The 57,671-nt window shown below is 65.6% G+C and carries 54 protein-coding genes and 2 pseudogenes (2 of these 56 only partly in view); 30 read left to right on the top strand and 26 right to left on the bottom strand.

Translation table 11 applies throughout. The features are described 5' to 3' along the window. Positions 1-202 carry the 3' portion of a chorismate mutase gene (locus J7I92_RS06125; protein ID WP_055803374.1) on the top strand. It extends 125 nt beyond the left edge of the window, so only the last 202 of its 327 coding nucleotides appear in the window; its start codon lies beyond the left edge, outside the window; it ends in the stop codon at positions 200-202. 39 nt (positions 203-241) lie between these two features. Here J7I92_RS06125 and J7I92_RS06130 read toward each other — a convergent pair whose 3' ends face one another. The 6 genes from J7I92_RS06130 to J7I92_RS06155 form a co-directional block, all read right to left on the bottom strand. After that, complete coding sequence (locus tag J7I92_RS06130; RefSeq protein WP_214838569.1) at positions 242-628, bottom strand: hypothetical protein; 387 nt, start codon at positions 626-628, stop codon at positions 242-244. Positions 629-684: 56 nt separating this feature from the next. Beyond that, entirely contained in the window at positions 685-1,974 is a 1,290-nt protein-coding gene (locus J7I92_RS06135) for an ArsB/NhaD family transporter (RefSeq protein ID WP_214838572.1), read from the bottom strand. Beyond that, complete coding sequence (locus J7I92_RS06140) at positions 1,971-2,459, bottom strand: hypothetical protein (protein WP_214838574.1); 489 nt, start codon at positions 2,457-2,459, stop codon at positions 1,971-1,973. The genes J7I92_RS06135 and J7I92_RS06140 overlap by 4 nt, the downstream gene beginning before the upstream one ends. Before the next feature lie 104 nt (positions 2,460-2,563). Next, positions 2,564-3,760: a sodium:proton antiporter gene (locus tag J7I92_RS06145; RefSeq protein ID WP_214838576.1), complete on the bottom strand. Its 1,197-nt coding sequence runs from the start codon at positions 3,758-3,760 to the stop codon at positions 2,564-2,566. A 30-nt stretch (positions 3,761-3,790) separates the two neighbouring features. After that, the gene (locus tag J7I92_RS06150) at positions 3,791-4,744 is read right to left on the bottom strand and encodes a glycosyltransferase family 9 protein (protein WP_214839055.1); all 954 of its coding nucleotides are present in this window, start codon (positions 4,742-4,744) and stop codon (positions 3,791-3,793) included. An 11-nt stretch (positions 4,745-4,755) separates the two neighbouring features. Continuing rightward, positions 4,756-5,901: a glycosyltransferase family 9 protein gene (locus J7I92_RS06155; protein ID WP_214839056.1), complete on the bottom strand. Its 1,146-nt coding sequence runs from the start codon at positions 5,899-5,901 to the stop codon at positions 4,756-4,758. A gap of 303 nt (positions 5,902-6,204) precedes the next feature. Between J7I92_RS06155 and J7I92_RS06160 the strand changes: the two genes are divergently transcribed. From J7I92_RS06160 to pdxS, 6 genes are all read left to right on the top strand, one after another. Continuing rightward, positions 6,205-6,537, top strand: a complete 333-nt coding sequence (locus J7I92_RS06160; RefSeq protein ID WP_214838577.1) for a DUF6504 family protein — start codon at positions 6,205-6,207, stop codon at positions 6,535-6,537. Beyond that, on the top strand, positions 6,534-10,034 hold the full coding sequence (locus J7I92_RS06165; protein WP_214838578.1) for a DNA polymerase III subunit alpha: 3,501 nt from the start codon (positions 6,534-6,536) through the stop codon (positions 10,032-10,034). Before J7I92_RS06160 ends, J7I92_RS06165 begins: the two co-directional genes overlap by 4 nt. 133 nt (positions 10,035-10,167) lie before the next feature. Further along, the gene (thrS, locus tag J7I92_RS06170) at positions 10,168-12,177 is read left to right on the top strand and encodes a threonine--tRNA ligase (RefSeq protein ID WP_214838579.1); all 2,010 of its coding nucleotides are present in this window, start codon (positions 10,168-10,170) and stop codon (positions 12,175-12,177) included. Positions 12,178-12,198: 21 nt separating this feature from the next. After that, positions 12,199-12,789, top strand: a complete 591-nt coding sequence (locus J7I92_RS06175; protein WP_214838580.1) for an HIT domain-containing protein — start codon at positions 12,199-12,201, stop codon at positions 12,787-12,789. Next, a complete protein-coding gene (gene pgsA, locus J7I92_RS06180) occupies positions 12,782-13,420 on the top strand; it encodes a phosphatidylinositol phosphate synthase (protein ID WP_214838581.1) in 639 nt (212 codons plus the stop codon). Before J7I92_RS06175 ends, pgsA begins: the two co-directional genes overlap by 8 nt. 219 nt (positions 13,421-13,639) lie before the next feature. Further along, positions 13,640-14,566 carry a pyridoxal 5'-phosphate synthase lyase subunit PdxS gene (gene pdxS / locus J7I92_RS06185; protein WP_214838582.1) on the top strand — a complete coding sequence of 309 codons (927 nt, stop codon included), beginning with the start codon at positions 13,640-13,642 and terminating at the stop codon, positions 14,564-14,566. Between the two features lie 248 nt (positions 14,567-14,814). Here pdxS and J7I92_RS06190 read toward each other — a convergent pair whose 3' ends face one another. After that, entirely contained in the window at positions 14,815-16,827 is a 2,013-nt protein-coding gene (locus tag J7I92_RS06190) for a M3 family metallopeptidase (RefSeq protein WP_214838583.1), read from the bottom strand. 108 nt (positions 16,828-16,935) lie between these two features. Here J7I92_RS06190 and J7I92_RS06195 point away from each other — a divergent pair, with 108 nt between their 5' ends. Together J7I92_RS06195 and J7I92_RS06200 are read left to right on the top strand one after the other, a co-directional pair. Further along, on the top strand, positions 16,936-18,183 hold the full coding sequence (locus J7I92_RS06195; protein ID WP_214838584.1) for a CapA family protein: 1,248 nt from the start codon (positions 16,936-16,938) through the stop codon (positions 18,181-18,183). 101 nt (positions 18,184-18,284) lie between these two features. Next, positions 18,285-18,644, top strand: coding sequence for a hypothetical protein (locus J7I92_RS06200; protein ID WP_214838585.1), 360 nt, complete (start codon positions 18,285-18,287; stop codon positions 18,642-18,644). 37 nt (positions 18,645-18,681) lie between these two features. On the opposite strand, the gene J7I92_RS06205 is transcribed toward J7I92_RS06200, so the two are convergent. The 7 genes from J7I92_RS06205 to J7I92_RS06235 all read right to left on the bottom strand — a co-directional run bounded on the left by J7I92_RS06205 (position 18,682) and on the right by J7I92_RS06235 (position 24,627). Further along, positions 18,682-19,383 (bottom strand): alpha/beta fold hydrolase, encoded by a 702-nt coding sequence (locus J7I92_RS06205; RefSeq protein WP_214838586.1) that lies wholly within the window; start codon positions 19,381-19,383, stop codon positions 18,682-18,684. A 45-nt stretch (positions 19,384-19,428) separates the two neighbouring features. After that, a complete protein-coding gene (locus tag J7I92_RS06210; RefSeq protein ID WP_214838587.1) occupies positions 19,429-19,863 on the bottom strand; it encodes a protein phosphatase in 435 nt (144 codons plus the stop codon). A 156-nt stretch (positions 19,864-20,019) separates the two neighbouring features. Continuing rightward, positions 20,020-20,325, bottom strand: a complete 306-nt coding sequence (locus tag J7I92_RS06215; RefSeq protein WP_214838588.1) for a hypothetical protein — start codon at positions 20,323-20,325, stop codon at positions 20,020-20,022. A gap of 627 nt (positions 20,326-20,952) precedes the next feature. Then, complete coding sequence (locus tag J7I92_RS06220) at positions 20,953-21,936, bottom strand: S1C family serine protease (protein ID WP_214838589.1); 984 nt, start codon at positions 21,934-21,936, stop codon at positions 20,953-20,955. Between the two features lie 85 nt (positions 21,937-22,021). Further along, positions 22,022-22,531: an NUDIX domain-containing protein gene (locus J7I92_RS06225; RefSeq protein ID WP_214838590.1), complete on the bottom strand. Its 510-nt coding sequence runs from the start codon at positions 22,529-22,531 to the stop codon at positions 22,022-22,024. A 36-nt stretch (positions 22,532-22,567) separates the two neighbouring features. After that, positions 22,568-23,341, bottom strand: a complete 774-nt coding sequence (locus tag J7I92_RS06230) for a type 1 glutamine amidotransferase (RefSeq protein WP_396020357.1) — start codon at positions 23,339-23,341, stop codon at positions 22,568-22,570. Next, a complete protein-coding gene (locus J7I92_RS06235) occupies positions 23,338-24,627 on the bottom strand; it encodes a Mur ligase family protein (protein WP_214838591.1) in 1,290 nt (429 codons plus the stop codon). Before J7I92_RS06235 ends, J7I92_RS06230 begins: the two co-directional genes overlap by 4 nt. A gap of 90 nt (positions 24,628-24,717) precedes the next feature. Here J7I92_RS06235 and pdxT point away from each other — a divergent pair, with 90 nt between their 5' ends. From pdxT to J7I92_RS06280, 9 genes are all read left to right on the top strand, one after another. Further along, positions 24,718-25,428, top strand: a complete 711-nt coding sequence (gene pdxT, locus J7I92_RS06240; protein WP_214838592.1) for a pyridoxal 5'-phosphate synthase glutaminase subunit PdxT — start codon at positions 24,718-24,720, stop codon at positions 25,426-25,428. A gap of 3 nt (positions 25,429-25,431) precedes the next feature. Next, entirely contained in the window at positions 25,432-26,187 is a 756-nt protein-coding gene (locus tag J7I92_RS06245) for a YebC/PmpR family DNA-binding transcriptional regulator (protein WP_214838593.1), read from the top strand. A 34-nt stretch (positions 26,188-26,221) separates the two neighbouring features. After that, entirely contained in the window at positions 26,222-26,800 is a 579-nt protein-coding gene (gene ruvC / locus J7I92_RS06250; protein ID WP_214838594.1) for a crossover junction endodeoxyribonuclease RuvC, read from the top strand. 104 nt (positions 26,801-26,904) lie between these two features. After that, positions 26,905-27,549 (top strand): Holliday junction branch migration protein RuvA, encoded by a 645-nt coding sequence (gene ruvA, locus J7I92_RS06255; protein WP_214838596.1) that lies wholly within the window; start codon positions 26,905-26,907, stop codon positions 27,547-27,549. Further along, the gene (ruvB, locus tag J7I92_RS06260; protein ID WP_214838598.1) at positions 27,542-28,630 is read left to right on the top strand and encodes a Holliday junction branch migration DNA helicase RuvB; all 1,089 of its coding nucleotides are present in this window, start codon (positions 27,542-27,544) and stop codon (positions 28,628-28,630) included. The genes ruvA and ruvB overlap by 8 nt, the downstream gene beginning before the upstream one ends. A gap of 230 nt (positions 28,631-28,860) precedes the next feature. After that, positions 28,861-29,289, top strand: a complete 429-nt coding sequence (gene yajC, locus J7I92_RS06265; protein ID WP_214839060.1) for a preprotein translocase subunit YajC — start codon at positions 28,861-28,863, stop codon at positions 29,287-29,289. Between the two features lie 115 nt (positions 29,290-29,404). Next, on the top strand, positions 29,405-31,162 hold the full coding sequence (secD, locus tag J7I92_RS06270; RefSeq protein ID WP_214838600.1) for a protein translocase subunit SecD: 1,758 nt from the start codon (positions 29,405-29,407) through the stop codon (positions 31,160-31,162). After that, on the top strand, positions 31,163-32,185 hold the full coding sequence (gene secF / locus J7I92_RS06275; RefSeq protein ID WP_214838602.1) for a protein translocase subunit SecF: 1,023 nt from the start codon (positions 31,163-31,165) through the stop codon (positions 32,183-32,185). Positions 32,186-32,331: 146 nt separating this feature from the next. Next, complete coding sequence (locus J7I92_RS06280) at positions 32,332-34,725, top strand: bifunctional (p)ppGpp synthetase/guanosine-3',5'-bis(diphosphate) 3'-pyrophosphohydrolase (RefSeq protein WP_214838604.1); 2,394 nt, start codon at positions 32,332-32,334, stop codon at positions 34,723-34,725. On the opposite strand, the gene J7I92_RS06285 is transcribed toward J7I92_RS06280, so the two are convergent. The 3 genes from J7I92_RS06285 to J7I92_RS06295 form a co-directional block, all read right to left on the bottom strand. After that, on the bottom strand, positions 34,722-35,339 hold the full coding sequence (locus J7I92_RS06285) for a hypothetical protein (protein ID WP_214838606.1): 618 nt from the start codon (positions 35,337-35,339) through the stop codon (positions 34,722-34,724). The two genes, J7I92_RS06280 and J7I92_RS06285, sit on opposite strands and share 4 nt — an antisense overlap. A 95-nt stretch (positions 35,340-35,434) precedes the next feature. Continuing rightward, positions 35,435-37,075, bottom strand: a complete 1,641-nt coding sequence (locus tag J7I92_RS06290; protein WP_214838608.1) for a DUF349 domain-containing protein — start codon at positions 37,073-37,075, stop codon at positions 35,435-35,437. 61 nt (positions 37,076-37,136) lie between these two features. Further along, on the bottom strand, positions 37,137-37,943 hold the full coding sequence (locus tag J7I92_RS06295; RefSeq protein ID WP_214838610.1) for a peptidylprolyl isomerase: 807 nt from the start codon (positions 37,941-37,943) through the stop codon (positions 37,137-37,139). 255 nt (positions 37,944-38,198) lie between these two features. Here J7I92_RS06295 and hisS point away from each other — a divergent pair, with 255 nt between their 5' ends. Further along, positions 38,199-39,545, top strand: coding sequence for a histidine--tRNA ligase (gene hisS / locus J7I92_RS06300; protein ID WP_214838613.1), 1,347 nt, complete (start codon positions 38,199-38,201; stop codon positions 39,543-39,545). Here hisS and J7I92_RS06305 read toward each other — a convergent pair. Beyond that, positions 39,535-40,791 carry an APC family permease gene (locus J7I92_RS06305; protein WP_214838614.1) on the bottom strand — a complete coding sequence of 419 codons (1,257 nt, stop codon included), beginning with the start codon at positions 40,789-40,791 and terminating at the stop codon, positions 39,535-39,537. The two genes, hisS and J7I92_RS06305, sit on opposite strands and share 11 nt — an antisense overlap. Positions 40,792-40,890: 99 nt before the next feature. Here J7I92_RS06305 and aspS point away from each other — a divergent pair, with 99 nt between their 5' ends. Both aspS and J7I92_RS06315 read left to right on the top strand, forming a co-directional pair. Next, positions 40,891-42,696 (top strand): aspartate--tRNA ligase, encoded by a 1,806-nt coding sequence (gene aspS / locus J7I92_RS06310; protein ID WP_214838617.1) that lies wholly within the window; start codon positions 40,891-40,893, stop codon positions 42,694-42,696. 80 nt (positions 42,697-42,776) lie between these two features. After that, positions 42,777-43,565, top strand: coding sequence for an N-acetyltransferase (locus tag J7I92_RS06315; RefSeq protein ID WP_214838619.1), 789 nt, complete (start codon positions 42,777-42,779; stop codon positions 43,563-43,565). Here J7I92_RS06315 and J7I92_RS06320 read toward each other — a convergent pair. From J7I92_RS06320 to J7I92_RS06345, 7 genes are all read right to left on the bottom strand, one after another. Beyond that, positions 43,562-43,765 carry a hypothetical protein gene (locus J7I92_RS06320; protein WP_214838621.1) on the bottom strand — a complete coding sequence of 68 codons (204 nt, stop codon included), beginning with the start codon at positions 43,763-43,765 and terminating at the stop codon, positions 43,562-43,564. The two genes, J7I92_RS06315 and J7I92_RS06320, sit on opposite strands and share 4 nt — an antisense overlap. Before the next feature lie 27 nt (positions 43,766-43,792). Then, positions 43,793-44,068, bottom strand: a complete 276-nt coding sequence (locus tag J7I92_RS23740) for a hypothetical protein (protein ID WP_251039526.1) — start codon at positions 44,066-44,068, stop codon at positions 43,793-43,795. Further along, positions 44,017-45,189 carry an MFS transporter gene (locus J7I92_RS06325; RefSeq protein WP_251039527.1) on the bottom strand — a complete coding sequence of 391 codons (1,173 nt, stop codon included), beginning with the start codon at positions 45,187-45,189 and terminating at the stop codon, positions 44,017-44,019. Before J7I92_RS06325 ends, J7I92_RS23740 begins: the two co-directional genes overlap by 52 nt. Positions 45,190-45,199: 10 nt before the next feature. After that, positions 45,200-45,529 (bottom strand): Dabb family protein, encoded by a 330-nt coding sequence (locus J7I92_RS06330; RefSeq protein WP_214838623.1) that lies wholly within the window; start codon positions 45,527-45,529, stop codon positions 45,200-45,202. A gap of 1 nt (position 45,530) precedes the next feature. Then, positions 45,531-47,219, bottom strand: a complete 1,689-nt coding sequence (locus J7I92_RS06335; RefSeq protein WP_214838625.1) for an FAD-dependent oxidoreductase — start codon at positions 47,217-47,219, stop codon at positions 45,531-45,533. A gap of 87 nt (positions 47,220-47,306) precedes the next feature. Continuing rightward, a complete protein-coding gene (locus tag J7I92_RS06340) occupies positions 47,307-48,068 on the bottom strand; it encodes an SDR family NAD(P)-dependent oxidoreductase (protein ID WP_214838627.1) in 762 nt (253 codons plus the stop codon). 106 nt (positions 48,069-48,174) lie between these two features. Continuing rightward, entirely contained in the window at positions 48,175-48,960 is a 786-nt protein-coding gene (locus tag J7I92_RS06345; protein WP_214838629.1) for an IclR family transcriptional regulator, read from the bottom strand. 182 nt (positions 48,961-49,142) lie between these two features. On the opposite strand from J7I92_RS06345, the pseudogene J7I92_RS06355 reads away from it, so the two are divergent. The 6 genes and pseudogenes from J7I92_RS06355 (at position 49,143) to J7I92_RS06380 (ending at position 54,641) form a co-directional block, all read left to right on the top strand. Further along, positions 49,143-50,815, top strand: a pseudogene (locus J7I92_RS06355) (FAD-binding protein). Between the two features lie 21 nt (positions 50,816-50,836). Further along, entirely contained in the window at positions 50,837-51,598 is a 762-nt protein-coding gene (locus tag J7I92_RS24340; RefSeq protein WP_214838633.1) for an IclR family transcriptional regulator, read from the top strand. 130 nt (positions 51,599-51,728) lie between these two features. After that, entirely contained in the window at positions 51,729-53,018 is a 1,290-nt protein-coding gene (locus J7I92_RS06365; RefSeq protein ID WP_214838635.1) for a cytochrome P450, read from the top strand. A gap of 10 nt (positions 53,019-53,028) precedes the next feature. After that, positions 53,029-53,894, top strand: a pseudogene (locus J7I92_RS06370) (NAD(P)/FAD-dependent oxidoreductase); the annotation flags it as partial. Between the two features lie 108 nt (positions 53,895-54,002). After that, complete coding sequence (locus J7I92_RS24345; protein ID WP_311380190.1) at positions 54,003-54,308, top strand: oxidoreductase C-terminal domain-containing protein; 306 nt, start codon at positions 54,003-54,005, stop codon at positions 54,306-54,308. 9 nt (positions 54,309-54,317) lie between these two features. Then, the gene (locus J7I92_RS06380) at positions 54,318-54,641 is read left to right on the top strand and encodes a 2Fe-2S iron-sulfur cluster-binding protein (protein ID WP_214838641.1); all 324 of its coding nucleotides are present in this window, start codon (positions 54,318-54,320) and stop codon (positions 54,639-54,641) included. On the opposite strand, the gene J7I92_RS06385 is transcribed toward J7I92_RS06380, so the two are convergent. Next, on the bottom strand, positions 54,642-55,289 hold the full coding sequence (locus tag J7I92_RS06385) for an acVLRF1 family peptidyl-tRNA hydrolase (RefSeq protein WP_214838643.1): 648 nt from the start codon (positions 55,287-55,289) through the stop codon (positions 54,642-54,644). A gap of 52 nt (positions 55,290-55,341) precedes the next feature. On the opposite strand from J7I92_RS06385, the gene J7I92_RS06390 reads away from it, so the two are divergent. From J7I92_RS06390 to rpsD, 3 genes are all read left to right on the top strand, one after another. Further along, positions 55,342-56,778, top strand: coding sequence for a replication-associated recombination protein A (locus J7I92_RS06390; RefSeq protein WP_214838644.1), 1,437 nt, complete (start codon positions 55,342-55,344; stop codon positions 56,776-56,778). Between the two features lie 118 nt (positions 56,779-56,896). Next, positions 56,897-57,295: a cupin domain-containing protein gene (locus J7I92_RS06395; RefSeq protein ID WP_214838646.1), complete on the top strand. Its 399-nt coding sequence runs from the start codon at positions 56,897-56,899 to the stop codon at positions 57,293-57,295. A gap of 200 nt (positions 57,296-57,495) precedes the next feature. After that, positions 57,496-57,671: the start of a 30S ribosomal protein S4 gene (gene rpsD / locus J7I92_RS06400; RefSeq protein ID WP_011692125.1), read on the top strand. It continues 451 nt past the right edge of the window; the window shows 176 of its 627 coding nt (coding positions 1-176); it begins with the start codon at positions 57,496-57,498; its stop codon lies beyond the right edge, outside the window.

Raw genomic sequence — 57,671 nt, forward strand, 5'->3', positions numbered from 1 at the left:
ACGCCTGATCCGGATCTCCGGCACCCTGAAGGGCGATGACGCCGAAGTCCGCGCCCCGGGCCGGGTGGAAAAGGTCATTGAGCATGTCCGTGCCGCTGCGGAGAAGAAGGACATCGACCCGGACATCGTGGAGAAGACCTACCGTGCCATGATCACGGCCTTCACCGAGCTTGAGATGAAAGTTCACAACGCCAGCAGCTAACGGCCGGCGACTCTCCCGCCCGTTATCCCGGCCGGGCTGTTACAGCGATTCCTCCACCGGCACGTTGGCCTGGTACTCCCTGCCGTCCGCGTCGCTGAAAGCGGTCATCAGGTGGCCTTTCACCAGCCCCATGACCGTGCTCAGGGGAAAATGCCCGGTAATGGTGCTGCCTGAATGTTCAACGCCGCTGAGGTCAAAATTTTCCTCGGTGCCGTCGTGGCTGAAGCAGTAGAAGGACACAGCTTCGCCGTTCATAAACTCGATTCCCATTCTTCGTTGATGGGAATGATCCTCTGTGGCCGCCACCAGGCCCACCACATAGGCGCCGGACCCGGGGATATTGCCGTCAATATCAAAAGTCGCCACCAAGGTTGAGTCCTTGGCGGCGATCGCTACATGCTTCAGGAATGCGTCATGGGAGCTCATGGCTCAATCCTGCTCCCTGTGATCCCGTCCGTCCACCCCTGTTCCCACGGCGCCTCTCAGAACATGTAGTACCGGATAAACACGTAAGGCAGGCAGAGTCCTATGGTGACGACGGTGACCACGAGCCCGTACTTGGTGAACGTCCAGAAGGAAATGGGGTGGTCGTAGCGCTTCGCTATGCCGATGACGACGACGTTCGCGCTTGCCCCGACAGCTGTGGCATTGCCGCCCAGATCGGCCCCGAGGGCCAGCGCCCACCAGAGGGGCCTGGCGGCGTCGCCGCCTGCCTCCACAAGGCCATGCGTGATGGGAGCGAGCGTGGCCACGTAGGGGATGTTGTCAATGAGGCCTGACACCAAAGCCGAGCCTGCCAGCAGGGCCAGGGCGGCGACGTCGTACTGATCTCCGATCAGGGAAGCCATGGACTCTCCCACCGACTCGATCACCCCAAGGTTGACCAGGGAACCGACCATGATGAACAAGCCGGCAAAGAACAGCAGCGTCTCCCATTCGACATCGCCGAACACCTTTCGCGGTTCGAGCCGGGCAAGCAGCACAAGGAGGCCTGCGCCGAGCATCGCCACAACGGACGGTGCCAGGCCCAGCAGCGGTCGGGCAACGAATCCTGCCAGCACCAGCCCCACCACTACAACCGATTTGATCAGCAATGACTTTTCGCCCAGGGCCTCCTTCTCGTTCAGGGCCATGACGCGCGCGGCCCGGTCCGGATGGAAAAGGAAGGCCGAGCGGAACATCCAGCGGCACAGTCCGATGAAAACGACGAGGAGGACCGCGACTATCGGCGCGAGGTTGATGATGAAGTCGTTGAACGTCAAGCCTCCGCGGCTGGCGATGATGATGTTCGGCGGGTCACCGATCAGTGTCGCCGTGCCGCCGATGTTGCTGGCCATCACCTCCGCGATCAGGAAAGGAACCGGGGGCGCCGCGAGCCGCTCGCAAACCAGGAGGGTGACCGGGGCGGTGAGCAGCACAGTTGTGACGTTGTCCAGGAACGCGGAGAGCACGGCCGTGATGACCACCAGGATCACCATGATCCGGAACGGATAGCCCCGGGCCTTCTTCGCGGCCCAGATCGCGAGGAACTCGAAGAGACCGGTCTGCCGGATGATGCCGACAATAATCATCATGGCCAGCAGGAGGAAGATGACGTTCCAGTCGATCCCGCTCTCCGGCGAAAAGAACATTTCCGTGTCGTTCGTGGCACCGATCAGGACCATGGCGGCCGCGCCGCCAAGCGCCGTGGTCATCCGCGGGAGCTTTTCCGTAGCGATCAGCACGTAAGCCGCGGCAAAGACAGCGAGCGCAAGAACGACCTGGATCGTCACTGTTCCGCAACCCCGGGGCCGGCGCCGCCGGCAGTGGCCAGGACAGCGCTAATGACGGCGGGAAGCGTGACAAACATCGGGGCGTCCGGGGGCGAGTCGCGGAGCAAGGCGATCTGGGTCCTGGCATCGACCATGCGCGCCGCAATCTCTACCAGGGTGGCGTCGGACTCAACGGAAAGGATCTTCCGGACTGCGACGCCCGCGTCGTCAAGCATTTCGCCGACAGTCCGTTCTGAAATGTGTTCCCACAATTCGCCGGCCCCGGCCTCGTCGAAAACGGCGGCCAGCGAGACGTCGTCGAGAAGGTACCCGGGCAGCATGAGCCGCAGCACGTCCACCGCCGAGACTATCGCTGTGGGAACTCCCAGCCTGTTCGCAATGACAAGCCCCACCAAACCGCTGTCTGCTATCAGGCGCCCGGCTTCCACCGCAGTGGTCTCGCGGCGAACCACAGGCAGGGAAACTTTCAGGTCCACAGCACGCACGGCAACTCCTTAGTAACTCACGGGACGTAAAACGAGCGGTAGCGTAGCCCCATCCAACCACCGGCGCCCTCAGCGGGCCAGCGTCCCCAAAGCGTCGAGGGCTGTCAGGCATTTGTCGCTCTTTCTTCCGTGCCTGCCTGGCTGCCGGTGAACTGACGGGCTATGACCACGTCGGTCGAAGAGTGGGACAGGATGGAGAGCACGATCACCAGCGCAACAAGATGGTAAACCTCGTCCGCCAATGCGATTCCTGATTCCAGGATGATCAGGCCGTACACCACGGAGGCGAATCCTTTGGGGCCGAACCACATCGCGGCCACCTGTTCCCGCATCGTCAGCCTGGCCCCGAGGAAGGACACCAGAAGGGCCAAGGGCCTGGCGATGAGGAGGGCCAGGAGCGCGAAGATCCAACCGGCAAAGGGGATCTCACGGAACAGGAAGTCCGGGGTGATCAGGGCGCCGAACACCATGATGGCAGCCAGTTTCAGTAACTCGGTCACCAGTTCGCCGAACTGTTCAAACTCATGCCGGAGTTCCCTGCCCAGGCTGGCTACGGTAATACCTGAGGTAAAGGCGCCCAGGAAGAGGTTGGCATGGGTCGCCTCGCAGATCGCGAGCACCAGGAGCCCTATGGACACCGCCAGCAGAGGCTGCAGTGACGTCTTCGCCTGCAGGAAAGGAAGCCGTTCGAGTGCGAGAACGACGGCGGGCACCACGATGCCGACCAGGATGCCCAAAACGATCTCCAGCAGCAGCTGTTCTCCGTGGGCGTCGCTGCCCCCGGCCGCGGCCAGCAGAACGAGCACGATCGGCAAGGCTAAACCGTCGTTCACCCCGGATTCGACGTTTAGCAGGTGCCTCAGCCGGCCGGGCACTTTCTCCCTGCCCACGATGGCCGCGGCGAACACCGGATCAGTGGGGGCGAGGATGGCGCCGAGGAGGAAGGATTCAAGCCAGGGCAGCCCGGCAATGTAGTAGGCGAACAACGCTGTCAGGGCAAGGGTCAGTGGCAGCCCGAGCAGCAGGGCGCGGCCCGGCAGGCGCCACGCCGAGCGCAGGTCCCTGAATCCGACGCGCATCCCGTCCGTGAAAAGGACGGAGAACAGTGCAAGCTCGGCAAGCCCGCCTACGAGCGGATCGCCTGCCGAGACCGTGACCACACCGAGGGCTCCGGGCCCGAGCAGGAACCCGCCTACCAGGAAGAGCACGGCGGTGGACAGCACGGTCCGGTGGGCGCGCTCGGAGATGAGCACGCCGATGAGCAGCAGAATGGCGAAGGACAAAAGCAACGCAGTGTGCATGGACCCCTCCTGGACGGACTTTGCCCTCGTTCAGAGCAGGCCCAGTTCCCGCACGCCGGCGAGGACATCCTTCACGTCGACGGCCAGCAGTGCCGGATCCGGCTGGGCGGCAAAGGTGTCCCCTAGCCGCAGTTCCGCTTTGGTGAGGACCAAGTGCGGCCCCGGCGGCGGTCCCCAGATCTCCGGCGGAGCCGGCCCGAACAACACCACCGACGGCGTGCCGTAGGCGGAGGCCAGGTGCGCGGCGCCGGTGTCCGCAGAAACCACTAGCCGCGCAGCTGCGATGGTTGCAGCGAATTCGGCGAGACTGAGCTTTCCGGCCAGAACAGCAGTGTCAGGAAGCCCGGCACGGGCGCAAACGTCCGCTGCCCGCTCCTTCTCGCCGCTGCCGCCGGTAAACACAACATGGTGTCCAGCTTGCGCCAGACGGGAGGCCACGGCGGCGAAACGCTCGGCCGGCCAGAGACGGCTGCCGTAAGCCGCTCCGACATGCAGGACAGCTGCGCCAGGAACCGGGCTGGGCACGTGTGGAGCATTGAGCCGCAGGTCCAGCGGGTCAGCTTCAATTCCATGCCACTGCAGAAGCCGGACCCATCTCTCCCGCTCGTGGAGTTCCGGGCACCACGGCGGGCCGTCCCCGTAGGCGCTCCGGTGCCCGATCGTCTGTCTGGCCTTCAGCGCTTCAATGCGTTCCTGGCTTTCGGGCCCGCTGCCGTGCAGGTTCACGGCAATGTCCACAACCCCTGGCTCGGGGGACAGAGGCTCATCGAGCCCGTGGGTCGGCAGGAGGTCGTAGCCGCCAACGAGCCCCAGGGCTTCAGATAACCATCCCTGGGCAGCGTACCGGAGCCTGTGCTCAGGAAACGCCCGCCGTAATGCCTTGAGCGCCGGCACTGCCACCAACAGGTCGCCAAGTTTGAGCGCCCGCAGGACCAGGAGCTCGGGCCTCCCATCGTGTGAAGTCCCGGCCTCCACCGTATCCACCCCTTGCCCGCTCACTGGCGCTGCTTTGGCAGTTCTGTAGCCACAAGGCTGCGGACATCCTCATATACGCCGCTGACGCCGATCCCGGCAACCATGGAATCGTCGTGGGCGCAGCGCGGCGCCGTCCAGCCCACCTGGGTGACATCGACCCCGCAGGTGGGGCAGGAAGTCACCCAGGCCGCGTGGATGCGATGGCAGCTCCTGCCCAGGGCACCGGCGTTGATGACGTTACCGAACCAAAAGATACCCACGGTGGGCACGCCGAGTGCCTGGGCGAGGTGCCGGGGCCCGCTGTCGTTGCCAACCACCACCGCAGCGCTTGCCAACACGGCAACGAGGCCGGCCATATCCAGCTGACCGGCCAGTGAACGGACAGGCCCCGCTGCCGCGAGTTCCACTATCTGCTCAGCCAACTGCTGTTCGCCCGCGTCGCCGACCACCAGGACCTGGCAGCCGTCGGCCGCGCAGGCGGACGCCAGTTCAGCAAACCTTTCGGCCGACCAGCGCCGGCGGGGGTCGGTGGCGCCGGGGTGGATTACCACCAGCGGGCCCGGGGCTTCTTCCATACGCAACGGATGCGCAGTCAGGGCGTCCCCGGCAGGGGCGAGCCGTGCTTCCAGGTCCACGGGGAAGGCACCCGCGAATCCAGCAACTTCCAGCGCCCGCAGGGGCTCGTGCTGATAGTAAAGGTAAGGAACTGTCCGCTCGAGGCTGGCGGCATCGGGGGTCCTGGTACCTACCGTATGGCGCGCTCCCAGCCGGAGGAGGAAAGGATTGGAATACCGCCCGCCGCCATGGAGCTGGACGGCAAGGTCAAAGCGGCGTTCCCTCATGTCCTTGAAGAAATCCTCCAGTTCATCCGGGTTCTCCTTCCCCGGCCGGACACCCTCAGAGAACGGCAGCACCTGGACGTCGTTGACCGGACTGGACGTGGCACTGACCAGGGCACGGTGAAGGGGGGTGCCCAGCAACGTCATGGTGGCATCGGGATAGGCTGCCTTCAGCGCAGCCATGGCAGGTATGGCAAAGATCAGGTCCCCCAGACCTCCGCCGCGCAACACGGCGATACGGGACACGCCGTCGAACTTTTCCAGGACGGGACCCACACTCGTGCCGATGCGTCCGGCACCGCCGAACTCTGCCGTCAACTGCTCCACCAGCGCACCTTTCGGTTCCTGCACCGTCCCGGAGTGCCGTCCTGGCGACGTCCGGCCCGCTGCCCGTGGTGACACAATACGGTGCTTCGGCCGATTGCCGCTACCCGCGGGTAGCCGTGCCCAGCCCTTCGGTTATGGAGGGCCCCGCCGCCCGGGGGGCAGGGAACCCGGGATAACCCGCCAGGAGTATGTTTTGCCATTGCTCCGGCGTAGACTTGTTGCATTCGAAGATATATTCGAATCAGTTCTTTCAAATGCGTTGTTTCGAATTCATCATTTCAAGTGCTGTTCCGGGAGGCGCCAATGGGCATGTTCAGCGAAGGTGTGGACGTCGTCTGCACCCCCGCCGGCCAGCCGTCGGCACTCACCTGGGCGGGCAGGCAGTACATGGTCTGCGCAGAGCCTGTGCGCTGGTTTGAGCGGCGGCAGTGGTGGGCAGAGGAAACCCGGGCGCCGCTGGGAACCGGTCCGGGACTGGTGGACCATGAGATCTGGCGCGTGCAGGTCCGGCTTGCCGGGGCCAAGGAAGAACAGCAACAGAATGAAATCCTCACCCTCGACCTGACAAGGAACATCGGCAGCGGACGCTGGCGGCTGCTGCGGATTCACGACGCCCTGAAGCCGAAATCAGCATGAGCTTCACCCATCTCCACGTTTCCACCGCTTTCAGCGCGCACTACGGCGTCTCCTGGCCGGACGAGCTGGCCCAGGCAGCGGCCGCTGACGGAGCCACGGCGCTGGCCTGCACCGACAGGGACGGCCTCTACGGCACGGTCAAACACCTCAAAGCCTGCATGGCGTCGGGGCTGGATCCCGTCGTCGGGGTTGACCTTGCAGTCTTCGACGACGACGGCGACCACCGCACCCAGCTCGGCGGCCGCGTCGTTGTGCTCGCCCACGGACACAACAACGGTGCGGGCTACCGCGCACTCTGCCGGCTGATTTCGGATGCCCATGCCCGCACCTCCGGCAATGCCGGGGGAGTGGTTCCCGTCGCGGTGACCCGCGCCGAAATCGCCTCCCGGTCACTGAACCCGGAAACACTGGAGCCGGTGCTGACGGTACTGATCGGGCCGGACTCGGACGTTGGCAGGGCAATGGGCGGGCGGCGGTACCTTCGGCCCCGCACCCTGTTCAAACAGTGGCTGGATGCCATGCCCAAGGAAACAGTGGCAGCGGAGGTAGTGTCACACCTCAGCGCCCCGGGTGAGCCGTTAAGCACCGCCCGGGCAGTGCGGATGCTCAAGCTTGCGGCCGAGCACGGGGTGCCCGCCGTGCTCACCAATGCAGTGCGGTATTGCGCGGAGGACGGCGCCGCCACGGCAGATGTTCTGGATTCAGCCCGCACCCTGAAATCCCTGCCCGAACTAACCTCCGAGCCGCTGCTGCAGCCGAACGGCCGGGGATGGTTGAAAACTTCCGCCCAAATGCTCGAACTCGGCAAGGAGATCATCCAGGCCGCGGGCTACGGAGCAGCTGACCTCGGCAGGCTCCTCGGCCAAACCGAGGCGCTCGCGGACCGCTGCCGGATAGACCCCGTCACGGACATGGGATGGAAGCAGCCAGTTGTTCCGGAAGCGTCCGTCATCGGCATCGAGGGCGATCCCCTGGTTGAGTTGACCCAGCGGTGCGAGGCGGGAATCAGCCGGCGGTTCCCTGGGATATCAGGGCGGCCCGAGGCGGACATGAGGGCGCGGCTGGAGCATGAACTGCGGATCATCGCAAACCTGGGCTTCGCCTCCTACTTCCTCACGGTGGCCGAGGTTTCCCGAATGATCATAGACATGGGGGTCAGGGCCGCGGCACGGGGCTCCGGCGCCTCCAGCCTGGTTAACTACCTGATCGACATCAGCCAGGTGAACCCCCTGCAGCACGACCTCATTTTCGAGCGGTTCCTTTCCCGCGACAGGGCCACCCTCCCGGACATCGATATCGACGTCGAAAGCGCCGAACGACACAACGTCTACCGCCGGATCTTTGACCGCTTCGGCGCGGAACGTGTCACCCTCATGAGCATGCAGAACGGCTACCGCGCTCGCGGTGCCGTCCGGGACGCCGGGCTGGCGCTGGGAATGGACGACGGCGACATCGGCGAAATCGCCAAGCAGCTGTGGCGCTTTTCGGCACGGAACTTCCGCGAGGCGCTGGTGGAAAAACCTGAGCTGAAGGAGTTCGCGGGGCGGGTGGAGCAACGCGATTTCGCGGAAAACCAGCAGCTGGACCTGCTTGTCGACCTGACCGAGCGCCTCGACCGCCTGCCGAGGCACATCTCCATGCATCCGTGTGGCGTGATCCTTGGCGATGCCACCCTGCTGGACCGCACACCGGTCCAGCCAAGCGGACTTGGCCTGCCCATGAGCCAGTTCGATAAACATGACATGGATCCCATGGGGATGCTCAAGCTGGATGTCCTGGGTGTCCGGATGCAGAGCGCCATGGCCTTTGCCGTCAGGGAAGTGGTCAGGCTCCATCCCTCCAAAGCCGAAGTGGTGGCCGCCGGCGCCCACCCGACAGGGCCGGATGGCACCGGGCCGGATTACATCGCCGCTGACGGGCACATTGACCTCAATGCCGTGCCGCTGGACGATGAACCAACCTATGAGCTGATCCGCAGCACCCACACCCTGGGATGTTTCCAGATTGAGTCCCCGGGCCAGCGGGAACTGGTGGGGAAGATGGCCCCGCGTGAGTTCAACGACCTCATCATCGACATCTCGCTGTTCCGCCCCGGGCCCATGAAATCGGACATGGTCCGGCCCTTCCTCGAACACAGGCACGGCTTCGCCCCGGAGACATACCCGCACCCGGACCTGAAGCCGGTGCTGCAGGAAACCCACGGTGTGACGGTCTTCCACGAGCAAATCCTGAGGACCTTTGACGTGATGACCGGCTGTGGACTGGCGAAAGCCGATGAGTTCCGCAGGGCGTTGAGCAACGATGTCCTGGAATCCCAGGTTGAGGAGTTCTTCCGCCGCGAGGCAAAAGCCAAGGGGTATTCGCCGGATGTCGTAGACAAGGTCTGGGGGACCTTGAAATCCTTCGCGAGTTTCGGCTTCTGCAAAGCTCATGGTGCCGCCTTTGCCGTGCCCACCTACCAGTCGGCCTGGCTGAAAGCCCACCATCCCGAAGCCTTCCTGGCCGGACTGTGGGAACACGATCCAGGCATGTACCCCAAACGGCTCCTCGTTGCCGAAGCCCGGCGGATGGGGATCCCCATCCTTCCCCTGGACATCAACAGGAGCCAGGCGGAGTACCGCGTGGAACGGATCGCATCCGGACCGGAGGGTGGAAAACTGGGTATCCGGCTGAGCCTTAACGGCATCTACGGACTCTCCGGCGCTGAGCTCAAAAGGATCGTGGCGGGCCAGCCCTACGACTCCCTGGCAGACCTCCGTGCCCGCTCCCGTCTGAGCAAGCCCAGCATCAAGCGGCTTGCCCAGCTGGGAGCATTCGACGCCCTGCACCGCGAATCCGGGGGAGCCGCCAACCGGGCGGACCTCGTCCAGCACCTCCAGTCCCTCCAGGGCCGGCCCACCAAAAAGGGAGCTGAGGTCATCGAAGGCCAGCTGTCCCTGCCCCTGGGTGATGTTGAACTCAGGAACCTGAAACCGGAGCTGCCTGCTCCGAGCATGGTGGAGAACGTCAGGGCAGAGCTTGACCTGATGGCGGTCGATGTCAGCGAACACCTGATGTCCAGCCATCGGCCGCTGCTCGACCGGCTGGGGGTCACGACGGCGGACAAGCTCCTTGGGCTGCGCAACGGCACCGAAGTGCTGGTGGCCGGAGTCCGGATCGCCACCCAGACGCCACCTATGCGTGGCGGGCGCCGGGTGGTGTTCATCAGCATCGACGACGGCACGGGCTGCGTTGACTCCGTGTTCTTCCATGAAGCCCAGGAGCTGGCAGGCCCGCTGTTGTTCGGCACCCGCCTGCTCCTCATCCGCGGCAACACCCGCAGGACCGGGCCGCGGGGAATCAGCATCAGCGCCAGCATGGCATGGGACCTCAGCCGCCCTGAGACGCTCCCGTTCCCGGACAAACAACCCGCTGCCCCCTGGGAACCGGACCTGCAGCTGCGCGGTCCGCTGGACGGAATCAGCCGCAACCTGGCTATCACCGGACTGGGCAGCTAACTGCACTTCAGCCATGCCTGGCCCGCCGTGCCGCTTTGGTGGCCCTAACTCCCAACCGATAGCATGGACGAGGCTGGCTGTGGTCCCCGTATGCCACAAGCTACGAAGCCTTAACTTTGAATAGGAGACACCCGTGTCAGATGCCCAGAAGATCACCCTCATCGTCGACGGCGAAGAGACCAAGGTGACTACCGGGACCACCGGCGCGGAACTCTTCTTTGAGCGCCGCGACGTCGTAGTTGCCCGCGTCAACGGCGAACTGAAAGACCTGGACCAGCCGCTTCCCGAGGGCGCCACGATTGAAGGCGTCACCATCGATTCCCCGGACGGCCTCAACGTCCTGCGGCACTCCACCGCCCACGTGATGGCCCAGGCCGTGCAGCAGCTGCGCCCCGACGCCAAGCTCGGCATCGGCCCCTACATCACCGACGGTTTCTACTTCGACTTCGACGTCGCCGAGCCGTTCACCCCGGAAGACCTGAAGACCCTGGAAAAGATGATGCTCAAGATCATCAACCAGAACCAGAAGTTCGTCCGCCGCGTGGTTTCCGAGGACGAGGCACGCGAAGCCATGAAGGACGAGCCCTACAAGCTCGAGCTGCTGGGCAAGAAAAATGACGCCAACGACGCCGGCGAAGGGGTCAACGTCGAGGTGGGCGCAGGCGACATCACTATCTACGACAACGTGGACCGCAAGAGCGGCGATAGCGTCTGGTGCGACCTGTGCCGCGGCCCCCACCTGCCCAACACCAAGCTCATCTCCAACGCCTTCGCCCTCACAAGGTCCTCCGCCGCCTACTGGCTGGGCAACCAGAACAACCAGCAGCTGCAGCGCATCTACGGCACCGCCTGGCCCACCAAGGACGCCCTCAAGGCCTACCAGGAGCGCATCGCCGAGGCCGAACGGCGCGACCACCGCAAGCTCGGGGCCGAGCTGGACCTGTTCTCCTTCCCGGACGAACTGGGCTCCGGCCTGCCGGTGTTCCACCCCAAGGGCGGCATCATCCGCAAGGCCATGGAGGACTACTCCCGCCAGCGGCACGTCGATGCCGGCTACGAGTTCGTCTACACCCCGCACATCACCAAGGGGCACCTCTACGAAGTCTCCGGCCACCTGGACTGGTACAAGGAGGGCATGTTCCCGGCGATGCACATCGACGCGGAACTGAACGAGGACGGCACGGTCCGCAAGCCCGGCCAGGACTACTACCTGAAGCCGATGAACTGCCCCATGCACAACCTGATCTTCCGTTCGCGCGGACGGTCCTACCGTGAACTGCCCCTGCGGCTCTTCGAATTCGGTTCGGTCTACCGGTACGAAAAGTCCGGTGTGGTGCACGGGCTGACCCGCGTGCGCGGCATGACACAGGACGACGCCCACATCTACTGCACCCGCGAGCAGATGAAGGACGAGCTCACCACCACGCTGAACTTCGTGCTGGGCCTGCTCAAGGACTACGGCCTGGACGACTTCTACCTGGAGCTGTCCACCAAGAACGAGGACAAGTTCGTAGGCGACGACGCCACCTGGGAGGAAGCCACCCGAACCCTCGCCGAAGTGGCCGAAGCCTCCGGCCTGGAGCTCGTTCCGGATCCGGGCGGAGCAGCCTTCTACGGCCCCAAGATCTCCGTCCAGGCAAAGGACGCCCTGGGCCGCACCTGGCAGATGTCAACCATCCAGCTGGACTTCAACCTGCCGGAACGGTTCGAACTCGAGTTCCAGGCCGCTGACGGCACCCGCCAGCGCCCGGTGATGATCCACCGTGCCCTGTTCGGGTCCGTCGAACGGTTCATGGGCGTACTGACCGAACACTATGCCGGTGCCTTCCCCGCGTGGCTTGCGCCCGTGCAGGTGGTGGGCATCCCGGTTGCCGAGGCGTTCAACGACTACATGTTCGACGTCGTCGACCAGCTCAAGGCCGCCGGCATCCGTGCCGAGGTGGATATTTCCTCCGATCGTTTCCCGAAGAAGATCCGCACCGCCAGCAAGGACAAGATCCCGTTCGTCCTCATCGCCGGCGGCGAGGATGCCGAGGCCGGAGCGGTGTCCTTCCGGTTCCGCGACGGCAGCCAGGACAACGGCGTGCCGGTGGCCGAGGCCGTCCAGAGGATCGTCGAAGCCGTCCGCAACCGGACCAGCTAGCGGAAGCGGAGGACAGGCGAGATGCAGGAGACCACAGGCGCTGGCGGGGGATATCCGGGCGACGGCGACGTGACCGATGATTTCGGTCTGGCCGGAGTTCCGGATGCATTCCAGCGCCTGTGGACCCCGCACCGGATGGCCTACATCAAGGGCGGGCAGCACCAGTTCAAGAACCAGGACGACTGCCCGTTCTGCATGGCCCCTGAACGGAACGACGAGGATTCCCTGATCGTCTACCGCGGCCGTACCGCCTACGTGGTACTCAACCTGTTCCCCTATAACCCGGGCCACCTGCTGGTTTGCCCGTACCGCCACGTGCCGGACTACACGGACCTGACCGAGGAGGAGACCGCGGAGTTCGCAGCGCTGACGCAGACCGCGATGCGGGTCCTGCGGAAGGTGGCCAATCCCGGCGGCTTCAATCTCGGGATGAACCAGGGCGTTGTGGGCGGCGCCGGAATTGCCGGCCACCTGCACCAGCACGTGGTTCCGCGCTGGGGCGGCGACGGCAACTTCTTCCCCATCATCGCGCAGACCAAAGCCATCACGCAGACGCTGGACGAGGTCCGCCAGCAGGTAGCGGAGGCCTGGCCCGAGGACGAACGTGCTTAACCGGCACGCCCGGGGGTTCTTCACCGCGCTGTTCTCGCCGCTGGCGCGGTGGCTCCTGAAGATCGGCGTCTCACCGGATGCCATCACCATCGTGGGCACGGCCGGCGTGGTGGTCGGCGCCCTGGTCTTTTACCCGCTGGGCCAGCTGTGGTGGGGAACCCTCTTCATTACGGCCTTCATATTCTCGGATGTCCTGGACGGCATCATGGCACGGATGCAGGAGCGCGGCGGCCGCTGGGGCAACTTCCTGGATTCCACGCTCGACAGGGTTGCCGACGGAGCCCTCTTTGCCGGCCTGGCCGTCTGGTTCTTCACCGGCGGTGCGGACCGCGCGATCGCCGTCGCCGCCGTCGTGTGCCTGGTGCTCGGCATGGTGGTCTCCTACGCCCGGGCCAAGGCCGAAGCACTCGGTTTCCAAGCCAACGTGGGCATTGCTGAGCGCGCCGAACGGCTGGTGTCTGTGCTGGTGGTGACGGGATTTACGGGCATCGGGCTTCCGAGTGTGGTTCTGCTGGTCACGCTGGTCCTGCTGGCGGCGGCCAGCCTGGTCACCGTCGTCCAGCGGATCGCCACCGTGTACCGGCAGTCGCTGGAAGAGCCGAACGGCACTGCTTCCCAGCAGGCAGCCTGAGCATCTGCGCTGAAAATACCTGCCGTCCGGGCTCGTCCCATGGTGCAGTCGGGACCGCCAGGTAACCCGAATTCAGCAGCGTCCCGGGGTGGGACTAGTATTAGCAGTACCTGGTCATTGGATCCGGCAATCCGGTGTGTGCGAGTCGCGGCTCCTTGCCGCCTGCGCCGACCCGAAAGACCGGATCTACGTAATATCTAGCTACCCATAGGGGTTTTTGTGTCTACACCTGATGTAAGCAGCGAAGCCGGCTCGTCCGCCAACAGCGTCACGGGCAGCAGCCGCGTCAAGCGCGGCATGGCAGAGATGCTCAAGGGCGGCGTCATCATGGACGTCGTCAACGTCGAACAGGCCCGCATCGCCGAAGACGCCGGTGCCGTGGCCGTGATGGCGCTGGAACGCGTTCCGGCCGACATCCGCGCCCAGGGCGGCGTGTCCCGCATGTCGGACCCGGACATGATCGACAAGATCATCGACGCCGTGTCCGTGCCGGTCATGGCCAAGGCCCGGATCGGCCACTTCGTCGAAGCCCAGGTCCTGCAGTCCCTCGGCGTGGACTACATCGACGAGTCCGAGGTCCTGACCCCGGCCGACTACACCAACCACATCGACAAGTGGAACTTCACCGTTCCTTTCGTCTGCGGTGCAACCAACCTCGGTGAGGCCCTGCGCCGGATCAACGAGGGCGCGGCGATGATCCGCTCCAAGGGCGAGGCCGGCACCGGAGATGTCTCCAACGCCACGACCCACATGCGCCAGATCCGCGCCGAGCTGCTCAAGCTCGCCGCCCTGCCCGAGGACGAGCTGTACGTCGCGGCCAAGGAACTGCAGGCACCGTACGACCTGGTCAAGGAAGTTGCCTCCACCGGCAAGCTCCCCGTCGTGCTGTTCACCGCCGGCGGCATCGCCACCCCGGCCGACGCGGCCATGATGATGCAGCTCGGTGCTGACGGCGTGTTCGTCGGCTCAGGCATCTTCAAGTCCGGCAACCCGGCCCAGCGCGCCGCCGCCGTCGTCAAGGCCACCACCTTCTACGACGACCCCGACGTCATCGCCAAGGCCTCCCGCGGCCTGGGCGAAGCCATGGTGGGCATCAACGTGGACGAGATCCCGCAGCCGCACCGCCTCGCCGAGCGCGGCTGGTAACAGCAGCAAAGCATTAACCCCGACGCCGGCCGGTCACCACACAAGGTGACCGGCCGGCGTCGTACGTTCCCCGACTTCCCCGCCTCGCGCCTCGCTTTTCTCCCGTCTCACACTCCTGCCGACTCCGAGTTTTTGCCCAGATAAAGGGGGTTCAACCCGCGGGAAGTCGCGTTATCTGGACAAAAACTCGGATGGGTGGCCGGGGGATGGGTCGCGGGGGACGGGGGAGGGGACGCCCGGGGCGGGCGCTACTCCAGGCCGCGGCGCTTCAGTAGCGGCTCCAGCCTGGCGTCACGGCCGCGGAACGCCCGGAAGGACTCCAACGGCTCGCGGCTGTTGCCCCGCGAAAGCAGTTCGGCCCGGAAGAAATCCCCGTTGGCCCGGGTGAGCCCGCCGTTCTCCTTGAACCATTCCACGGTGTCCGCGTCCAGCACCTCGCTCCAGATGTAGGAGTAGTACCCGGCGGCGTAACCGTCCCCTGCGAAGATGTGCTGGAAATAGCCGGTGCGGTACCTCGGCGGGATCAGGTCATGCGCGACGCCGGCCGCGGCCAGTGCTTTGGCTTCGAACTCAAGCACATCCTCGCGGACCCTGGAGGTGTCTAGTACGTGCCAAGCGAGGTCAAGCAGCGCGGCGCCCAGGTACTCGGCCGTGGCGAAGCCCTCGCCCCAGAGCCGGGATTCATTGAGTTTGTCCACGATTTCCTGTGCGAGGGGCTCGCCCGTGACGTGATGCCGGGCGTAATTGGCGAGCACCTCGGGCCACATGATCCACATTTCGTTGACCTGGGACGGGTATTCCACGAAGTCGCGCGGTACAGCCGTGCCGGAGAACTTCGGGAAGGTCACGCTGGAAAACAGTCCGTGGAGGGCGTGCCCGAACTCGTGGAATGCGGTCCGGAGCTCGTCCAGGGTAAGCAGCGTGGGTTCCCCGGCCGGCGGCGTGGTGATATTCAGGGTGTTGATCACCACCGGCTGTGTATCCAGCAGCGCGGACTGGTCCACGAGTGAGTTCATCCAGGCGCCGCCGCGTTTGGATTCGCGGGCATAGTAGTCACCGAGGAACAGGCCGAGCCCGGAGCCGTCCTCGTTGCGGACCTCCCAGACCCGGACGTCGGGGTGATAGCCCTTGAGGTCGGGCCGCTCGTGGAAGGTGACGCCGTAGAGGGCCGTGGCGGCAAAAAAGACACCGTCGCGAAGGACCCGGTTGAGTTCGAAGTAAGGGCGCAGGGATTGTTCGTCCACGCTGTACCGTTCGCGCCGCACTTTCGTGGAGTAGTAGGCCCAGTCCCAGGCCTCGAGGGGATGACCGGCCACTTCGGCGAGTGCGGCCGCCTCGGCGTCGGCATTCCGGACCGCGGCAGGCGCCAGCCGGTTCATCATGCTCTGCACAGCTTCGAAGTCCGGCGCCGTCTGGCGGTCCACGGTGAGTTCGGCGTAGTTGGCGAAACCCAGCAGCCGGGCCTTCTCCGCGCGGAGGGCAACCATGGCCTTCACCAGGTCAAGCACATCAAGGCTGCCACCGCTGCTCCCGCGGCCGATCGACGCCTCGTAAAGGCGGCGACGGACTTCCCGGTTTTCCAGGGATGCCATGGCCGGCTGGTTGGTGGGCTGGATCAGGGTGAGGAGGTATTTCCCGTCATGGCCGGCGGCACGGGCTGCCTCGGCGGCGCTGGCAATGTCGTCAGCAGGCAGTCCGGCCAGTTCGGCGGCGTCGTCGAGAAGGAGCGCGGAGGACTTCATTGCCTCCTTGACGCGCTGGCCGAAGTCGGTGCCCAGCCGTGACAGCTCCGCATTGACCTCCCGGAGGCGTTCCTGCCCGGCGTCATCGAGCTGGATGCCGGACTGCCGGAACTCCTTGAGGTACTCCTCGACCAGCCTGGCGGATTCAGCATCGAGGCCGGCGGTGTCCACGGCCGCAATCCTGTCGAACAGCCGCCTGTTCATGTAAATCGCGTCCTGGTGGGCCGAGAACTGCGGGGACAGTTCTGTCTCGAGGGCGCGGATCCCGTCCGAGGCATCGGCCGACACCAGGGTGAAGAACGAGGCGGCGGCGCGCTGGAGGAGCTGCCCGGCGCGTTCCATCGCCAGAACCGTATTTTCGAAGTCAGCGGGTTCCGGGGTGTCCGCGATTGCCTGGATCTCGGCAAGGTGCTCCTTGAGCCCGGACTGGACGGCTTCGGCGTAGTGCGCCTCCTCGATGTCGGCAAACGGCGGAAGCCCGAACGGCAGAGTGCTGGGAGTCAGGAGGGGGTTGTTCATGAAGCAACCCTTTCATGTAACAGGTCGGTTCTCAATGGTGATTTCCCGGGATTCAGGAGTTTGCCGCCATAGGATGGCTGTCATGGGGAACAACGATGGCGGCCCGCGATGACGCTCAAAAAATGGAGCGCCACGGCGTCCGCTGCTGCTTTTGTACTGCTCACCCTTTCGTCGTGCGGCGTCCTCGCCGGTCAGGGCACCGACGGGCGGGGCAACGGGACAACGCCGACGACGGCGGCCTCCGGGCCGGGGTCGGCCGCAGCCACCCAAGCGCCGGCTCCCACCCCGGAACCCACCCCGGGCAAGGGTCCCGCGTGCCCCACGGTCAGGTGCACGTCGGTTCTGGTAACCGGGGACATGCTGGTGCACGCCCAATTGTGGGACCAGGCCCGCGTCGACGCTGCAGCCGTCGGAAAGCAGGGGCTGGACTTCACTCCTTTGCTTGAGGGCCAGCGGGCTTACATCGAGAAGAGCGACCTGGCCATCTGTCACCAGGAAACCCCGGTCGCGGATCCGGACGGTCCTTTCTCGGCCTATCCGTCGTTCAACGTGCCGCCCCAGATCACCGCAGCGTCGAAGAATGTCGGCTACCAGGGCTGCACCACCGCCAGCAACCACACCATCGACCGGGGTACCGAAGGCCTTGTGCGTACGCTCAACGCCCTGGACGCAGCGGGCTTGAAGCACACCGGTTCCTACCGGACGGAGGCAGAGTCTCAGGACATCCTCATCCTGCGGACGGAAGCCGCCAAAATTGCGGTGGTCGAGGGTGCCTATGGCCTGAACGGACAGTATCCGGAGTACGCCTGGCAAGTGGACATGCTGGACGCACCCACCATGATTGCGAAGGCGAAGAAAGCGCGCGCCCTTGGTGCGGACATTGTGCTCGGAGTTATGCATGCCGGGGACGAATATGCCAGCGCGCCCAATGCCCAGCAGCAGGAGACTGCCCATGCCCTCGTGGACAGCGGCGAGTTCACCATGGTGTACGGCCACCACACGCATTCCGTGCTGCCCATTGAGAACTACAAGGGAACGTGGATTGTGTACGGCCTGGGGAACGGCGTCACGGAACTGTCGCCCTGGTATGTGGTGAACAATGAGGGCCTGCTGGTGCGGGCGCAGTTCAGCCAGGACGCTTCCGGAAAATGGGCGGCGTCCGACCTCGCTTGGGTGCCGTCCGTGATTGTCCGCGATCCGTACCGCTGGTGCTCAGTGGCGGCGGACACACCGCAGGGACAGTGCGCCGGAGCGGAAGCCGATGCGGCCACCCGGCTGAGGACACGGACCGTGGTGGAATCCATGGGCGCTGCCGACGCGGGCGCCCGGGAATTGATCCTTTCCGACGAGCGGTAAGGGCCTGCGGGCCCACACAGCTTGCCGCAATGGCGGTGTTCCCTTCCCGCGAGCTCCTACGTTCCTGCCTTCGTATGCTCATGCCTTCGTATAATGCTGGCATGACCGAAGCTACGGACTACGTTGACCGTTTTTTCGACCGCTACGCAGCCGCGCTGCTGGCGCGTGACGCCAGTGTGATTGCGGGAATGTACGCCGTTCCCTCGCTGATTTTGTTTCCCGGCCAGTCCATACCCGTCAGTGACGCCGCCCAGACCGAAGCATTCTTCGCTTCGTCCTGGGGACAGTATGAGGGTGTCAACTCCGTGCAGAAGAGGATCGACATCATGGCTGAAGCCCCGGGAATGGTCTGGGCGGATGTTACCTGGACGTACAACGGCGAGACCCGCGAGCGTTTTTGCTTTCAGCTCGTCGAGAAAGCGGGCGGCTACCAGATTGCGGTTCTCACCCCAATGGCGTAACTCCCTCTGCTGACTGTCCCCGCCTGCTGACGCCCGCCTAGTGGGGGTCGACGGCGGCGAGGATCGCCGCGCCGAGGTCGGCCGGCCTGGTGAACTGGGGCCAGTGTCCTGTGGGCAGGTCCACGTACTCGACGTCGCGTATGCGCGCGAGCTCCGCGACGTAGGGATGCCCGGCGTCGATCCATTCCCTAAGGAGGGAGGAAGGGAACTCACAGGCGATCACCGTGGCCGGAACGTCGAAGCGGCGTTCATCGTGAAGCTGCTGGCGATCGTACGCCACCCCTTTCGGTTCAGGGATGGCGCGGGACCTGAACATGTTGCGCAGCCCGTCATCCAGGTCCGTCAGGTCGGCAGCGTCGAAGCCTTCCCACGGCGGAAGCGGCACGTCGTCGCCCTCCGCGGGAAGTTCATCGTTGATCACTCCGCCCTCGCCCAGCGGTCCGCTGTCCACATAGACCGCGCGGGCAACGCTGTTCGGCCGGGCGTCCACGGCGCCGTGGATGATGGCGCCGCCGCCGGAATGACCGACGAGCACCACCGGCTGATCGGCGCGGTCAACGGCCTCGACAACGGCGTTGATGTGGTCACGCAGGCCGACGCCGGCCCGGGGGGCGTCCCGGGCTTCCAAGCCGGGCAGCGTGAGGGGAAAGGTGCGATGCCCTGCAGCAACCAGCGGCGGGGTGACATCAGACCAGGATGAGGCGTCCAACCAGAATCCGGGAACCAGGATAATGTCCATGGAGGTACCCTACGCCGGACCGGGGACAAAAATGCCCAAGTCAGCTCACCCGGTCCACTCCGCAACGTGCCGGACATACCAGTGCTGCCAGGGAGTCTCCACTGCCTGGCCGTAGTGCTCGCGGACGAAAGACACAGCTTGTCCGGCGGGGACGCCGTCCAGGACGGCCATGCAGGCAAGGGCCGTGCCGGTTCTGCCGCGGCCACCGTGGCAGGCTATTTCGACCCGCTCGAATGCAGCCCGTTGCCATGCTTGGTTGAGGGCGTCGACGGCGTCGCTGTCGTTGACCGGCAACCAGAAGTCGGGCCATGGCACCCAGCGTTGCTCCCACGGAACGGGCGGCGGAACGCTGCCGAGCAGGTAGACGCCGAAATCAGGGTCGGGACCCGGCGGAGGCGGTTGCCGCAGTGGGCGGCCGCGGATGAGCCGGCCGGAGGGGAACCGGACGACGCCGGCAGCCCGTGGTTCCCATGTAGCCATGGAGTGAACTCTGGCACCGGATTGCCCTTAGGGGAAGTGTCCCGCAGACCCAAAGGAGGGGCGCCGCCCGAAGCGGGGCCCCTCCCGGTCGCCGCACAGAGCAGCGGGTCAGGCCAGTGCCTGGCGGTCAGAGACCGTCAGGCGGCCACCGGCTGCCTAGTGACGGCCCCGCCGGCCGTGGTCGTCGTCGTCGCAGTAGCTAACCCACTTCCAGTAATGACGGTCCCCGTGGCGCACCCTCTCCCAGTAGCCGTGCGTCTCACACCACCTCTTGTGATTCTTCCAGTTATGGTGGTCGCGGTCACGGTCGCGGCCGTGGTCCGTGTAGCTCTGGTTGGCCGAAACCGAAACGGACTTGAACCCAGTGTCCGCTGCAGCCGGTCCGGCAGCCATTGCGGTCCCGCCGATGCCGAGTCCTGCGGCGAGCAGGGTGGATGCGAGCAGTCCCATTGACCTCTTCATGAGATCTTCCTATCTTCTGTTCATTCCCATTGCAGAGCCGCAGGCTGACCCGGGCAGGCGGAATCGCCCCAAGTAATTCATGTGGCTTCCGGCGTGCCTCATAACGGGCTGTGCCGGGTTCAAAGATTCCTGTCGGAGGATGTCTGCGGTTGGTGGTCCCCAATAAGTGTGGCGGTACGTTCCATAAATCGGCGCGATGCCCCATTTTGCAGTGGCCTGATTCAGAGCGGCAACGCAGAGTCCTGCCGCATTTGGGAACCTCCGTGCCCCAACGGTGCGAGTCGTTTGTGCACGGATATGGATATTAAGGGCACCCCCGTGCCTACCCCTATATCCACAGCCCGGCTCGGGGGAGAGTCACCCTGAAACCTGGCTGTAGCGCTTGAACAACACCCTTCGCTACACCGATGTGCGGAGGTGAGTCCACCACTAACCATAGCCCTGGGGCAGAAATAACAATAGAAGCACGGGTATATTACACGGGGAAATCGAGTAGTATTTATCCGGGACGTGCCATCAACGTTCCGGGGTTGGTTTTGTGTGCGAATTGCCCGGGAGTGCGCATTCCCCGCAAACTATCCGCGACAATACCCGCTGATGTTACGGATCCGATTCTCCGGCGGAGTTTCACCGCGCGTCGGTCATTTCCTCCGGAACGGCCACAATATGCACCTCCGTGCCGTCCCGCAGCGCCGCAATGTCCAAGGGCGCGCCGATTGCCTCGGAAAAGAGCAGCTTCTGGAGGCTTTCCGCATTTGAAACGGACTTCCGCCCCACGCTCAGCAGGATGTCCCCGGCGCGGAGGCCTGCACGTTCGGCCGGTGATCCCGGCAGCACTTCGACCACCAGCAGCCCGTCATGATGGCCGGTACGGACCACCGAGCTCACCGGAAGTTGAACCGGAGTGTTGACGAGCCCAAGGTAGGCGCGCCGAACCCTTCCGTCGGAAAGAAGTGAGGCGATGATCCGCCGTGAGGTGGCATTGATCGGAACCGCCAGTCCCAGCCCCGCTCCGGCCACCGCCGTGTTGATGCCCACGATCCGGCCGCGGGCGTCCGCCAGCGCTCCGCCCGAGCTGCCGGCGTTGAGCGCGGCGTCGGTCTGGATGACGTCCTCGATCACGCGGCGGTTGCGTCCGGACCATACCGGGATGGAACGTCCCAGGCCGCTGACAACACCCGCCGTCACGGAGCCCGAGAGCCCCAGGGGATTACCGACGGCGATGACCAGCTGGCCGACCCTGAGGAGTTCGGCGTCGCCGAATTCCGCCGGCGGGGCGTTGGGTGCCTTGCCGTGGACGATGGCCAGGTCTGAAAGGGGGTCGGCGCCCACCACTTCAAAGGCGGTCCGGGTGCCATCGGCGAACACCGCGTGGCCCTTGCCCGCCGAGCCCACCACGTGGGCGTTGGTCAGCACGTACCCGTCCGAGGTGAACAGCACGCCTGAGCCTGCGCCGGCGCGGTATCTCCCGTTGCGTCCGTTGCCGGTCATTTCGACGGCGGCGACGTGCGGGGTGACGGTTTCCGCCACGCGGATGACCGTCGCGGAATACGAATCCAGCGGGTCTTCCGCCGCGTTCGTGCCGGTGACTCCGCTGTCTACTGTTGCCATGGTGCGCCTCCTGACGTGTTGCCTTACCTATGTCAACGGACGGGGACGCGGCGGTAGTCCGGTCAGTCGTACGCCGTCAGAGAAATCAGAAGTGGTCCCGCAGCAGCCGGTGCCGTAGCTCCGGCCAGGCCGTGGCAAACGCCGGGTGGAGCTCCCTGTGTTCGACACCGTGGGTAGGTATCCAGCTCAGCTCGATACTCTCCGGATCACTGATGGCAGGTTCGAAGGATTCGACGACCCGTACCGCCACTGTCGTGTAGGACCAGTAGCCGACGTCGAATACGGAGGTGAAGAGGACGCGGACGTTGTCCGGCGGAACTGCCGCTTCCTCATGAGCTTCACGCAGCGCGCCGGTCACGGCGTCCTCGCCCTGGTGCAGTGCTCCGCCGGGCAGGCCCCAGGTCCCGCCGTGATGGCTCCAGGTGGCCCGGTGCTGCAGCAGGATTCCCTTGCCGGCGTCGTGGACCAGAAGTCCGGCCGAGCCGAACCTGCCCCAGAACTTGCCGTGTTTGCCCTCCACCCAGGCGTCGCCTGGATCGCGGGGACCTGAGGGGCGGCGGAGGTGTTCCGGGAGGTTGGCGGCTTCGGTATTCATGGGACCAGTTTCCCATGGCGCGAAAGCTGGCGGGAGCTACCGCGGACGACGGGCGGCGTGCTCCCGCGCCAACTCGGCGTAACCGTCGTCGGGCGCGCCCGGAGTGAAGCTGCCGTATTTGCGTTCGGCAGCGGTGCGGATGAGGAAGTCGGCAATGGCGGGGTTCTTCGGCAGGAGGGATCCGTGGAGGTAGCTCGCCACAATGTTCCGGTAGCGGGCTCCTTCCTGGCCGTCGCTGCTGTTGTTGCCGGTGCCCTTGGCGGTTGTGCCGAGCGGCCGGACGCCCGGGCCTAGCCTCGTCTGGCCGCTGTGGTTTTCGTAGCCGAGGATGTCCCCGAATTCGGGTGAGGAAACCGTCACATTCCCGATCAGGCGTTCGTCGGTTCCGTGTGTTTCAACGTCCAGGACGCCGATGCCCGGGATGACGGCACCCGTCCGGGTTTTGAAAAACCTGCCAAACAGCTGATACAGCCCGCAGATCAGCAGCATCGGCGTGCCGTCGTCGGCCAGCTCCTTCAGCGCCGATTCCCGGGAGAGCAGGTCGTCCTGGATCACCAGTTGCCCGCTGTCCTGGCCGCCGCCGCCTACAATAATGTCGACGTCCTCGGGAAAGGGGTCGCCCACGTTGTATTCAAGGATTTCAGGTGTGTAGCCGTGCCAGCGGATGCGCTGCTGGAGGACCAGGACATTGCCCCAGTCCCCGTAGATGTTCATATCGCGCGGATACAGCTGCAGTACCCGGATGGTGCCTTTGCTGCCGGTTTCCTGGCTGCCGGCTGAGGACGCCTCGTCTTGGGACAGCGGGGTCACGAGACCACCTCCACAGTGGTGATTTTGGACAGCTCGCGGCGGATGGCCAGCATTGCCGTATAAGTACAGAATATGCGCTTGGGTTTGTCCGTGGCCCCCTCGATGAAGGCAGCCAGGGCGGGGACGATCTCCGGGTTCACGGACCCGACGGCTACCTCGTCATACTGCAGCCGAAGGGCCATGTCATAGGCCCGGGAACCACTGACCTGGTCCACCCCGCCGTCACGCAACGAATCAAATTCGACATCCCAGAGCCAGGACATATCACGGCCGTCGGCATAGTTGTCATTGATCGCGATCATCGTGGCGTAGCCGCCGGCTGGAAACGACTTCAGGCCAAGCCGGAAGCCGCTGGGGTTCTTGACCAGCACGAGGTCCAGCGGCTTTCCGTCAACCACCAGGCTTTCACCGCGGCCGAAGGCGGGCGCAACCTCTGACAGGGCCTTGAGCAGGCCGCCGTGGTCCGTTCCGGTGGTGCCGTTTCCGGCAACGCAGCGGGCTAGGACAAGCGCCGCTGCCGCATTGAAGATGTTGTAGACGCCGCGGAGCTTCATCCCGGTAGTGACCGTGGCGCCGTCGTACTCAAAGTCGGCGTCGTCCGCCCCCACGCGGCGAAGCACGACGTCGGCGTGCGGCTTGGGGGGCAGGTCCGGCACGGGGCTGCCCGGACCGGCGCGCAGGTCGTCGTCGTTCGGGAACGTGGTCAACAGGGAATCGTGGAGGCCGAAGTAGCGGACCTCGGGCCCGTTAAGGGTCTCCGCGATGCGGGCGACGCGCGGATCCTCGCGGTTCAGGACCACCGTGCCGGTGGTCTTGGCAGCGATGTGCTGCAGGAGCTGGGCAGTCTTGTCGATTTCGCCGAAGCGGTCCAGCTGGTCACGGAGGACGTTGAGGAGAAGGCTGTAGCGGGGCGGTACGCGGTTGACGAAGTGCACCGCGTGGGCCTCATCCAGCTCGAGGACCGCGATGTCTGCATTCAGGCGGCCCCGCCAGTCGACGTCGCCCAGAAGGGCTGCGGCGACGCCGCGGGTGAAATTGCTGCCCGTGCGGTTCGTGAAGACCTTGAGCCCCTGGCTCTCCAGCAGTTCAACAACCATCTTGGTAGTGGTCGTTTTGCCGTTCGTTCCGCTGACGACGGCGACGCCCAAGGGAAGCGTGGACAGTGTCCGCTGCATAAATCCCGGGTCGATTTTTTCGACCACCAAACCGGGGAAGGCAGAGCCTCCGCCCCTGAGCCGGGTGACCCGGCGGACGAGCTTGCCGAGCGGAACGCTGAAGTAAAGCATGCTCCGAATATATCCCAGCCGGGGCATGGAACCGGGCCGGCCGGGCCGCGGCAACACTCGTCCGGGCGCCGGGAGCACTATGCTGGTTGGATGACCAACCCCCCTTCCACGGACTATTCCCGCGTGGGCTCAGGCCTGCGGATCGGTGTCCTGGCGCTCCAGGGTGACTTTCGGGAACACCTGCGCGCAGCAGATGCTGCAGGCGCAACAGCCATCGGAATCCGGCGGCCCTCCGAACTCGACGGCATCGACGGCCTGATCATTCCCGGCGGCGAATCCACCGCCATCGATAAGCTCGCCCGGGCGTTCGAACTGGCCGACCCGCTGCGGAAGCTGATCGCTGACGGTCTGCCCGTTTACGGTTCCTGCGCGGGGATGATCCTGCTCGCAGACGAAATCGCGGACCCCGCCACCGACCTGGCAGGGAATCCGCAGCAAACGTTCGGCGGACTGGACATCACCGTTCGCCGCAATGCCTTTGGCCGGCAGCGGGAATCCTTCGAGACGGACCTTGAGTTCGGGGGATTGGGCTTCAGCGATACCGGCTCCGGGGTGCCGCCGGTGCATGCGGTGTTCATCCGCGGCCCTTGGGTGGAGCGCGTGGGACCCGCGGTTGAGGTCCTTGCCCAGGTGGAACCCGCGGACCCGGAGCATGCCTCCCATGTGGCCGCACTGCAGGGGACGGCTAGAATTGTTGCAGTGCGTTCAGGCCAGCTGCTGGCCACCTCCTTCCACCCGGAAGTGACGGGGGAGAAGCGCGTGCACGAACTGTTTATTCGAATGATCAGAGGAGAAGCGTAAAGCATGTCAGGCCACTCCAAATGGGCGACGACCAAGCACAAGAAGGCCATCATTGATAGCCGCCGCGCAAAGTCGTTCGCCAAGCTGATCAAGAACATCGAAGTAGCGGCCCGCATGGGCGGTCCGGATCTTGCAGGCAACCCCGGTCTGGAACTTGCTGTCACCAAGGCCAAGAAGACCTCCGTTCCGAACGACAACATCGACCGCGCCATCAAGCGCGGCGCCGGGCTCACCGGCGAAGTCGTGGACTACACGGAGATCATGTACGAATGCCGCGGCCCGCAGGGCTCCGCGCTGCTGATCGAGTGCCTTACGGATAACAAGAACCGTGCCGCATCCGAGGTCCGCCTCGCCATTTCCCGCAACGGCGGCACCATCGCCGACCCCGGTTCCGTCAGCTACCTGTTCACCCGTAAGGGAGTTGTCACGCTGCCCAAGAACGGTCTCAGCGAGGACGATGTCCTGATGGCGGTGCTCGAGGCCGGTGCGGAGGAAGTCAAGGACAATGGCGACACCTTCGAAATCCACTCGGATCCGAAGGACCTGCAGGCCATCCGCGACGCGCTCAAGGAAGCCGGGATCGAATACGACACCGACGAAGCGGAATTCGTCCCCTCCATGGAGGTGCCGCTCGACCTGGACGCGGCCAAGAAGTTCATGAAGCTCGTCGACGCCCTGGAAGACCTCGACGACGTCCAGAACGTCTACAGCAACGCAGACCTCAGCGACGAAGTGCAGGCCGCACTGGAAGCCGAGTGATTCCGCAGCCCTGCTGTGAAGCTGAGGCCCGGCCTTGACCCTGCGCGTGTTGGGAGTCGACCCGGGCCTCACCCGTTGCGGCATCGGCGTGGTCGACGTGGAGAAGAACCGGCGGGCCACCATGGTGGCTGTCGGTGTTGTGGGCACGTCCCCGGACGAGAGCCTCGACCAGCGCCTGCTCCTCATCGCCACTTCAATCGACGACTGGCTGGACCGTTACGAACCGCACGTCCTCGCCGTCGAGCGGGTTTTCTCCCAGCTGAACGTGAGCACCGTGATGGGCGTCGCCCAGGCGTCCGGCGTGGTGATCGCCGCCGCCGCCCGGCGGGGGATACCCGTGGCCCTGCACACGCCGTCGGAAGTCAAAGCCGCCGTCACCGGCAGCGGAACGTCCAACAAGGACGCCGTCACCAAACTGGTCACCAAGATCCTGCGCCTGGATGCACCGCCGCGGCCCGCGGACGCCGCAGACGCACTGGCGCTGGCCATCACCCATGCGTGGCGGGCCGGCAGCGGAGCTTCCATCGCCACTACGGGTCCCGGCAGCCATTCGCTGACGCCGGCCCAGCGCGCCTGGGCGGAGGCCGAAGCCAAGGCGCGCCGTGCACGATGAACGTCCGGCCGTGATGCCGGAGAACTTGTTAGGGTATTCGTAGATATGTTCGGATAGCCGGCTTTGTCCCGGCTATATTTCGCTGTAAACCCAGGAGCCCGGCCTTGATCAGTTTTCTCCGCGGAACCGTAGCGCACGTCGGGTTGTCCTCCGCCGTGATCGACCTCAACGGTGCCGGCATGAGCGTGAACGCCACACCCCAGACCCTCAGTGGCCTGCGTCCGGGCGAAGAGGGCAAGCTTTTCACCTCGCTTATTGTTCGCGAGGATTCCCTGACGCTGTTCGGATTTTCCACTGACGATGAACGCGAAGTTTTCGATGTGCTACTTAGTGTGAGCGGGGTGGGGCCGCGCCTGGCCCTGGCCGTGCTGGCAGTCCACGATCCCGAGGCGATCCGGGTCGCTGCGCACACCGGCGACGGCAAGGCCTTCACCAAGGTCCCCGGCATCGGCCCGAAGGTCGCCGGCAGGATCGTCCTGGAGCTCGCCGGAAAGCTGGTGCCGCACGGGACCGGCACACCGGCAGCGCCGGCGGCGGCCGCGGCTGCGCCCTGGAAGCCGCAGGTCGTCGCAGCGATGACGAGCCTCGGCTGGTCGGAAAAGGACGCGACCTCCAGCATCGAAAAGGCACTTGCGGATTCGCCCGAACTGGAAGCGGACGGCAAAGTGGCGGACATCCTGCGGGGCACGCTGCGCTGGCTCGGGCAGGACGGCGCCCGGGCCGGCAACCGGGTAGGCAGCCGTGGCTGAACCCTCCCTCGTCGGCGGGGGAGAGGAGCCGGAGGAGCGGGTCATCGAGGCCGCCCTCCGGCCCAAGAACCTGCATGACTTCGTGGGTCAGCACCGCGTGCGCAAGCAACTGTCCCTGGTGCTGGAAGCCTCGCGGATGCGCGGCCGCAGTGCCGACCACGTCCTGCTGTCCGGCCCGCCTGGCCTCGGCAAGACCACGTTGTCCATGATCATCGCAGCCGAGATGAACGCGCCGCTGCGGATCAGCAGCGGCCCGGCCATCCAGCACGCCGGTGACCTTGCCGCCATCCTTTCGTCGCTGTCGGAAGGTGAGGTCCTGTTCCTGGATGAGATCCACCGGATGTCCCGGCCGGCGGAGGAAATGCTCTACATGGCCATGGAAGACTTCCGGGTGGACATCGTGGTGGGCAAGGGCGCCGGAGCCACCGCGATTCCCCTCGAGCTTCCGCCGTTTACCCTCGTGGGAGCCACCACCCGTGCCGGCCTCCTTCCCGGTCCGCTCCGGGACAGGTTCGGTTTCACGGGCCACCTGGAGTTTTACTCCGTTGAGGAACTGGAGTTGGTCCTCAGGCGATCGGCCGGCCTGCTGGACCTAAAGGTCAACTCTGCGGGCTTCAGCGAAATCGCGGGCCGGTCCCGCGGCACGCCGCGCATCGCCAACCGCCTGCTGCGCCGCGTCCGGGACTGGGCGCTGGTCCACGGCATCGAGCAGATCGATGCCCGTGCAGCCTCTGCCGCGTTGGACATGTATGAAGTGGACAAAAGGGGACTGGACCGGCTTGACCGTTCCGTCCTGGAAGCCCTGATCACCAAATTCGGCGGCGGCCCGGTGGGGTTGTCCACCCTGGCCATCGCCGTGGGCGAGGAGCGCGAAACGGTGGAAACCGTGGCCGAGCCATACCTTGTCCGGGAGGGATTGTTGGGCCGGACCCCGCGCGGCCGGATCGCGATGGCCGCCGCCTGGACCCACCTCGGCTATGCGGTTCCGGACGGGGTTTTCGGGCAGGAAACGCTTGCGCATTTTGACGAGGATGAGCTCGCCCCGGAATCAGCGCAGGAATGGCTGCCGAACAGCCAATAGCAGCGTCCGGCTGACTTTCCCTCTAGACTGGTAAGACGCTCGGCGCGTTCGGGTCTTTGTTTCTGTGGGCGGCTTCGGCCGCCGTTGGCTGGGCATGGTTTTCTGCCAGGTGGCCCGGAACGAAGCCGACGTTGCTGTAAACCAGCTACGCAAGTACAGAACGGAAACTTCCTGTGTTCGGACACATTACTGCCCAGGCCCAGCCGCAGGCCGGCGGCGGCATCGACATCATGACCATCCTGCTTTTCGTGATGCTTGGCCTCTTCATCTTCATGATGTTCCGCCGCAACAAGAAGACCCAGAAGCAGCAGGCAACGCTTCAGTCGCAGTTCGCACCGGGCGTGGAGGTCATGACCAGCTTCGGACTTTTCGGCCGGATCGTCTCCATCGATGAGGAAGAAAACAAGGTCGTCCTCGAACTTTCCCCCGGCAACCTCGCCACCGTGCACCGCCAGGCCGTGACGAAGATCGTCGAACCGGTTGCCGCTTCCGAAGAGCCCACCGTTGTTCCGGACGACGCCTCGTCGCTGACCGCCGGCTCATCCCTCGCCGCGGACGACGCCGGCCGCACCGAAGCCGTCAACCGCACCGAGGCTGTCAATGAGACGCCGGAAGAATCGCTGAAGCGGCTCAACGACGAAGGCAAGAAAGACAGCTAGTCCGGCGTTTCCGCCACGTCCCGCCACGTAGAACCAACCACGGCCGCGGGCTGCCGCCGGTATGTGAGCCCAGCCCACCCCGGCGGCTCCTCCGTAAACAATAGAAAGATCGACAATGGCACGTACTGGCCCCAAAAACTCAGCACTCAGGGTGCTGGTCTGGCTCGGCGTAATCCTCGCCGTCATGACTGCCGTGCTCGCTGGCGGTACCATGTCCGGCCATGCCAGCTGGGCACCAAAGCTTGCGCTTGACCTTGAAGGCGGAACCCAGATGATCCTGGCGCCCAAGGTTGAGGGCGGTTCAGACATCAATGAGGATCAGCTCAACCAGGCCGTTGCGATCATTCGCCAGCGCGTGGACGGTTCCGGCGTCGCGGAAGCTGAAATCAGCACGCAGTCCGGCCGCAACGTGGTGGTAAGCCTTCCCGGCACACCGTCCAAGGAAACCCGGGCGTTGATCCAGGCCTCGGCCGACATGAACTTCCGGCCCGTGCTTCAGGCCGGGGCCGGCGCGGCAGTGCCCACCGAGTCGCTGACGCCCGAGGACAAGCTGCCCAAGCCGACAGCCGCGCCGACCAACAGCAGCGACATTAACTGGGTCACGCCGGAGGTGTACAGGAAGTTCGAGACCCTGGACTGTGACAACCCCGCGCAGGACAAGCAGGAACGTTCCGACCCCGCAGCCCCGCTGGTGACCTGCGAGCCGGCCACCGCCACGTCGCCGGCCATCAAGTACATTCTTGGTCCCGTGGAGGTGAAGGGCTCCAACATCAAGTCCTCCTCCTTCCAGCTGCAGCAGGGCGCCCAGGGTGCCGTCACCAACGAGTGGGCCGTGAACATCCAGTTCGATGAGCAGGGCACCGCCAAGTTCAAGGAAGTCACCGAACGCCTGTACCAGTTCTTCGTCGCGGCCGGCGGCGAGTCGGGCTCCGATCCCAAGGCCCAGTTCGCCATTGTCCTTGACGACCAGGTCATCTCCGCTCCGCGGTCGCTCGCGGTGATCACGGACGGCCGTCCGCAGATTACGGGCGGGTTCACGGAGCAGTCTGCAAAGGCCCTCTCCGACCAGCTGCGGTTCGGTGCCCTCCCCATCAGCTTCGACATCCAGAGCGAACAGCAGATCTCGGCAACACTCGGCGGTGAGCAGCTCCGGATGGGTCTGCTCGCGGGCGTGATCGGCCTGCTCCTGGTGGTGGTCTACTCGCTCTTCCAGTACCGGGCGCTGGGATTCGTCACCATTTTCTCCCTGGTGGTAGCCGGTGCACTGACCTACCTGGCGATTGCCATCCTGGGCTGGACGGAAAACTACCGGCTGTCACTCGCCGGCGTCGCCGGCCTCATCGTGGCCATCGGCCAGACAGCGGACTCGTTCATCGTCTACTTTGAACGCATCCGCGACGAACTGCGCGAAGGCAAGGGGCTGGTCTCGGCCGTGGAGAACGGCTGGAAGCGTGCCAAGCGCACGGTCCTGGCATCAAAGGCAGTGAACCTGCTGGCGGCCCTGGTCCTCTACTTCGTCGCCGTCGGCAACGTGCGGGGCTTCGCGTTCACCCTTGGCCTGACTGCCATCGCCGACCTCATTGTAGTGTTCATGTTCACCCACCCGACGCTGCAGCTCCTGGCACGCACCAAGTTCTTCGGCGAGGGCCACAAGTTCTCTGGCCTTGACCCCCAGCGCCTCGGCGCCGTGCCGCTCTACCGTGGGGCGGGCAGGATCCGCGCCGCGGATGATAAGCCGGCCGTGGTGCGGGCCAAGAATACCGGGGCAGCCGCGGAAGCGGAGCGCCGGATGACCATTGCAGAACGCCGCCTGGCGGAAAAGCAGGAGCAGCTGGCCGGTTCCTCCAAGAGCACGTCCAAGGAGGGCAAGTAAATGTCCAGCAGTTTTGCCACTTTCGGTAATGAGCTCTACACGGGCAAGCGCTCGTACAACTTCGTCGGTTCCAAGAAGATCTGGTTCCTGATCGCTGCCGTTGCCGTGGCGCTGTCCATCCTCCTCCCGGTGGCAAAGGGCGGCTTCAACCTCGGCATCGAATTCCGGGGCGGGTCCGAGTTCACGGTCTCCAACGTGAAAACCACGGAGGCCTCCCTCGGTGAGAAGGCCGTTCAGGACGTGGTCCAGGGAAGCATCCCGCGCGTGGCCAACGTTGCCGGCAATACGATGCGGATCCAGACGGACAAGCTCACCGATGACGAGACCCTCCGGATCAAGGAAGGGCTGACCACCGCCTACGGCGTCACGGACAATGAGGTGACCTCGACGTTCGTCGGACCCACCTGGGGCGCGGATGTCACCAAGCAGGCCCTGATCGGCCTGGTGATCTTCGTGGTCATCGCGGCAGTCCTGATGGCGCTGTACTTCCGGACCTGGAAGATGTCGCTTTCCGCACTCGTCGGCATGCTGGTGACCATGTTCGTCACTGCCGGCGTCTACGCCCTCAGTGACTTCGAGGTCACACCCTCCGCCATCATCGGCTTCCTGACGGTGCTCAGCTACTCGCTGTATGACACGGTTGTGGTCTTCGACAAGATCCGTGAAAACACGGCGGAGATCGATGCCTCCACCCGCCGCACCTTCGCGGAGGAGGTCAACCTCGCCGTCAACCAGACGTTGGTCCGGTCCATCAACACCATGATGGTGGCCATCCTCCCCGTAGGTGCCATCCTGTTCATCGGTGCGGGCCTCCTGGGTGCCGGTACGCTGCGGGATCTTTCCCTGGCACTGTTCGTGGGCATCCTGATCGGCACGGCGGCGACCATCTTCATCGCTGCCCCGCTGTACGCCTGGCTGCGGCAGGGCGAACCTCTGCTGGTGAAGCAGGCCGAACGCGTTGCACGCCGCCGCAGCGAGTCGGCTGCGAAGGAATCCGCTGCGCAGGAGATTGCGCCGGCGTAAGCCGTCAGCTGTCCATCCTGTCCGTGCTTCGGGCCGGGCTCCGTCATTCGTGACGGGGTCCGGCCCTTCGCATCTTCGTCCGGTTACGGAAGTGTGCTGCCGCGGGAATAGACTGGGATAATTAACGGGTCGTGAGGGGTGCTTCATTGGAAGAACGTTCGACGTCGGCGCCAACGGCCGACGGTGGTCAAGGTCCGGCCCAGGGTCCGCAGACCGGGCTGGTCGCGTCCGGGCGCCCGGATCCAGGCGTGCCCGTTGACAGCTCAGGGTTCCGCCCCACTTTCCCGGGACGCCGTGAACGCACCAGGTCCAGGCTCGCCCGGCTGACGGGGCGCGGAACAGCGACGTACTCACCCATACTCGAACCGCTGCTGCGCACCGTCCGCGCGAACAATCCCAAAGAGGACTTCGACCTCATCCAGCGTGCCTTCGTCGTGGCCGAACAGAGCCACCGGGGACAGAAACGCAAGAGCGGCGATCCGTACATCACCCACCCCGTCGCTGTGGCCACCATACTGGCCGAGCTGGGACTGAGCGGCACCACGCTGGCAGCTGCGCTGCTCCATGACACCGTGGAGGATACCCCCTACACACTGGCGGACCTCAAGCGGGACTTCGGCCCCGAGGTCGCCATGCTCGTTGACGGCGTGACCAAGCTGGACAAGGTAAGTTTCGGCGAAGCTGCCCAGTCGGAAACAGTCCGCAAGATGGTCGTGGCGATGGCCAAGGACATCCGGGTGCTGATGATCAAGCTGGCCGACCGCCTGCACAACGCCCGCACCTGGCGCTTCGTTTCGGCTGAGTCCTCGGCGCGCAAAGCACGCGAAACGCTGGAAATCTTTGCGCCGCTGGCGCACCGGCTCGGTATGAACACCATCAAGTGGGAACTTGAAGACCTGTCCTTCGCGGCGCTTTACCCGAAGGTGTACGAGGAAATCGTCCGCATGGTGGGGGACCGGACCCCGGAGCGGGAAAAGAGCCTCAGCGTTATCCGCAACCAGATCACCGAAGATCTGCGGACGGCGAAGGTCAAGGCCACCATCACCGGCCGGCCGAAGCATTACTACTCCATCTACCAGAAGATGATCGTCCGCGACAAGGACTTCGACGACATCAACGACCTCATGGGGGTCCGGGTTCTGGTGGATTCCGTCCGTGACTGTTACGCGGCGCTGGGCACCCTGCATTCGCGCTGGAACCCCCTGCCGGGGCGTTTCAAGGACTACATTGCAATGCCCAAGTTCAACATGTACCAGTCGCTCCACACGACCGTCATCGGGCCGGGCGGCAAACCCGTGGAGATCCAGATCCGCACCCACGAGATGCACCGCCGCGCCGAGTATGGTGTCGCGGCGCACTGGAAGTACAAGGACCAGCCCAACAGGACGGCCGCCGGGCCCGGCAGCCCCCGTGACGGCGACATGGGCTGGCTGCGGTCCCTGGTTGACTGGCAGCAGGAAACGTCCGACCCCGGGGAGTTCCTGGATTCCCTGCGGTTCGAAATCAACGCCCGGGAAGTGTTCGTGTTCACGCCCAAGGGCGAGGTCATGGCACTGCCGGCCGGGTCGACTCCGGTGGACTTCGCCTATGCCGTACACACCGAAGTGGGCCACCGGACCATCGGCGCCAGGGTCAACGGCAAGCTTGTTCCGCTCAACAGCGAACTTAACCACGGCGACTGGGTCGAAATCTTCACCTCCAAGGCGGAGGGGGCCGGACCCAGCCAGGACTGGCAGCACTTCGTCAAGAGCGCCCGTGCCCGCAACAAGATCAGGCAGTGGTTCAGCAAGGAGCGCCGCGAAGAAGCCATCGACCGCGGCAAGGAGCTCCTGACCAAGGCGATGCGCAAGCAGAACCTTCCGCTGCAGCGCCTGATGACCCATGACGCCCTCGCTGAAGTGGCCGAGAATTTCAAGTACGTGGATATCTCCGGTCTCTACGCGGGCGTGGGCGACGGGCACACCTCGGCGCAGTCCGTGATGGAACGGCTGGTTGAAACTCTTGGCGGCAATGAGGGCCCCGAGGATGACCTGACGGAAGTCAGCATCCCCACGCAGGTCAGCAAGACGAAGTACTCCGACTCCGGCGTGATCGTCCGTGGAGTGGGGGACGTCTGGGTCAAGCTGGCCCGCTGCTGCACGCCGGTGCCCCCGGATCCCATCCTGGGGTTCGTCACCAGGGGCTCCGGAGTGTCGGTGCACCGGACGGACTGCACGAACGTCTCGGACCTGAAGGACCAGCCGGACCGCATCGTGGAGGTGGACTGGGCACCCACCCAGTCCAGCGTGTTCCTCGTGGAGATCCAGGTGGAGGCGCTGGACCGCAAGTCGCTGCTGTCCGATGTCACCCGCATACTCTCCGAAAACCACGTCAACATCCTGGCGGCCAGTGTGCACACTTCGACGGACCGGGTGGCCATCTCGAGGTTTGCCTTTGAGATGGGCGATCCGAAGTACTTGAGCCACGTGCTCAGCGCCGTGCGGCGCATCGACGGCGTGTTCGACGTGTACCGGACCACCGGAAACCGGCGCCGCGGCTAACCGTCCGGCGTAGGCTGCAACGCCGTAAGTATTTCCAGGGCCGCCCTCTTATGCGGAACCCGGGGAGTTGCTTCGACGGCCAGGGTGAGGAGCCGCAGCCTAACGTCCAGCTCGGGGCGCGCCAGCATCTTTCGAAGTGCCGGTATCGCGCGCTCTGAATCCACATGCAGGGCGATGTCCAGTGCCGTCCGCAGCGGGCTGGAAACCATCAGCCCGCCCAGGCTGACGACGTCGAACGGACCGAGCCGGACTTCATGCAGGGTGCAGCCCCGGGTGGACCGCAGGCTGGACACCCGCCGGGTGGCATCCACCAGGAGGGCCAGCCGGTCCGGTTCCCCGGCGCAGCCGTAGATCCAGGCCGCCGTCATCCGCCCTGCTACGACCCGCTGCCGGATTGCCGGGGGGACCGCGAATGAGGCCGCACGCGCCCGCAACTGCGGTGTGGCGGCGGTTCCGGGCAGCATGTAGCCGCGCTGGTACAGCTGGTTCAGGAGGCCGTCCGCGGCCATGGCCTGCAGTTCCGGCCACGAGAACACACTGCCGGGGGAATAGAGCTCCGGAGACCCCGTAGCTGCGCTTCCGGTATTGACGGGGAGTGGGGACGACGTAGCCATTCAGCCATCTTTTCCCTTTGCCCGTTAACGAGTACAGGCCCCGTGCCGGTTATGTGGATAACCGGTACGGGGCCCGTGCGTGGTGTCTGCGTGGGCTATGACAGTTCGCTGGCCGAGCGTGAGATCTGGTCCAGCCATGCCTGGCGGGCCTCAAGGGCCTCCTGCGCGGCCTTGATCTTGCGCTGGTCTCCGGCTTTCTCCGCCGCCGCAAGGTCGTCCTTCAGCCCGGCGATGGCGGCTTCCAGCTGCGACAGCGCGCTGTTGGTCCTGGCCTTGGTCTCCGGGTTGGAGCGCTTCCAGTTTTCGTCCTCGGCGTGGCGGACGGCGTCCTCCACCTTCCGCAGCCCGGCTTCGATCCGGCCCATGTCCGCCCGGGGCACCTTGCCGGCTTCCTCCCAGCGGTCACGGATGGACTGGAGGGCCTTCTTGGCTGCAGCCAGGTCCTTGATCGGGAGCAGCGCGTTCGCCTCTTCCAGAAGCGCTTCCTTCACGGTCAGGTTGGCACTGTATTCCTGGTCGATCTCGTCGTTGGCTGCCTGCCGGGAAGTGAAGAAAACATCCTGTGCGGCGCGGAAGCGGGCCCACAGGGCGTCGTCGTCCTTGCGGCTGGCGCGCGGTGAGGCCTTCCACTCGTCCATCAGACGGCGGTACTCACCGGCGGCGAAGCCCCAGTCAGTGGAGGAGGACAGTGCCTCGGCGTCAGCGATCAGCTTTTCCTTGGCGGCTTTCGCGGCGGAATTGTTGCTGTCCAGCTGGGAGAAGTACGCACGGCGGTGGCGGTCGAAGACCGTCCGGGCAGCCCTGAACCGCTTCCAGAGGGCGTCCTCGTTGCTGCGGCCCAGGCGCACGCCGTTCTTCTGGGCTGCCTTCCAGCTTTCAAAGAGCTCGTTCATGCGCGCGCTCGAGGTCTTCCACTGGATCTGCGCAGGATCGTGGCCGGAAATTTCCTCCGCTTCCGCGACGATGGCTTCCCGGGCGGCCAGTTCCGCGGCGCGCACGGCGTCGTGTTCGGCCTTTTCAGCCTTCTCGAGCTCGGCGATCTGGGTGGACAGGGTGTCGAGGCGGGCCTCGGCAGCGCGCAGGTCACCCACCATGTTCCGTTCGGCCAGCTGCTCACGCAGGTGCGTCACGGTTTTCTGCATGTCGGCGGTCGGGGCCTTGGAGCTCACACGCTGTTCCAGCAGGACGATCTGGGCCACGACGTCGTCATACTTGCGGGCAAAGTAGCCCAGGGCTTCGTCGTCGCTAACGCCCGGGTACTGGCCCACGGGGTGTTCGGTGCCGTCGATGGTCAGGAAAACGTGGCCGTCCCCTTCAACCCGGCCCCAGCGTGCAGCCTCGGCCAGCGATGCGGCGGAGGAAACAGTGGAGGGGGCGGCGACCGCAGGCGAGGTCGCAGCCTTCGGCCGCGCGGCGAAGGCTGCCGGCGAAGGCGCGGGGCGGCCTGCCGGGCGCGGTGCAGGTGACGGAGCGGCCGGCGCCTCGGCGGCCGGTGCCTCAGCTGCTTCACCGGCGGGCGCCTCGGCAACGGGCGCCTCAGGAGCCGCCTCGGCGGCCGGAGCCTCGGGCGCCTCGGGGGTCTCCTCCGCTTCCCGGGTAGCCGGCGTTGCGTCCGCCGCGGCCGCGGCGGCTGCATCGTTGCCCGCCGCCTGCGCGTCGTCAAGCACCGGGGCCGTGGTCTCGGCTCCGTCGGCAGCTGCTGTTACTGTTTCGTCGGATTTCTGACTGTCTGTCACCGCTAAAAGTCTTTCGCTTGGAGGGAAATACCTGCACCCGCAGCGTGGAGGCCGGGGCTGGTTACTTCAGAGAGAACGAGTCTATCGTGACTGGTTCCACAGGAGCGCCGTCTGTTGCGCTTCCGCCTGTCTTAATACCGCCTTCGGCAATCTTTGCCACCACGTCGAGGCCGGACGTCACCTTGCCTACTATGGTGTACCCGCCGGCCTCGTCTGCCGGGATGACGGTGTCCTTGTAGACGATGAAGAACTGGGTGCCGTTCCCGTAGGCGTTGCCGCCAGTACGGGCCACTGCGATGGTTCCTGCCGGATACTTGTTGTCCACCGGCGTGTTTTCGAGCGGGCCCCACGTGTACGCCGGGTCGCCCTGTCCGTCACCTGTTTTCGAGCCGCACTGCAGGACCCCGAAGGTTTCGCCGGTGGTCAGGCGGTGGCAGCTGACCCCGCTGTAATAATTCTCGTCAGCAAGCGATTTGAAGACCGCGGCTGCCTGCGGGGCATTGGTTCCGTCCAGTTCCACGCCCAGCGCGCCACTGTTGAGTTTGAGCTCGCCGGTGAACACCTTGCCGGCGGCGGTCTCCGGTTTCGGGATGTTGGCGGCATTGGTGGGCGTGGCCGCCGGCGTGGGCGATGCTGACGGGCTGGTCAGTCCGGCCTGGGCCGCGGCGTACTCGTCTTCCGTGGGGTTGTTGGCGAAGACGGTCAGTTGGAGGACGACGGCGAGCACCACCGCTGCGGCACCCGCACCGGCGGCGAGGACATTGTCGCGCTTGCGGCGCTTTTCCTGCTGCCGCCGCAGCTCGCGTTTCGCTTCCATTTGCAGGATGCGCCGCTTTGCTTCGCGGGCGCTCCGTGAACTGGCCGCCAAAAGTCCTCCTGGTTGTCGGGCCGGCCCGCCGAACGGGCCAAGGGCGACGTCCGGTGTCCGGCAGCAAGCGGCAGGCGGTGCGCCGGGCCCGCTCCATTAGAGTTGCAGGCGCCGAAAGCATAAACTGACTGCCGCACATAGTTTATGCATGACTGGCTGGACTCCCGCCCTTACCGCCGCTTTTTGATCGCATGGCGGAATTGGATGGCCGGGCCACGCACTCCAGACTGCTGTTACCTGAGGAGAAAATCCACCATGGCACGCACCGCCTCCCTGTCCGGATTCCCCGAGTGGCTTCCCGAGGAGCGGCTGGTGGAACTTCATGTGCTGGACACCCTGCGCCGGGTCTTCGAGCTGCACGGCTTCTCGTCCATCGAGACCCGCGCCGTGGAAACCGTGGCCCAGCTGCTCCGCAAGGGTGAGATCGACAAAGAGGTGTACGGACTCAGCCGCCTGCAGGAGGACGAAGGCGAAGAGTCCAAGGCTGCCAAGGGCGAGCACCATTCCCTCGCCCTGCACTTCGACCTGACCGTGCCGTTCGCCCGTTACGTCGTCGAGAACGCCGGCTACCTCGCGTTCCCGTTCCGCCGGTACCAGATCCAGAAGGTGTGGCGCGGCGAGCGTCCGCAGGAAGGCCGTGCCCGCGAATTCACCCAGGCGGACATCGACATCGTGGGCGACGGCGAGCTGCCGTTCCGGTACGACGTCGAAATTGCGCTCGTGATCGCCGAAGCCCTCAGCACGCTGCCCATCCCGGACTTCCGCCTGCGCATCAACAACCGCAAACTGGCCGAAGGCTTTTACCGCGGAATCGGACTGACGGACACTGCCGGTGTGCTCCGGAGCATCGACAAACTGGAAAAAATCGGCCCTGCCAAGGTAGCCGAGCTCCTGAAGACAGAGCTGGGCGCCTCCGAGGAACAGGCGCAGGCGGCGCTGAGCCTGGCCGGCATCCGCACCGAGGACACGTCCTTCGTTGAACAGGTCAGGGCGCTGGGCGTCAAGGACGATCTGCTCGAAGAAGGCCTGAACGAGCTGGAGCAGGTCATCGCGGCTGCGGTGCAGCGTGCACCGGGCAAAGTGGTGGCCGACCTCAGCATCGCCCGCGGCCTTGACTACTACACCGGCACGGTCGTCGAAACAGTCCTGGTGGGCCACGAACAGCTCGGTTCAATCTGCTCCGGCGGCCGCTACGACGCGCTGGCCAGCAAGGGAAACCGGAAGTTCCCGGGCGTCGGACTGTCCATCGGCGTCACCCGCCTCGTCACCAGGATCCTGAGCCAGGACCTGGCACAGGCCACCCGGACGGTGCCCACCGCCGTGCTTGTCGCCCTGAACAACGACGCCAGCTGGGATGCGGCCCAGGACGTCGCCGCCCAGCTGCGCAGCCGCGGGATTTCCACCGAAGTGGCCGCCAAGGCGGAAAAATTCGGCAAGCAGATCAAGTTCGCCGACCGCCGCGGCATCCCTTTCGTGTGGTTCACGGACGACGACGGCAAGCACCAGGTGAAGGACATCCGCTCGGGGGAACAGTCGGATGCCGACCCCGCCACGTGGGCGCCCGCCGAGGACGACCTGTACGTCCGGGTCCTCAAGGCCTAAGCGGCGGCTTGCGAAGCCGGAGCACCAGGAAGCGGCCGGCAACCCCGGCTGCCAGCACAGCTGCCATGCCGGCCACCGAGGCCAGAGGCAGCGTGACCGCGAGTAGCAGGCAGCCGGCGAAACCAACTGCGTTCAGCCAGCGGGGCGCGCTTCCAGGCCGCTCGGTCAAGGTGAAGGCGGCGGCATTCGTCACCGAGTAGTAGATCAGGACACCGAAGCTCGAGAAACCCACCACGGTCAGCACGTCCGTCGTCAGCAGCAGGGCCACCACCGCGGCGGCCACGGACAATTCGGCGACGACGGGCACGGTGTGGCGTCCGCCCACCCGGGCCAGCGGAGCGGGAAGATCCCGTTCCCTGGCCATCGCCATGGCCGTCCGGCCCACTCCGGTGATGAGGGCCAGCAGGGCTCCGAGGCAAGCGGCGGCTGCTCCGGCCTGGACAACAGGGCCGCCCGCATTGAGGCCGGAGGAGGATACGGCATCCAGCAAGGGCGACACGGAGTCGGCGAGCCGTACCGGCGACAGGTGCCAGAGCAGCAGCACGGCCAGGCCCAGATAGATCACGAAAGCGGCCGCCAGCGCGGCCATGATGGCGCGGGGAATGGTGCGGTCCGGATCCCTGACTTCTTCGCCCAGCGTCGCGATCCTGGCGTAGCCGGCAAAAGCGAAGAACATCAGGCCGGCGGCCGGGAGGATTCCCCATGCGCTGCCCTGGCTTCCGTCGGATGCGGCGGCTCCTGGATGCGGCCCGGCAAGCGCGGCCGCCGTAACAAACGCGAGAGTGGCCAGCACGATTCCAAGCAGGATTTTGGTCAGCAGCGCCGTCCGCGTGATACCCATCAGGTTGACTCCGGTGAGCACTGCGACGGCGGAGACGGCAACGGGCGTCGCGTACTCGGGTGTCACATAGTGGCCGAATGTCAGGGCCATGGCCGCGCACGATGCGGTCTTTCCGGTGACGAAACCCCAGCCGGCGATGAAGCCGGGCCATTCACCCAGCTGCTTGCGGCCGTAAATGTACGTCCCGCCGCTGGCCGGGTATTTGATGGCCAGCTGGGCCGATGCCATCGCGTTGCAGTAGGCAATTGCGCCGGCTATCAGGACCGAGACAATCATCAGCGGGCCGGCCAGGGCGGTGGCGGGGGAGAAGACAACGAATACGCCGGCGCCGAGCATGGAGCCGAGACCGATGGCGGTGGCGTCGAACACACCGAGCCTGCGCTGAAGGCGCTGATGGGTCTGCATGGCGGAAGGAAAGCCTTTCCAACGGGTAAACTCGAACGGGGCTGTTCCCGCAACGGTCCCATTCAACATCATCTCTGTCTTCCTTCTGAAAGGTAAGCTGTGCTGCGCACACATGACCTCGGATCCCTACGCTCCGAGCACATTGGACAAACCGTAACCCTGGCCGGCTGGGTGGGCCGGCGTCGTGATCACGGTGGTGTGGCATTCGTTGACCTCCGCGACGCCTCGGGCGTCGCCCAGGTGGTCGTCCGCGAAGAGGAGGTCTTCCACGGACTCCGCAACGAGTACGTGCTCCAGATCATCGGTACGGTTTCCCAGCGGCCCGAGGGCAATGAAAACCCGGCGCTGGCCACCGGCGAGATTGAGGTCATTGCCGAGAAGGTGACCATCCTCAACACCTCGGACCCGCTGCCGTTCCAGATCGACGAGCACGTCGAAGTGGGCGAGGAAGCCCGGCTCAAGCACCGCTATCTTGACCTGCGCCGTCCGGGCCCTGCCCGGAACCTGCGCCTGCGCTCGGAGGCGAACCGCGTGGCACGCGAACTGCTCCACCAGGACGGTTTCGTGGAGATTGAAACCCCCACCCTGACGCGTTCGACGCCGGAAGGCGCCCGCGACTTCGTGGTCCCGGCACGCCTCGCGCCGGGTTCCTGGTACGCGCTGCCGCAGTCCCCGCAGCTCTTCAAGCAGCTCCTGCAGGTGGGCGGCTTCGAGAAGTACTACCAGATCGCGCGCTGCTACCGCGACGAGGACTTCCGCGCCGACCGCCAGCCCGAATTCACCCAGCTGGACATCGAAGCGAGCTTCGTCGAGCAGGATGACATCATTTCGCTCGGCGAAAGTATCGTCAAAGCCCTGTGGCAGCTGATCGACGTCGAGATCCCGACGCCCATCCAGCGCATCACCTACGCCGACGCCATGGCGCGCTACGGCTCGGACAAGCCCGACCTGCGCTTCGGCCAGGAGCTGACTGAGCTGACGGAATTCTTCAAGGACACCAACTTCGGCGTCTTCAAGGCACCGTATGTCGGCGCCGTGGTCATGCCCGGCGGAGCTTCGCAGGCGCGCCGCGCGCTGGACGCGTGGCAGGAATGGGCCAAGCAGCGCGGCGCCAAGGGCCTCGCCTACGTCCTGTACAAGGAAGACGGCGAGCTGGCCGGCCCGGTCGCGAAGAACCTGACCGAAACCGAGCGCGCCGGCCTGGCCGACGCCGTCGGCGCCAAGCCCGGTGACTGCATCTTCTTCGCCGCAGGCGAGAAGACTTCCTCCCGTGCCCTCCTCGGGGCCGCCCGTGTCGAAATCGGACACCGCACCGGCCTGATCAACCCCGCCGACTGGGCGTTCTGCTGGGTGGTGGACGCACCGATGTTCGAGCCCGCCGCCGCCGCAGTGGCCTCGGGTGACGTGGCGGTCGGCGCCGGGAAGTGGACCGCGGTCCACCACGCCTTCACCTCGCCCAAGCCCGAGTTCATGGACTCCTTTGAGCAGGACCCGGAATCGGCCCTGTCCTATGCGTACGACATCGTTTGCAACGGCAACGAAATCGGCGGTGGGTCCATCCGTATCCATGAGCGTGATGTGCAGGAACGTGTGTTCGAACTCATGGGCCTGGACAAGGCGGACGCTGAGACGAAGTTCGGCTTCCTCCTGGAAGGGTTCAAGTACGGCGCTCCGCCCCACGGCGGCATCGCCTTCGGCTGGGACCGCGTTGTTGCGCTGCTCGCCGGCGTGGAATCAATCCGCGACGTGATCGCCTTCCCGAAATCCGGCGGCGGCTACGATCCGCTGACCGCGGCTCCTGCGCCGATCACCGCGCAGCAGCGCAAGGAAGCCGGTGTCGACTTCAAGCCGGAGGCCAAGAAAGCGGAACCGGTGCCGCAACGGCGCGAGGACGCAGCAAAGTAGTAGCCTGAACTGATTGTCGCAGGGCTCCCCGGGAAACCGGGGAGCCTTTGCTGTCCCCTAAGTCCTGCGTGAGGAGCCCGATGGAACGGCAAGCACTGCCCTTGCTGGAGGCGTTGATGGATGCCTCGTGGCTGGCACCCGACCGGTCGGAATCCGGCGGCTGGGTGCTCCGTGCCGCCGGCGGCGTCACCCAGCGGGCCAACTCCGTCTGGCCTCGTTCAGAGCCGGCGGGCACGGACCACGGGCGGCTGGCCCTGCTCCGGGAGGCGCGGGCCTGGTACCGGAGCCGCCAGCTGCCCGTGATCTTCCAGGTCTTCGACGATCCGCGCAATGCGGCGTTGAACCTGGTCCTTGACGGGGAAGGCTTTACCAGGCAGTCCGAGACCCTGATCCTGGAGCGGGAAGCGGGCGGTTACGGTGACGGTGCCGGCGTTGGCGTCGAACTATCGGTCGAGCCTTCGCCTGAGTGGCTGCAGCTGTGGTGGAGCGTCGACGGCCGCGGCGGCGAGGAGTCCCTCGCCACCGCCCGCGGAATCCTCGAAGGCTGCCCGTCGGTGTACGCCCTGGTGAGGGACGACGACGGCCTGCCCGCCGCCGTCGGCCGCCTTGCCCTCCCGGCGGGGGACAGCGCACGGGGCGGCCTGTACTGTATGGCCACGCGCCCGGACGCCCGCCGCCGCGGACATGCCGGCCGGATTCTGCAGTCGCTGCTGGCAGCGGGTGATTCCCGTGGGCTGGACGGCTATTGGTTACTGGTGACCGCAGCCAATGCCGCGGCCCGGGAACTGTATGCCAGGGCCGGGTTCCGGGAAGCTGGCCGCTATTTCTATCGGCAGGAGCGGCCCAAGCGGCACCTGACCGGCTGCTAGATGCCTTCCGTGACGTAGTGCAGGCCGATCCAGGGCGAGGCGGTCAGTTCGCCGTCGTCGGCAGGGTGAGTGGGTGCCGGCTGCTGTTCGGTTGCCACCGCACCCGGCCGAGGCAGCTGCTGGCAGGCGGCCGGCGTCCCGGACACGTGGACCGGCCAGTGGCTGGGGTACTTGTTGCGTCGGCTAGTGTTTCGCGGCATGTGAATTTCTTCCTCGATGCGGGGGACTCAGCGAAGCCGCCCGGCCGGTTGCCCGGCTGTTTTCTGCTCTTCGAGTGTTTCCCGGCGACGGGCGGTACCGGTCAGGTAAGGAGCGCCGAGTTCCTCGATCGGTGTCTTGAACGTCTCGCGGGAGCGGAACACCGAGAAGGCAGCGATCAGCATGCACACGGTGCCAAACACAGCCACGGGGACCCAGCCTGCGGCTCCCGGGGTCAGCAGCATGCCGGCGATCATCGGCCCGAAGCCGGCGAGGACCAGGCCAAGCTGGTTGCCCAGGGCCATACCGGTGTAGCGGACAGGAGCGGCGAACTGCTCGGCGAAGAATGCCGGCCAGATCCGTTGAAGCCCGAGTAGAGCAATGTCATGTTCAGGAACGCCGTGAGGAACACCAGGACGATGTTGCCGGAGGACAGCGAGAGGAAGTACAGGAAGATCGTCGCTGAACATCCGAATGCGGCGCCTAGCATCAGCGGACGGCGGCCGATCCGGTCCGAAACCTTCGCCGCCAGCGGCATGGTGAACATGGACAGGCCGATGGCGACGGCGTTTACGGTCAGGATGGAGGCCCGGTCGAACCCTGCGCTGGAAGTTGCGTAGGCCAGTCCGAAGACCGTGAAAATGGTCTGCATCACCGACATGATCGACATGCCCACGACGCGCAGCACGTCCGGGGCCTGGAAGCGGAGCACTTCCTTGATGGGCATCGGCGCCACCTGCCTGCTCTCCTGGGCTTCCTCGAAGACCGGAGTTTCGTCCAGGTGCGTCCGGACCCAGTAGGCGATGGCCAGGACCATGATGGAGAGCCAGAACGGGATGCGCCAGCCCCAGCTCATCATCGCTTCCTGGGGCAGGGCCGTCACCGGAATGAACACGAGGGTGGCCAGCACCATCCCGGACGCATAGCCCGTCATCACGAAGCTGGTGAAGAAGCCGCGCTTGCCTTCGGGCGAGTGTTCCAGCGTGAGCGTGGAGGCTCCGGCCGACTCTGCGCCCGCGGAAAATCCCTGTGCCAGCCGGCCGGCCACCAACAGGATGGGCGCCCAAACTCCGATTTGCCCGTAGGTGGGCAGGAACCCGATGCCCAGGGACGCCAGGCCCATGATGCCCAGGGTCAGCAGCAGGATCTTTTTCCGTCCCAATTTGTCGCCGAAGTGGCCCATGACCAGGCCGCCCACGGGCCTCGCCACATAGGCGACACCGAAGGTGGCAAAGGCGCCGATCAGGCCGATCGCAGGGTCCGCAGACGGAAAGAAGAGATGCGGGAACACCAGGGCGGCGGCGGTGCCGTAGATGAAGAAGTCGTAGTACTCCAGGGTGCTGCCGAGGAAGGACGCCAGAGCTGCCTTGCCCGGGGTCTTGCGCGGTGCCGGCACAGCTGGTTGTGGTGCGGATGAGGAATGCATGGTGATCTCCTTAAGACTGCGTTGTCTCAATGGGTGCCGGCGCTGCGTCCCCGAGGTGGAAGTCCACCGAGAGGATCTGCTGGCTGTTGGGGAACGAGTACGCCTTCAGCGGCTCGTGGAGCGGATGCGTGTTGTACACCGCGATGTCCTCGATCGTTTCGAAATCGGCCACAATGGCGTAGTCGAAGGAGCGCTCGGTGTTCAGGACGTCCGCGCCATGGCTGAGGCCGAGCATGCCGGGGATATTGCCTGCCATGGAGTTGAGCCCGTCAATCCAAGCCTGCTTGTCTGAGGGCGGGAAACCCGGCTTGAACTTGAAGAGCACGGTGTGGCGGATCATCTCAGGCCCCCACCAGTTCCACGTTTTGCTTGGCCTGTTCAGCACCCTGCCCAGCGGAGCGGTACTCCGGTGACCGGCCGGCGAGCGTGCGTCCGGCGAGATAGCCCATGGTCATGATCGGTCCAAGGGTCGCGCCGGCGCCGGGGTAACCCGCGGCATAGGCGTTTTCGGTGGTGTTGCCGGCGGCGAACAGGCCCGGGATGGGCCGGTTGTCGACGTCGAGCACGCGGGCAAAGCCGTCGGTTGCCACGCCGCCGTTCGTGCCGAAGGCGCCGTTGACCACTTCCAGGGCGTAGAACGGTCCGGACTGGAGCGGGCCGAGCGAGGGGTCCGGCCACGGGTTATCGTCGTCGCCCCAGTACTTGTCATAGGCGCTTTCACCGCGGCCGAAATCGGGATCCTCGCCCTTGACCGCAAATTTGTTGAACCGGGCAACGGTGGCTTCCAGGTTCTCTGACGGAACGTTGATTTTTGCAGCCAGTCCGGCCAGGGTCGGCGCCTCGATCAGATAGCCGGGCGTGGGCTGGCCCGCTCGGTGCGTCAGGATACCGTAACGCTGAAGATAGCCGTGGTCCACGATGACGTGGGCAGGGGTATTGAGAGTCTGGTTCCCGGCCGAGTCCCAGGATTGCAGGCTGCGGGCGAGGTCGTTGTAGTTCTGGGACTCGTTGGCGAAGCGGCGGCCGTGACGGTTCACCATGATCGATCCCGGTCCCTGCCGTTCGAAACGCAGAAGTGTGCCTATGGGTTGTCCGTCACGGGTGTCTCCGGTGACGGACATCGGCGCCCACCAGGCTTCCCGGGTTCCCCGGGTCTGGCCACCGATGCGCTGGGACATCCGCAGTCCGTCGCCGGTGTTGGAAGGAGGGGAACACATCGTGTACAGCCGTGAGGCCAGCATCGAGTCCGCCAGGGCTTTGTCCCACTCGAAGCCGCCCGTCGCGAGCACCACGCCGTCCTTGGCCCGGAAGCGTTCACCGGATTCCAGTTCGACGCCGGTCACCCGGCCACCGTCGGTGAGCAGCCGGTGGCCCCGCGCACCGGTGACCAGCCCGGCGCCGTCGCGGACCAGGCTGGCGAGCAGCATGGAGACGAGCGCCTGGCCCTTGGCAACGAGGCCGTCATCCTGGCGGCGCCCCAATTCGTCCCAGGGAAACTTAGTGAAGGCGCCCCAGTCTTCGTATTCCTGCATCGTGAATGGCGCGCGGCCGTCGCTGCGCACGTGTGCTTTGAGCCCTCCGAGGGCTTCCTTGCTGTTGAACAGCTCCGGCTCCACCGTGCGGCCGCCTTCCAGAGCGCCGGGCAGGTCCTGCCGGTAGTCCGGGAAGTTGTCCAGGAAGATGAAGCGGACGCCGCATTCGTCCTCCACGAAGCGAAGCATCTGGTCGCCGAAGTTCAGCGCCGCGTCCAGCAGATCCTCACGGCCGCGGCCGCGCGCCACGGCCCGGACGTATTCGGCTGCCGCATCTTTGGAATCAGTGATCCCGGCCGCCCGGGCGTGGTGGTTGTCGGCCACCCAGAGCATGCCGCCGGAGACGGCGGAGGTGCCGCCCAGCAGTTCACTCTTTTCGAGGATGACGACGGACTTGCCGGCACGGGCGGCGGTCGCCGCCGCCGTGAGTGCGCCCGCGCCGGAACCGACGACGACGACGTCGTAGTTCTCCGACGGGGATCCGTTGACGAATTTCATGGGTTTAGCCTTTCGGAAGGAAGAAGATCTGTGCGGCCGCGGCAACAGCTTCGGTTACGGCGGCCCGGGAGGGGCCGGGAAACCGCTTCAGACGGCGGTATAACCGCCGTCGATGACGAGTTCGGAACCCGTGGTGAAGCGCGACTCGTCGGAGGCCAGGTAGAGCACGCCGTAGGCGATCTCGTCCGGCTGGCCCTGGCGGGGCAGCGGGTTCGAGCCGACCAGTTGCTTGTAGTAGGCCTCGGGGCCGATGTCTGACTGCTCGGCTGAGCGGCGGCTCATCCGGGTGTCCATGGATCCGGGGTGGATGGAGTTCACCCGGATGCCGTAACTTCCGTAGGCCGCCGCGTCGGACTTGCTTAGCAGCCGCACAGCGCCCTTGGTGGCGTGGTAGAGCGGCACATTACGGCCGCCGGTGATGCCGTGGATGGAGGAAAAGTTGACGATGCTGCCGGTGCCCTTTTCGATCATGCCGGGGACCACATGCTTGGTCATCAGCCAGACGCCCTTGACGTTGACGTTGAAGATCGTGTCGAAGTCCGTGACCGAGGCGGTGTGCGAGGCGCCGGCGGGCCCGATGATTCCGGCGGCGTTGACCAGGATGTCCGGCGTGCCCAGTTCGTCGCGGACCCGGCGGACGGCGTCGGCGACGCTGGCCTCGCTGGTGACATCGACGTCGTACTCGCTGATGTTTGGATGGGCTGGGGCAGCCGGGGTGCCGGCCACGTCCAGGCTGGCAACGACTGCACCGTGTTCAGCCAGGAGGGCAGCGGTGGCGCTGCCCAAGTCGCCGCGGCCTCCGGTAACGATGGCGGTCTTTCCGGTTACTCGGTTCAGTGTGGGATTCATGTGGTGCTCCTCTTGCTCCTGCAGCCTCTTCGCTGCGTCCTAGCCAGAGTGGCAGGGGAGCTGTGACCGAAACCACACGATTGCCGATGAACGGAAAAACCAACTTTCAGTGACTCTGGCGGAGCGTTCCCTTCAGCTCGCCGCGCCAGCCCAGAGCCCTGGAAATGCCGCGGGCAGCCGCCATGAGGACGGGCACGCGGGCTGCCGCGTTCTCCTCGTTGCGCGGCACCACCACGCTGAGGGCGGCCCGGACGGTGTTGTCGGACCCGAAGACGGGGACCGCGATGCCGCTGGATTCGGGCACGATCACGCCCGGCATGGCTGCGAAGCCGCGCTGCCTGATCTCGGCCAGGTGGCGCCGGAGCGCAGCCGGGTTTGTCAGGGTGGTTTCGGTGTACTTCGTCAGAGGCCGGGCCAGGAAGGCGTCCTGGTAACCGGCGGGGGAGTGCGCCAGCAGGACCAAGCCCGAGGACGTTGCGTGCACGGGCAGCCTGCCGGCGATCTTGGTGATGTCGACGATCGTCCTGTCGGAGCCCAGCCGCTCGATGTACAGGACTTCGTCCGAATCAAGGATGCCCAGGGTGGTCGAATGCTGGACGACTGCCTGGACGTCCTCCATGAACGGCAGCGCGGCTTCCCGCAGTCCCATCATCTTGGACCCACGCGAAACGAGTTCCCACATCCGCGTGCCGATATGGATGTCACCGCCGGGTTCGCGTTCGAGGAGCCGCTCTCCCAGCAGGTCGTTGACGAGCCGGTAGGTGGTGGTCACCGGCAGCCCGGTCCGGCGCCCCAGTTCGGCAACGCTCATGGACTTGTGCCGGTCGTCGAACGCGCTCACGATCTTCACGAAGCGGCCGATGATCGACTCGCCCGATGGGGAGTTGGCCACTCTTTCCTCCTTAGGATTCCCGCTCAATGGTAATCCTCCTGCCGGGCACCGGCGCCGCCGAGTCTACTGGGGCTTAAACCTTCCACCCGGCTGCAGCGAGGATGCAGCAGCCGACTGAACGGAGCAAAAGAATGAGCAAGACCGTTTGTGATGTCCTCGTCATCGGCTCCGGCGTTGCCGGGATGGCCGCGGCCCTGAAAGCCGCTTCGCAGGGATTGACCGTGATCGTGCGGAAAAGGAGCAGTATTTTGGCGGAACCACCGCCATTTCCGCCGGCTGGGCGTGGGTCCCGGGCAACAAGCAGGGTGTGGCGCAGGGCGATACCCGGGAGGAAGCCGAGACCTACCTGAAGAACCTCGCCCCTGACACGTTCAACGAAGCAGGCGTCAGGGACTTCCTGGATACCGTGCCCGAGGCGATCTCCTTTTTCGAGAACGAAACCGAGGTGAAGTTCACCTATCCGGAAAAGAATCCGGACTACCAGATGGACCTGCCCGGGGCGAGGCTGTCCGGCCGGGCCATCCTGCCGCAGGATGTGGACGCGCGCGTGCTCGGGAATAAGCGGCTCCTGATGCAGCCGTACATGAGCTCCTACACCGTGTTCGGTTACATGCCGCAGGTCGGGCCGGACATCAACGAGTTCTTCCACGTGAACCAGTCGGTCAGCTCGTTCGTCTATGTGGCCAAGAAGCTGCTGCGCACGTGGGCTGACGCCGCCCGCTACAAGCGCCCGGTCCTGCGCTCCAACGGCAACGCCCTGATGACCCGCATGGTCAAGAGCGCCGATGACCTGGGCGTGCGCCTGTGGAATTCTTCACCGGCCCTTTCACTGACCCGCGACGACGCCGGAACCATCACGGGCGCCGTGATCGGCGGTGAGCATGCCGCCACAGTGACGGCACGGCTCGGCGTCATCCTCGCCGCCGGCGGCTTCTCCGGCAACAAGGAACTGCGGAAGCAGTACTTCCCCCACGACGCCGACGGCGACGACCACTTCACGCCGACCGTCGGCCACGGCGGGGACGCCGCCACCCTGGCGGTCAGTGCGGGCGGGCACATCGATGACTCAGTGTTCAGCGTCGGCTCGTGGGCGCCGGTCACTGTCTTTAAGTACCTCAACGGCAAGCAGCGGCTCTTTCCGCACCTGCGGGCGATCGGCCTGCCCGGCCTGATCGCCGTCGACCGTCACGGCAGGCGCTTCGGAAACGAGGCGCTGAGCTACCACGACTTCGGTGGAGCGATGATCGGGCACAACAAGTACGAGGACAAGACATTTGGATACGTGATCGACGACGCGAAGACGATGCACAAATACGGCATTGGCTACGCCAAGCCCTGGCCGATGCCCCGCGGCTATTTCTACAGGACCGGGTACCTGGTCAAGGGGGACACCCTGGCGGAACTGGCCGGAAAGCTCGGGATCGATGCCCAGGGCCTTACAGCGACCGTGGCTGAGTTCAATCCGGCAGCGGAGCGCGGTGAGGATCCGGCGTTCGGCCGGGGCTCCACCCTGTACAACCACTTCCGCGGCGATCTCGAGCACAAGCCGAACCCGAACCTCTCCCCGGTGGGCAAAGGACCGTATTACGCCGCGAAGATCCAGATGGGCGACCTCGGCACCTTCGCCGGAGTGGGCGTCAACGAACGCTCGGAAGTTGTTACCGCAGAGGGAACAGCCATCCCCGGTCTCCTGGCTGTCGGCGCCGCCGCGGTGAGCGTTTTCGGCGGCGGCTACCCGGGTTACGGATCGCACATCGGTCCGGCCCTCGTGTTCGGCTACCGTGCGGGCCGCGACATCGCCAAGCTCGCGGCTGGCCGGGGCGTGGAGCGCGCGGCCGGCGTGGAAGCCCGCTAGGGTGTCGGGCCGGAGGCGTCCGTGGCAAACTCACCCTCGGGCGAATCGGTGATCAGCCGCGTCGTGCGGCTCATGAGTGCGTTCGGTCGGAACCTGCCGACCATGACGCTTTCCGGCCTTGCCCGCCGCGCGGGCCTGCCACTGACCACCGCGCACCGTCTCGTGGACGACTCGGTCATCCACGGCCTGATTGAGCGGCTGCCGGACGGGAACCTGCGCTCCGGGATGCGCATGTGGGAGCTGGCCGCACGCGGTTCGCGTGCGCTTAATCTTCGTGAGCTGGCGCTGCCGTTCATGGAGGACGTCCAGGCCGCCGTCCACCAGCACACCACCCTGGCCGTGTTGGACCACGGGACGGTGCTGTACGTGGAGCGGCTCTCCTCGCCGCATTCCAGCCTGGACGCGGCCCACATTGCCCAGAGGATGCCGATCCACGCAGCCTCGTCCGGACTGGTGCTGCTGGCCTTCTCGCCGCCCGCCCTCCAAACTGAGGTGCTCTCGACGCCGCTGACGGCTGTGACCCCCGAGACCGTTACCGACCCTGCCCTCATCCGGAAGCACCTGGCCGAGATCAGGCAACGCGGCTACGTGGCCCTGCCCGGCATTGGAGTCACGGAGTGGACGGGCACCGCCGTGCCCGTCTTCGGGCCTGGCAACACGGTCGCCGCGGCGCTTAACGCCATCGTGCCGCGGCAGGAGGCCGCGGTTCCGTTGACCGTCCCCGCCCTGCTGACCGCCGCCCACGGAATTTCGCGTGCCCTGAAGGCCGAGCAGGCGGGATGACCGGCAACCTGTAAGCCGGGGCAGACTTTCGCAACCGATGAACGGAAGACCTGTGGGGCGGACGCCGCGGACCCGGCGTTGTGGTTTGAGACGTAGCTCACGTCGAAGTCAACCGGAAAGAAGGACAAAGATGTCTGCCCCATTGACAGCAGTACCCCCGGTCGCCACGGATGAAAGCACTGGCGCAGGCGAAAGCGCCAAGTTGCCCCCTTATTCGCATGAACTGGGCTGGCCCGAGGGCATGGCGCCGTTCAAGGTCGTCGATGACGGAACGCAGGGCGATCCCTATGCCCACTATGAATGGATGCGGGAGAACGCCCCCGTCCTCCGTGCCCATTCACCGGTCTCTGACGTCTGGTTCATTTCCCGGTACGACGACGTCCGTAAGGCCATGCGGGCCCCGAAGGTCTTCTCCTCCCAGGTTGTGGACCCTGTTCCGCTGACGTTCCTCACGCTGTTCGACGCCCCGAACCACACACGCCTGCGCCAGGTCGTTGCCCAGGCCTTCATCCCGAAGGCCATTGCCCGCTTCGAGGATCGTGTCCGCGAAAACGCCGAAAAGTACCTGACCCCGATGCTGGCCGCCGGCGGCGGCGACGCAGTGGACGACTACTCAATCCCGCTCAGCATGTCCACCATCAGCGCCCTGCTCGACGTGCCGGCCGAGGACTTCGACAAGATGAAGTTCTGGTCCGACGAGACGTTCAGCTACTTCGGCAGGCTCGCCCGCAACGCACAGGGCACCGGCACCGACGAACAGAGCACCTTCGACTTCTTCGCCTACCTGAAGGACACCATGGAGCGGCTCTACCGCGAGGCGAGCGACTCCGTCGGCGGCCACATCGCCCGGATGTGGAAGGACGGCCTGTTGAGCGAGAAGGAAGCCAAGGAACTCTGCGCCTTTGTCTTCGTCGCCGGCCACGACACCACCACCATCCTGCTGGCCAACTCGTTCCGTGTCTTCAGCGAACAGCCGGACCTGCTGGACCGGATCCGCCGCAACCCTGATGATGCGAATCTCTTCGTCGAGGAGCTGGCCCGCTACCGCGGCACGGTGCAGCGGGCCAGCCGGATCACCACGGAGGAAGTGGAGGTTGCCGGAGTCAAAATTCCCGCGAACGCTATCGTCCGGCTGCTGCCGGCCGCGGCGAACCGTGACAGCAGCAAGTATCCCGACGGCGAGCGTTTTGATATCGACCGCAACACCGACGGCCATCTCGGCTTCGGTCACGGTGTCCATAGCTGCCTGGGGGCGCCGCTCGCGCGGTTTGAGGTCCTGGTGACCGTGAAGCTCCTTGCCGAAAAACTGGGATCCCTCGCTTTGGATCCGGACAGGCCGATTGAATACGTCCGCGGAAACAACCTGACGAACTCGGGCCCGGAGCACCTGCACGTGATGCTGGAGAAGATCAATGCGTGACCACGAACCGATGAAACAGGGACCGGTGACCGCGACTACAGATCGGGTGATCATCGCAGGCGCCGGACACTCCGGCGTTGCTGTCGCCGCGGGCCTCCGTGCCCGGGGCTGGGAAGGTGGCATCCTGCTGCTCGACGCGGAGAAAGAGACGCCCTATGAACGCCCCCCGCTGTCCAAGGAACTCCTGAAAGACGGCGCGTCAGATGAGTCCGCCGTCCTGCGCAAGGAGAAGTTCTATCTGGACAAGGGCATTGACCGGCTGGCGGGCATCACCGCCGACTCGATTGACAGGCAGGGCCGAACAGTCCTGCTGTCGGATGGCAGCCGCCACGCCTACCACCGGCTCGTCATCGCTACGGGTTCGCGGGCGAGGCCCCTCACCGTGCCCGGCGCCGGGCTTGGCGGAGTCATGTCCCTGCGGACACGGGAGGATGCCTTGGAACTGAAGCGGTTGCTGGTCCGGGGAGCCCGCGTCGCCATCATCGGCGCCGGGTACATCGGACTGGAAGTCGCCGCTGCCGCTGCAGCCAAGGGCTGCGAGGTCACAGTGCTGGAGTTCCAGGACCGCGTGATGAGCCGGGTGACCTCCGCCCCGGTCTCGCACCACTTCGAACAGCTCCACGGGCGGAACGGAGTCCGGTTCGTCTTCGGTGCAGCAGTTACGGCGATTGAAGGAGGCGGGCGGGCAGAGCGCGTGGTCACCGCCGACGGCAGGGTCTTCCTGCCGACGTCGTATTGGCCGGAATCGGGGTGCTGCCCAACCAGGAGCTGGCCGCGAAAGCCGGGCTCGAATGCCGGGACGGCGTCCTCGTGGACGGGGACGGCCGGACCTCAGACCCTTTGATTTACGCCACCGGTGACGTCACCCGCTTCACCAGCCCGATCGACGGCACCAGCCAACGCCTCGAATGCATCCAGAACGCGCAGGCGCAGGCCGATGGGGTTGCAGCCCACATCACCGGCCAGGAACCCGCTGATCCTGAAATCCCGTGGTTCTGGACCGTCCAGCACGGTGTCCGGCTGCAGACCGCCGGCGTGCGCGATGCGGCGGACGACGTGATCGTGCGCGGCGAACCCGCAGGCGGCAGGTTCTCGGTGGTCTATCTTCGGGACGGCCGCCTCGCCGCCGTCGACACTGTCGCGGGCCTGACCGACTTCCGGCCGGCCAGGAAACTGATTGGCCAGGGAGCCCGGCTGGACCCGACGCTGGCAGCGGACCCCGGCATCCCGCTCACCGACACCGTCCTCAATCACCCCACCGACGCTGACCTTGCGGCAGCCCGAATCTAAGGAACCCCCATGAGCAACAACAAACTCACCGTCATCGACCGCGAAGGCTCCACCCACGATCTCGAATGGGAACCGGACCAGACGCTGATGGAGGCCCTGCGTGACAACGACCTGCCGGTCCTGGCCTCCTGCGGCGGCACCGCCTCCTGTGCAACCTGCCACGTCTTCCTCGAGAAAGAGGTCTACGACACCCTGGGCGAACGCAGCGAGGATGAACTGGAACTGCTTGTCGAGGCGGAGGGGTACCGGGAGTGCGGCTCCAGACTCTCCTGCCAGCTCGACTTCAGCCGGGACCTCAACGGTGTCACCGTGACCCTGGCTCCGGAAGAGTAGCTACGCCGGCGGGTCGGTCACCAGGATGCGCACTGAGCACAGGTCCGCGGCCGCCCGCTTCAGCACGGCCGCGCGGGGATCCGGGACGTCGAGGAATGCCAGCCGGGCCAGCCCGGCGTAGCGCTTCAGGACGGGTTCGGCGAGCACCTGCTCGGCGAGGGTGCGGTCGCCTCCGGGCGCCAGGTATTCGATCCGGTGGTCCGCGAAGATCCTGCCGGCGTGCGCGGCGACCGCTTCCACCAGGGCGTCTGCCTGGTTGGCGCGCCGCCGGGCGAAGCGTTGCTGGGACCAGCCGCCGGCCGCGGTCCTGGACTGGACGTGGCGGGTGCCGGTTTTGGATGCCAGGGCGGCGCCGTCACGGACCACCGCCACGGAATAGCCGCCGCGGCGGACCAGCACCAGCCCGAGCGTCCGGGACTGCGACGCCAGCGACGCCAGCCGCTCCACGGCGTTGCTGCCGCTGCCCGGCCGGCCGTCAGCCGGCCACGGCTGCTCCAGCAGCGCCACGGCGCCGTCCTCTGCGGACAGCTGCAGTCCGCCGTCGAGCTCCTCCTGATCCACGGTGCCGTGGCTCGCGGCAAAGCGCTCCACCCACCCTGGCAGCCGTGCACCGGAGACGAACGCCGCTCGGGACTCTGGGGTGGGCATCGTGTGGTTCTCCGTTGTCAGTGCTGTCAGGATCTAGAAGTAGCCTATCTATGTGGATGATTTCTTTGGCCAGGGGCCGGACAACGACGACGACGGCGGGACGGTGCCGCCGTCCGGGTCGGGCGTTTCCGGGCCGGCCGCCGGGCGGCCCGCCGGGCGGACGCAGCCCCGCGGCCCGCTAGCGGTCCGGATGCGGCCCCGGACCCTCGACGAGGTCGTGGGGCAGCAGCACCTGCTCGGACAAGGGTCGCCGCTGCGGCAGCTGGCCGCTGGAGCGGGCGCCGACTCCGCCGGACCCGCCGGCCCGACGTCGCTCATCCTGTGGGGACCTCCGGGAACCGGCAAGACCACCCTTGCCCATGTGATTGCAAAAGGTCCGGGCCGGAAGTTCGTCGAGCTGTCCGCCATCACCGCGGGAGTGAAGGATGTCCGGCGTGTCATGGACGAGGCGCTCACGGCCCGGGACCTGTACAAGACCACCACGGTGCTTTTCCTCGACGAGATCCACCGCTTCAACAAGGCCCAGCAGGACGCGCTGCTGCCCGGCGTCGAAAACCGCTGGGTGGTGCTGGTGGCCGCAACCACCGAAAACCCTTCGTTCTCGGTGGTGTCTCCGCTGCTCTCCCGGTCGCTGCTGCTGACGCTCCGGCCGCTGACGGATGCGGACATCGAGGGGCTCATCCAGCGGGCCGTGGCCGATTCGCGCGGGCTGAACGGAAAGGTGAAGCTCAGCGACGAAGCGCTGGCCCACCTGGTGCGGCTTTCCGGCGGAGACGCGCGCCGGGCGCTAACGGCGCTGGAGGCAGCAGCGGGCGTAGCGTTCGGTGATGCCGACGACGCCGCCGAAGGACCCGTCTCGGTGGAACTGCCGCACACTGAACGTGCCCTCGACGTTGCCGCGGTGCGGTACGACCGTGCCGGGGACCAGCACTATGACGTGGCCAGCGCCTTCATCAAATCCATCCGCGGTTCGGATGTGGATGCCGCCCTGCATTACCTGGCGCGCATGCTGGAAGCGGGGGAGGACCCCAGGTTCATCGCCCGGCGCATCGTGATCTCGGCTGCCGAAGACGTGGGGATGGCGGACCCGACCGCGCTGCAGACGGCCGTCGCCGCGGCGCAGGCCGTGCAGCTGATCGGCATGCCCGAAGGGCGGATCGTGCTGGCTGAGGCCGTCGTCCACCTGGCCACGGCCCCGAAGTCCAATGCGGCGTACATGGGCATCAACAAAGCCACGGCAGATGTCCGGGCCGGCCTGGGCAACGGCATCCCCGCCCACCTGCGGGACGCGCACTATCCCGGATCAAAACAACTCGGACACGGCCAAGGCTACAAATACGCGCACGACGCCCCCCATGCCGTTGCCACCCAGCAGTATCCGCCGGACGACCTCGTTGGCCGGGACTATTATGTGCCCACCGCCAACGGCGCCGAACGCGATATTTCAACGCGGCTGGAGCGGCTCCGGAAGATCATCCGGGGCGGCTGAGCTTCAGGCCGGAACGAACGAAGCATTGCCCCGTTGACTTCCCGCAGCGGAGGGCTAACGTTGAATTACGTGGCTCAAAACCGATTGCGCCCGCCGTCTCACTTCCAGGTCGTGTTTCATGTCCGCTAATTTCGTCACAGCACTGTCCGTGAAGTCCTTTGACGTTCCGGACAAAAAGCGCTGTCCTGACAAAGCGGAGTTCGATCTTGTCACCGTCAACGACTATTCGGTGGCCCGGCTGATCCTCAACCCCGGCTGGCGGTGGTCTGAGAGCATCAAGCCCTTCGAGAAAACGGACTTCTGCCAGCACAGCCACCTCGGATTCTGCGTCTCCGGTGTGATGGAAGTGGAAACCGCGGACGGCGTGCGTTCCACTATCCGTGCCAATGACACCTACACCCTGCCACCCGGCCACGACGAGTGGGTCGTGGGAAGCGACCCGTTCATCGCCGTCGAGTTCCTCGGTGCCGCTTCCTTCGGCCGGCCGGCCAGCCGCGGAGTCCACGCCCGGACCTGACACCGCCGCATCATGGTAGGATAGTTCGTTGTCTGGCAAGGCGCAGACGCACAATCCACCCGATTCCAGCACTTCATGCTGTCGTGATGACTTCCGGTGGCCTGTGCCCGGCGCCCAGTAGCAAAAGGCAGCGGTTGGCCGATGCTCTCCATCGTGGAGGCCAGTAACACTGACACACCGCAGATATTGGAAGGACACAAGTGGCTAACAACACTCGTGCTCGCCGTACCGCACGCCTCTCGCGTGCACTCGGCATTGCTCTGACCCCCAAGGCCGCCAAGTACATGGAGCGCCGCCCGTACGGCCCCGGTGAGCATGGCCGTGCCCGCAAGAAGCAGGACTCCGACTACGCCGTACGTCTGCGCGAAAAGCAGCG

The organism is Arthrobacter sp. ISL-72 (assembly GCF_018613755.1).
In the GTDB taxonomy this organism is placed as follows: domain Bacteria; phylum Actinomycetota; class Actinomycetes; order Actinomycetales; family Micrococcaceae; genus Arthrobacter.

Bases quoted from the DNA above. Each gene is read 5' to 3' on its own strand.
- J7I92_RS06130 (WP_214838569.1), bottom strand. From the start codon at position 628: ATGAGCTCCCATGACGCATTCCTGAAGCATGTAGCGATCGCCGCCAAG.
- J7I92_RS06145 (WP_214838576.1), bottom strand. From the start codon at position 3,760: ATGCACACTGCGTTGCTTTTGTCCTTCGCCATTCTGCTGCTCATCGGC.
- J7I92_RS06160 (WP_214838577.1), top strand. From the start codon at position 6,205: ATGGGCATGTTCAGCGAAGGTGTGGACGTCGTCTGCACCCCCGCCGGC.
- J7I92_RS06165 (WP_214838578.1), top strand. From the start codon at position 6,534: ATGAGCTTCACCCATCTCCACGTTTCCACCGCTTTCAGCGCGCACTAC.
- J7I92_RS06175 (WP_214838580.1), top strand. From the start codon at position 12,199: ATGCAGGAGACCACAGGCGCTGGCGGGGGATATCCGGGCGACGGCGAC.
- J7I92_RS06190 (WP_214838583.1), bottom strand. From the start codon at position 16,827: ATGAACAACCCCCTCCTGACTCCCAGCACTCTGCCGTTCGGGCTTCCG.
- J7I92_RS06195 (WP_214838584.1), top strand. From the start codon at position 16,936: ATGACGCTCAAAAAATGGAGCGCCACGGCGTCCGCTGCTGCTTTTGTA.
- J7I92_RS06200 (WP_214838585.1), top strand. From the start codon at position 18,285: ATGACCGAAGCTACGGACTACGTTGACCGTTTTTTCGACCGCTACGCA.
- J7I92_RS06205 (WP_214838586.1), bottom strand. From the start codon at position 19,383: ATGGACATTATCCTGGTTCCCGGATTCTGGTTGGACGCCTCATCCTGG.
- J7I92_RS06210 (WP_214838587.1), bottom strand. From the start codon at position 19,863: ATGGCTACATGGGAACCACGGGCTGCCGGCGTCGTCCGGTTCCCCTCC.
- J7I92_RS06215 (WP_214838588.1), bottom strand. From the start codon at position 20,325: ATGAAGAGGTCAATGGGACTGCTCGCATCCACCCTGCTCGCCGCAGGA.
- J7I92_RS06220 (WP_214838589.1), bottom strand. From the start codon at position 21,936: ATGGCAACAGTAGACAGCGGAGTCACCGGCACGAACGCGGCGGAAGAC.
- J7I92_RS06225 (WP_214838590.1), bottom strand. From the start codon at position 22,531: ATGAATACCGAAGCCGCCAACCTCCCGGAACACCTCCGCCGCCCCTCA.
- J7I92_RS06235 (WP_214838591.1), bottom strand. From the start codon at position 24,627: ATGCTTTACTTCAGCGTTCCGCTCGGCAAGCTCGTCCGCCGGGTCACC.
- pdxT (WP_214838592.1), top strand. From the start codon at position 24,718: ATGACCAACCCCCCTTCCACGGACTATTCCCGCGTGGGCTCAGGCCTG.
- J7I92_RS06245 (WP_214838593.1), top strand. From the start codon at position 25,432: ATGTCAGGCCACTCCAAATGGGCGACGACCAAGCACAAGAAGGCCATC.
- yajC (WP_214839060.1), top strand. From the start codon at position 28,861: ATGACCATCCTGCTTTTCGTGATGCTTGGCCTCTTCATCTTCATGATG.
- secD (WP_214838600.1), top strand. From the start codon at position 29,405: ATGGCACGTACTGGCCCCAAAAACTCAGCACTCAGGGTGCTGGTCTGG.
- secF (WP_214838602.1), top strand. From the start codon at position 31,163: ATGTCCAGCAGTTTTGCCACTTTCGGTAATGAGCTCTACACGGGCAAG.
- J7I92_RS06285 (WP_214838606.1), bottom strand. From the start codon at position 35,339: ATGGCTACGTCGTCCCCACTCCCCGTCAATACCGGAAGCGCAGCTACG.
- hisS (WP_214838613.1), top strand. From the start codon at position 38,199: ATGGCACGCACCGCCTCCCTGTCCGGATTCCCCGAGTGGCTTCCCGAG.
- J7I92_RS06305 (WP_214838614.1), bottom strand. From the start codon at position 40,791: ATGCAGACCCATCAGCGCCTTCAGCGCAGGCTCGGTGTGTTCGACGCC.
- J7I92_RS06315 (WP_214838619.1), top strand. From the start codon at position 42,777: ATGGAACGGCAAGCACTGCCCTTGCTGGAGGCGTTGATGGATGCCTCG.
- J7I92_RS06320 (WP_214838621.1), bottom strand. From the start codon at position 43,765: ATGCCGCGAAACACTAGCCGACGCAACAAGTACCCCAGCCACTGGCCG.
- J7I92_RS23740 (WP_251039526.1), bottom strand. From the start codon at position 44,068: ATGGCCCTGGGCAACCAGCTTGGCCTGGTCCTCGCCGGCTTCGGGCCG.
- J7I92_RS06325 (WP_251039527.1), bottom strand. From the start codon at position 45,189: ATGCATTCCTCATCCGCACCACAACCAGCTGTGCCGGCACCGCGCAAG.
- J7I92_RS06330 (WP_214838623.1), bottom strand. From the start codon at position 45,529: ATGATCCGCCACACCGTGCTCTTCAAGTTCAAGCCGGGTTTCCCGCCC.
- J7I92_RS06335 (WP_214838625.1), bottom strand. From the start codon at position 47,219: ATGAAATTCGTCAACGGATCCCCGTCGGAGAACTACGACGTCGTCGTC.
- J7I92_RS06340 (WP_214838627.1), bottom strand. From the start codon at position 48,068: ATGAATCCCACACTGAACCGAGTAACCGGAAAGACCGCCATCGTTACC.
- J7I92_RS06365 (WP_214838635.1), top strand. From the start codon at position 51,729: ATGTCTGCCCCATTGACAGCAGTACCCCCGGTCGCCACGGATGAAAGC.
- J7I92_RS06380 (WP_214838641.1), top strand. From the start codon at position 54,318: ATGAGCAACAACAAACTCACCGTCATCGACCGCGAAGGCTCCACCCAC.
- J7I92_RS06385 (WP_214838643.1), bottom strand. From the start codon at position 55,289: ATGCCCACCCCAGAGTCCCGAGCGGCGTTCGTCTCCGGTGCACGGCTG.
- J7I92_RS06395 (WP_214838646.1), top strand. From the start codon at position 56,897: ATGTCCGCTAATTTCGTCACAGCACTGTCCGTGAAGTCCTTTGACGTT.